The organism is Maribacter flavus (assembly GCF_008386635.1).
Lineage (GTDB): Bacteria > Bacteroidota > Bacteroidia > Flavobacteriales > Flavobacteriaceae > Maribacter > Maribacter flavus.
Genome location: NZ_VUOE01000002.1, coordinates 1 through 57,671, shown reverse-complemented (window position 1 = coordinate 57,671; position 57,671 = coordinate 1). Strand labels below are relative to the sequence as shown.

Here is a 57,671-nt window from a genome sequence, read left to right as displayed (position 1 = left end):
TCTATGGTAATTCCGTACTTATGGGCAATACTCCACCGTGTCTCCTTGGGCGCCACGATATATTTCTCAAAATCCCCGATATCAATAGTGTTTTGAGGTTCCGTTGGTTTTCTGTATTTGGGGATTCTTATCACCATTTTACGGTCCAATTGAGCAGCATACAATTGGGTGTTGTACTTTTTGATTTCCTCCTCGGCTACTCCATATTCCTTTGCAATACCATACAAAGTTTCTTTTTTCTTGACCTTATGTTCCACAAAACCTATGGGCTCCCTTTTGGCAACGGAATCGTTCATTATTCGATTGACCAGTTCCGCCACTTCCCCGTTTGCGACCTGGCCCTTTTCCTTTTGGTTTGACTTGGTATTGGTTACGGCACCGCTTGAACTGGGAATTACCAATATGGTATTGATGCTCAAGGACGCTCCGTTTTTAAGCTCTTTGTTATATTTTAGGATTTCTTCCTGTGAAACACCGTATTGTTTGGCTATACTGTATAAAGTTTCATTTTGCTTTACCGAATGGGTCGTAAATTTTTGGCCAAGGGCCTTACACCCCAAAAACGTGCAAAAGCAAACAGTTAGAAAAACCTTAATAAATCCTCTCATAATTATTCCCATTCAATGGTGGCCGGCGGTTTGGAGCTAATGTCGTATACGACTCTATTTATACCGGGCACTTTATTGATTATATCGTTTGAAGTTTTTTGCAAAAACTCGTACGGTAAATTTACCCAATCCGCGGTCATACCATCCGTACTTTCTACGGCTCTCAAAGCGACACACTTTTCATAGGTACGCTCATCGCCCATCACCCCTACACTATTTACGGGCAAAAGCATGGCTCCGGCCTGCCAAATCTGATCATAAAGACCCCAATCCTTCAAACCTTGTATAAAAATATGGTCTACTTCCTGTAATATGGCAACTTTTTCCCGAGTTATATCTCCCAAAATTCGTATTGCCAAACCGGGTCCTGGGAAGGGGTGCCTTCCTAATAGGTTTGGTTCCAATCCCATACTTTTACCAACTCTTCTCACTTCGTCCTTAAAAAGCATTTTTAGGGGCTCCACTACCTTAAGCTTCATAAAATCTGGGAGACCACCTACGTTATGGTGACTTTTTATAGTAGCCGATGGGCCTCCCGTTGCGGAAACCGATTCTATAACATCTGGATAAATAGTTCCTTGTGCCAACCACTTTGCATTTTCAACCTTATGTGCTTCGTCATCAAAAACTTCAATAAAAACCCTACCAATGGTCTTTCGTTTCTTTTCCGGGTCACTTTCCCCTTCCAACGCGTCCAAAAAGCGTGCCGAAGCATCCACTCCCTTAACATTCAGCCCCATATCCTTATACTGATGCAGTACATCATCAAATTCGTTCTTCCTAAGCAGGCCGTTATTTACAAAAATACAGTGCAAATTATCGCCTATGGCCTTGTTCAATAGAACGGCGGCCACGGAAGAATCTACCCCACCGGATAGTCCAAGGATTACTTTCTCATCACCGATCTTAGCCTTCAGTTCGGCCACCGTGGTTTCCACAAAAGCGGCAGGTGTCCAAGTTTGCGCTACTTTGGCTATGTGTACCAAAAAGTTTTCCAAAATCTGTTTTCCATCCGTTGAGTGATATACTTCTGGGTGAAATTGTATTCCGTAAGTATCCTCCCCTATAAACTTAAACGCAGCATTTTCAACATCGTGTGTACTGGCCAATAAAATTGATTTTTCAGGGAGATTTTTTATGGTATCTGCATGGCTCATCCACACCTGGCTACCTACCTCAATATGCCTTAAAAAGGGGTCCTGTTCGTACAATTTGGCCAACTTGGCCCTCCCGTATTCCCTGGTATTGGATTTTTCAACTTTACCGCCATTAAAATGTGCCAGATACTGGGCTCCGTAACAAACTCCCAAAAGTGGTTTCTTGCCCTTAATATTACTTAAATCAGGATGCGGAGCATCTTCTGCCCTAACGGAGTGTGGCGACCCGGAAAGGATAACGGCCTTGTACTCGGTTAAATCATCCGGCAGCTTATTGTACGGTTTTATTTCACAGAAAATATTCAATTCCCTAACCCGTCTAGCGATGAGTTGTGTGTATTGGGAACCAAAATCCAGTATAAGAACATTATTTTGCATGGGCAAAAATAGCAATTTGAAGTTTTTTGAAAACTATCTTTTGGTATATTTATCAGAATTAAAGACAATTGTTTTGAAACATATTTCAGCGATAATCTTTGCGGCCGCCATCGTAATTGCAGCTTTTTTCTTGGGCAATGCGTACGTAAAAAGGGCCAATCCGCCACAGATAATTTCGGTTACGGGGTTGGGCAATGAAAACTTTACATCAGATCTAATTGTCTGGGAAGGCCAGTTTTCGGCCAACAGTACGGATCTTAAATCGGCCTTTGACCAATTGAACAACGATAAAAGTATCGTACGGGACTATTTGACCTCCAAGGGCATCAAGGACGACCAGATTATTTTCAATAGCGTGCAAACCATTGAGCAAAGGGACAACAAATACGAAAACGGAAATTATATTGGCAGCATCTTTAGGGGGTACCAACTTATGCAGACCGTAAAAATAGAGTCACAAGATGTAAGTCTGATAGAAAGCGTCTCTAGGGAAATTACGGAACTTTTAAACAAAGGGGTTCAATTCAATTCCTATCCGCCAAGGTATTATTACACCAAGTTGGCCGACCTTAAAATAGAAATGATTTCCAAGGCCACCGAAGATGCCCGGTTGAGAGCCGAAAAAATTGCTGAAAATTCAGGTAGTGACTTAGGTGAATTGATTTCCGCTAAAATGGGCGTTTTTCAAATCACAGGTCAGAATTCCGGAGAGGATTATTCTTGGGGCGGGGCCTATAATACCGATTCAAAAAACAAAACGGCCTCCATTACCATGCGACTGGACTACAAGGTCAAGTAGTTTATTTATCAATTCAAATAAGCAGATACAATCAACTGGAAATAAAATAGTTGAATCAATTCCTACAAATTGAATTTCCCACTTAAAATAATTATGGAAAAACAAAAGCCCGGCCAATACCGGGCTTTCTCAACCAACCTAATTGGAATACAATATTGAAAAATTTCTCTTTCATAGCACTTTGTATTCCGCATTTTTAGTCGTCAAAAATTCACAAACCTTACATTTAAAAAAAGAAAAGCTCGGGAACCACCCCGAGCTTACTAATTAAAATCAAAAACCAACCTAAAAATGAATCATTAACTAAATCTTCTTTTTCATAGCAATTTGTATTTATAACAACCAAGGCATAAAAAACCCTACCCTGATTTTGTATTTTTATTAAAAAAATGATGGATTACTTTTGGAACGAACTTCAGGACGAACTTAAAAAGGGCGTTGAGGAAAAAGGACACCCCTTTAGATTTGGGACATTTGCAACCGTGGGCGTGGACAAATTGCCAAGATTGCGCACCATAGTTCTAAGGCACGTCTATGAAAACGGGCATCTTTGTTTTTATACTGATAAGCGTTCCAAAAAAGTCATCCATATTACGGAAAACCCGAACGTTAGCCTTCTTTTTTATCATCCCGAAAAACTTTTACAGGTAAAGATCGAGGGACTAGCTTCCGTAGTCACCGATGAAAACAAACTTCAGACCATGTGGAAGGACATCCCCGAGAGCAATAAAAAGGATTACACGACCGATACTGCACCGGGAAGCACCTTAAAAAATCCGGATAACTTGGAATACCTTACCGGAGACCATTTTTTCTCCATGATTGAAATTGAACCTTTTAGAATCGAATACTTAAAGTTAAAAAGACCTAACCATATTCGAATAGCCTATGCGAAGGAAGACAATTGGAAAGGTGAGTTCTTGGTTCCTTAGTGGCAACTTATTCCATACTTTTTAGAATTTCCTCAATATCGTTTTTCGTCGTATCAGGATTTATAAAGCAGAAGCGGGACACCGTTTCATAGCCATCGCCGGATTTCCATTTGGTAGGCGTTACCAATGCAAAGCCAGTTTCATGGTTCCTATAGGTCCAATTTCTATAATCCTCGGCAGACCATCCAATCCTGCGATAAAGCACACAGGAAAGACTGGGTTCCCGCACCAATTCCGTGACAGGATTTTGTTCGATGAGCTCGCCAGCTATTTTTGCCAGTTTTATCCCCTGCTCTACGGCCCACTCGTATTTTTCGGTACCATGGGTGGCCAAGGAAAACCACAATGGGAGTCCCCTAAGTCTTCTGGTGAGTTGTATTTGGTAGTCGGACGGATTAAATCCATGGGCGCCTTCATCCTTAAAAATTTCCAAATAGCTGCCTTCTTGGGCATGGGCTTCCTTGGCCTCTTCCGGATTCTTATAAAGCACAGCACCACAATCGTAAGGTGAAAACAACCATTTGTGCGGGTCGATGGTAACACTATCAGCCCTTTCTATACCTTTAAAAAGATGTCTGACCGACTTGGATGCCAAAGCACCGCCGCCATAGGCCGCATCCACGTGAAACCAAATCGAATGGGAGCTGCAGAAATTGGCTATTCCTTCCAAATCATCAATAATACCCGCATTGGTGGTACCTCCTGTACCAACCACCGCAAAAACCCGATTTTTTTGGGAGGCCGTAAGGTTTTGATAAAAGTGTTCCAATTGGGGCTCGTTCATGGCATCTTCGGAAGGTACCAAAACCACATCCGCGTCAATTACCTTGGCCATCGCCTTAATGGACGAATGCGCGCCTATGGAGGTTATCAACAAGCCTTTCTGATTTATATTTTTTGGGTTTTTTCTCCATTTTTCCCTAGCGGTGACAATAGCAGATAAATTTGCGGCCGTTCCCCCGCTGGTGAATACACCAAAGGCAGGTTCTGGCATCCCGGTGAGGGAAACCAACCACTTCATGGCCTCGTTCTCACAAAATATGCCCCCTGCCCCTTCCATCCAATACGCACCGTGGATACTGGACGCGGAAGTCACCAGATCAAAAAGTATGGCCGCCCTAGTGGGGGCCGCAGGTACAAAGGCCAAATGCCTGGGATGATCAATAGGTACCGTTGCCTTGACCAGTACTTGCCGAAAGAGTTCAAAGGCCTTCTCGCCCCCAATACCAGAATTGGTGACCGTCTCCCCTACCAGTTTTCTGAGTTCGGATTCGGTTTTTGGTTTCCCTAGTTCCGGATTGGTCTGGGTAATTCTGTTAATGGCATACTTGACCACGTCCAAGGTCATTTCGACCATGTCTATATCTATATCGTGCATTATTATGTTTTGAATTTCCCGATTCGACCCGGGAAGTTAATTTCCTTTACAGCCTTTGAAAGCTAAGAATTACTTTATGGAGAGTACAAAAAAATTCAAATCCAATGGATTTAAGTGCTTTAGAAGCATTGGTATCAATTCCTCACCATATTCCAAATACAGTTCTGAAAAGTTCAATTGGCGTTCCTGAAGGGACTGACCTGGAAAGAGTTGGTTCTGAATATCCGTCAACCGGACCACATGGTCCTCCAATTTTCTTTTTTGGGCCTTTAACAGTCGTTTTTCCAATTTATCAAGGCCTTTCTTCTGCTTTACTTCCTGGGCCTTTACCGCTCCCAAAAAGGACTTGTCCGTCTGTTCGGCCAAATCGTACAACCCCTTGAACTGTTCTTCCAAAAACTTTTTTTGCGGTGAAAAATCTATGTCGATGTTCGATACCTCCCTGATTTTCTTATTGATCAAACTGTGCCGTTTTAAAAAAATGTCTTCATGGCTCACGTTCAATTTGTCCAGCTTTTCATTCTGTTTTTCGGTAATTATCAAGACAGAATTTCGTAATAATAGTATAGGAAACGGTACTTCCATGGCTTGGAAAGAGGCCTTTAACTGTAACCAATACGCCAGCTCACCGCCCCCGCCTATATAGCACAAATTGGGTAATATTACTTCCTGATACAAAGGTCTTGCCACCACATTGGGCGAAAATCGTTCTGGATACGTTTGGAGCTCTTCCAGTAATTCCTCTTTTGTAAAAGACAATTGGGTATCGTTGATATAAAATTTGCCATCCCTTTCCACAATGCGCTCCCTAATGCCATCCTTAAGATAGAAGTAGTTAATTTCCCTAGGGTTTACCTGGATACCATAATCTGGGTCCATTTGCTGTATTTCCGATATTTTTTTTGATACCGATGTAAAGGAGACTTGTTCGAATAGGTCCTTTTTAATATAGGGAACCAATAATTCCTTCAAATGATGATCGTCACCATCTACTATTACCAGCCCCTGCTCCTTGAACAATTCATTTGTCAAATAGCGTGTGGCCCTTGTCAGATTTTTATGTTTCAGGTAGGCTTTCGTGAAAAGATTTTTTAGGTAATCGGCATTTTTACTTCCTCCGATGGTATTTGAAAATATCTCGAAGACTTCATCCAGGCCTTCCGTTGAAAGATGTCCAACCGCCCCCGATGCATTTTTGTTCCACTGTATCTTCTTCCCTTTAAAATTGAAATAGTTGATTTCCTCAAAATCGTGATCTTCTGTCGCCATCCAATACACGGGAACAAAATTATAATCGCCATAGGTCTCCTTTAAAACCTTGGAAAGGTTGATTGTCGAAACGATTTTATACAGAAAATACAAAGGTCCCGTAAAGAGGTTAAGTTGATGCCCTGTGGTTACCGTAAAGGTATTTTCATCATGTAAGGATTGAATATTTTCCGATGTCAAACTGGAAGTTTTAACGTCCACGTATTGTGCTTTCAGGCTCTTTACCAAAGTCTTCCTTCCGGAAACCGAAAAATTTGCGTTTTTCTCCCGTATCTGCCTTTCAAAATTTTCCAGTTTTGGAAATTGACCGTAAAGGGATGTAAGTGTTTCTTTTTCCTCTATATAATCACAAATCAGTTTAGAAAAATAACCGGTCTTTCGAAAAGGCAAACAATCAATTTCCATATAAAATGCTTAGTACGCGTAAATATAAAACGTTCCTACTTTAGAGTTCCAAAAAATACGTTAATTAGCCCAAATGAAACCCTCATAGAGGGATTTGCAATGGTAAGTTAAATAACTCTACAAAAAGAAATGTTTAAAAATCTAACTATTGACCTAAATTTAAAGGCTTGGAATAGCCCATATAATCGTCGAAAACCCCATTTCACATGATAAAAATTATCAATAATTTGGTAGCTTTGAGACTTTTGGACACTTTAGAATCACTATATGAAAAAATTAGTACACGCTCTTCTCTTTATCTTGCCCTTGGCGTTAATTGGCCAGCTGAAATCACCCTCGGAATTTTTAGGTTATGAATTGGGCACCCAATTCACCAGGCACCATCAAGTTGTGGACTATTATCAATATCTGGCCCAACAGGAACCAAAGCGGATGCAACTTATGCAATATGGTGAGACCAACGAAAGAAGGCCCTTACTATTGGCCTACATTTCTACGGAATCCAATATGAAGAATTTGGAGGAAATAAGGAAAGTGCACTTGAAAAATATTCATGGGGAAGCAGCACCCAACAAGGCCATTGTCTGGTTAAGTTACAATGTTCATGGGAACGAAAGTGTAAGTACGGAGGCCTCTATGCAGACCATTTACGAACTGTTGACCAATAAGAAGGATTATCTGGAAGACCTTGTGATCATCATGGACCCGTGTATCAATCCAGATGGTAGGGACCGATACGTAAACTGGTACAACCAATATAAAAATTCGCCCTTCAATGTGGACCCAAACAGTAAGGAACACCATGAAGGTTGGTGGAGTGGCCGAAGCAATCACTATATGTTCGATCTCAACCGTGATTGGGCCTGGCTTACCCAAGTGGAGAGTCGGCATCGATTAAAACAGTACAATAAATGGCTGCCCCACGTACATGTCGATTTTCACGAACAGGGCGTGGACAATCCCTATTACTTTGCCCCGGCGGCGGAACCCTATCATGAGGTCATTACCGATTTTCAACGCGATTTTCAGGAAACCATAGGGAAAAACCACGCCAAGTATTTTGATGCCAACGGCTGGTTCTATTTCACCAAAGAAAGGTTTGACCTCCTCTATCCTAGTTATGGGGATACGTATCCAACCTACAATGGCGGTATTGGAATGACCTATGAACAAGGCGGAAGCGGCAGGGCCGGTCTGGGAATCATCAACCGTATTGGCGACACACTTACGCTCAAGGACCGTATTGCACATCACCACACTACCGGACTATCTACCGTGGAGGTAGCCAGCAAAAATGTGGAAAAGTTGAACACAGAATTCAGAAAGTTTTATAGCCAAAAGAATTTTACCCATCAGAATTTTATTCTCAATGGAAATACGGATAAGCTGGAAGCGCTGGCCAATTTATTAGATCAGCACCAAATAAAATATGATAAAGGGACCAATGCAAGCTACAAGGGATTCTATTACGCTACCTCTAAAACAGGCACCCTCAGGGCATCGGAAAACAGCCTAATAGTTTCCACGGACCAGACCAGGGGAAGCTTGGCCAAGGTGCTGTTCGAACCCAAGGCAATGTTGAGCGACTCCGTAACTTATGACATTACCGCGTGGTCCTTGCCCTATGCCTATGGTCTGGATGCCCTTGCCACGGAAAGCAATGTTCAGAAAACTACCTTCCAACCATCCAACAGCACCTATGGAATAGGCGATACCAATAGCTATGGGTATTTAGCGGATTGGAACAGTATGAAGGATGCCAAATTCCTGGCGGAACTTCTGAACCATAAAATACGGGTACGATATGCCCAAAAACCCTTTAGTTTGGATGGAGTAAACTATGACCGTGGAAGTTTGATCATAATAAGTGCCGATAATAAGAATGTTCCGGATTTTACACAAATACTAGACCGAGCCTCCAAAAAATTTGCAAAAAGTCTAACCCCCGCCAATACCGGATTTGTGGAAAGCGGAAAGGATTTTGGATCAAGTTATGTTGAAGTGCTCCAAGAACTAAAAATTGCCGTTTTGTCCGGTGAGCCAGCATCCACCCTCCGGTTTGGGGAAATCTGGCACTTTTTTGAGCAACAGCTCAATTATCCCATTACCGTATTGGACGAAAGCTATTTTAACCGGGTGGATCTATCTAAATATGACATACTCATTTTACCCGACGGCTGGGGGTACTATAGCTTTATTACCGAGAAAGTGGCCCAAAAAATCAAGGACTGGGTAAGCAACGGTGGAAAATTGATTGCCATGGGCGGTGCTGTGGACGGACTGGCAAAACAAAAAGGATTTGGGGTCAAGGAAAAGGAATACCAACGGGACAGTACCGTGAACCTTCAGGCATTCGACACTTCGGAGCGGGAGTATATCAAATCCACCATTTCGGGCGCTATTTTTAAAACTACGGTAGATACCACAAACCCTTTGGCCTATGGATATGAGGAACCTTATTTTACACTAAAGCTGGGTGATCGCTCATACGAGTATCTGGATGGTGGAAACGCCGTGTATCTAGCCGAAGGCCAGAACATACCAGTTTCCGGTTTTGCAGGTAGCGAGGCCAAGAAGAAAATTGCCGAAACCCTGATTTTTGGAACGGAACGAATGGGAAGGGGTCATGTAATCTACATGATAGACAACCCGCTGTTCCGAGGTTTTTGGGAAAACGGTAAATTATTTTTCGCCAATGCCCTCTTTATGGTCAATTAGTCTAAAATCAATACTGTTATGGCCGATTATAAGGTAGAGACCCTCATCTATTACAGCAAAATTACACTGGATACGAAACACATCGTAAAATCCTCCCAAAAGGAAATCCAGGAAAAACTGGATGCCTATTCAAAAGACGGTTGGAAGTTGACCTCCACGGATGCCGTTAGTTTTGGGGCGGCGATTTATATTTATCTGTATTTCGAGAAATAATATACTTCTTACCAGTTAACCTCTCGATTGCGCTCAAAGAAACAGGGAATGGAAATAAATTAAAATATGTCAATATCTATTTTCTATGTCAAGCGGGCTCCCCGTACAGATCAAAATCGGCCGCATCGGTTATTTTAAGGTCTACGAATTCACCTTGTTTTAGATAGTGTTTAGTTGCATCTACCAAGACTTCGTTATCCACATCCGGTGAATCGAACTCGGTCCTGCCCACAAAATAGTTGCCTTCCTTTCTGTCGATAATGCATCGGAAGGTCCGTCCTATTTTTTCCTGGTTCAATTCCCACGAGATTTGGGACTGTATCTCCATAATTGTATTGGCACGTTCCTGCTTCACTTCTTCGGGAACATCATCCACCAAATTGTAGGCATGGGTATTTTCCTCATGGCTATAGGTAAAACAGCCCAACCGCTCGAACCTCATTTCCTCGACCCATGACTTTAGGGTTTCAAAATCGGCTTCCATCTCGCCTGGATACCCAACGATCAACGTAGTACGGATGGCCATTCCGGGTACCGCTTCCCTAAAATCCTTTAGTAATTGTGTGGTTTTTTCCTTGGTAGTTCCCCTGCGCATACTTTTAAGGATGCTATCGGAAATATGCTGCAACGGAATATCCAAATAGTTGCAGATTTTGGGTTCTTCCCGCATCACCTCCAAAACATCCATAGGAAACCCCGTTGGAAAGGCATAGTGTAACCGTATCCATTCAATACCTTCAACCTTGACCAGCTGCCGCAATAGTTCTGCCAGGTTTCTTTTCTTGTAGAGGTCTAACCCATAATAGGTAAGGTCCTGGGCTATAAGAATCAATTCCTTTACGCCTTTACTGGCAAGTTTTTCCGCTTCGGTAACAAGTTCCTCAATCGGTTTGCTTTTATGTTTCCCGCGCATTAGGGGTATGGCACAAAAGGAACAGGGCCTATCGCACCCTTCCGCAATTTTTAAATAAGCATAATTTTTAGGCGTTGTGGTCAAACGTTCGCCAATAAGCTCATGCTTATAGTCCGCCCCCAAAGCCTTTAAAAGATTGGGAAGTTCACTGGTTCCAAAGTATTCGTCCACATTGGGTATTTCCTTCTGTAAATCTGGCTTGTAACGTTCGCTCAAGCATCCGGTCACAAAAACCTTGTCTACCAAGCCTTCTTCCTTTTTTTGGACGTATTCCAAAATGGTATTTACGCTTTCCTGTTTGGCATTGGCGATGAATCCGCAGGTATTAATGACCACCACATTGCCTTCCTCCTCGTGTACCACTTCTTTGTCATTGGCACGTAATTGGCCCATAAGTACCTCAGAATCGTAGACATTTTTGCTACATCCCAAAGTTACTACATTGATTTTATGCTTCTTTAGCGTCTTTGTCCGCATGACCTATCTTACTTTATCCCTTTTTTACAAGGCGGGTGCAAAAGTACGATTTGGAATGTTAAAAATGGGCTTTAACCAACTATTTCTTCGGATTTTAGATGTACCCAAAGTCCGTGAAAAAATTGAATGGCAACTTTTCCTATTACTCAATTTTCCGATACTTCTTAAGTATTGGCAACACCTCACCCAACGGCAAGGCTTCTATTTGATGTCCGTCCCTTCCGGTCATGGTACTGGCCGAAAATAAGGAATTCAGTATGGCTTCTTCCGTTGCCTCGATGGCGGCCAAAAACAAGGGTGACATTTCATCGTTTCGCAACAATTCCATGGTATTAAACCTACGATTACTGGTATGGGCTATCCTCACAGCCTCATTGGTGGAAACCGCCATGACATAATCCCCACTTCCATTGGAGGCGATACCACCGGTTTTCGCCAATCCCATCATACCTCTTTTGGCCAAACGCTCCAGGTTTCTGGCGTCGAGTGGGGCATCGGTCATAATGACAATCATACAGGAACCATCGGCATCGTTCATAATTTTGTCCCGATATGGATATGTATTCAGTTCCTTCCCAACAGGTGCGCCATTGATTTCCAACACGCCGCCAAAATTCGTTTGCACCAAAACCCCAACGGTGAATCCGCCCAAGGATTTTGGAAGTACCCTTGACGAAGTCCCAATTCCGCCTTTATATCCAAAACAAATCGTTCCTGTGCCGGCACCCACATTTCCCTCCTTGACCGGGCCGGAAGATGCGTTTCTTATGGCACTCATTACGTGTTCCCGTTGTACATGTCTGCCTCGAATGTCGTTCAGCCAACCGTCATTTGTTTCCCCTACTACCGAATTTACGGAGCGCACGTCTTCATTGCCGGGTAAATCCAAGGTATAGGAAATCAAGGTCTCGGAGGCTGTAGGAACGCTCAACGTATTGGTCAAGATGATCGGGGTTTCAATAGTCCCCAATTCCTTTACCTGAGTATAGCCTGCCAATTTTCCAAAACCGTTGCCAATGTAAATCGCCGCGGGAACCTTTGATTGGAAGATGTTCCCGGAATGGGGTAGAATGGCCGTAACTCCGGTCCTTATATTTTCACCTTCCACCAGGGTTTCGTGCCCCACTGAAACTCCTTCAACATCCGTAATGGCATTGAATTTTCCGGTTTTCAAGACCCCGACCTCGATTCCGTAATCCCGTATTCTTTTTTGTGCATTCATGATGCCGACTTGAATTAGAAAAAGTAATATAAAAATCCTGAGGTTCATAAAACGCCTGTTTATTGATAATCCTTGGGCATTTTCCTTTTTGGAAACGATGTTTCAAAAGCTTTTCCAATCCGCAGCAAATGTGCCTCTGAGAAAGGCTTACCAATAAAGGTAAGGCCAATGGGTTCCCCACTTGATTTATACCCCATGGGTATGGTCAAGGCCGGGTATTTTGCCACGGCCGCATATCCCGCGTGGTAATTGTTGATGGATAAAATAGCATCAAGATTATGTGCATCCATCGCCGTGTCAAAAAAAGTCCTTCCACTATTTTCCAACTTGGCCTTAATTTCCTCCAAACCTTCCGCCGTGGTGGAGTCGGCCAAAATACCCTCAAACAGCTCCTGACCGTAGGGAATTCGGGTCAGGGAATCGGTATTGTTAAAATGAACTGCATCGGCAACGGAAGATATTTTTACAGATTCAGGGTTCGAATACGCCTTTAAATATTCAGGTAAGTCATTTCGCATGTCAATGTTAAGAATGCTCAAAAAACCATCCATATCCACCTCAGGCGGCGTAAATTCAACAATATGGGCCCCAGCCGATTTTAACGCTTCAATAGTTTCCTTATAAATGCTGTCCCGTTCCATCAAAGGTACCATGGCGCCAAGACGCATAACGGAAAAATCTTCCGGCTGTAGACCGGCCGAAAGTATCCCGGGAAATTCTTCTCTGACGGATTTTGAATCCGATGTATCAAATCCCAACATGGCCGATAACAATATCCCATTATCGACTACATTTTTGGTCATGGGACCCGGGGTATCCAAGGTACTTGAGATAGGAACAATTCCGGATCTGCTTAAAAGTCCGATCGTAGGTTTTAAACCGACGACCGAATTTTGACTGCTTGGCGAGAGGATAGATCCCGAAGTTTCCGTTCCTACGGCTGCAACCCCATAATTTGCGGCCACCGAAGTACCACTTCCCGAGCTGGAACCACCTGTTTCAAATATCCTTCTTCCATACGGGTTCAAGGTCTGCCCACCCACGGCACTATACCCCACGGGACAGCCGCTGCACAGGAAATAGGCCCATTCACTGAGATTTACTTTCCCTAAAATCAAGGCACCGTTTTCCTTTAAACGTTGAACTATAAACGAATCAGCTACCTCATTGTTCATCAGCGCGATACTGCCTGCCGTGGTTTTCATCCCGGTCGTATTGATGTTGTCCTTTAACAGGATGGGCATCCCGAAAATAGGATGTCGAACTTCGGGGAGTGTCCCCTTTTTCTTTTGTTCGTCCAATTTTCGAGCTTCCGCCACAACCTCTTTATTCAGTGCAATTATCGTGTTCAGGGTTGTTTCATTGTTCAACTCGTATTTATAAATCCGATAGAGATAGAACAACACCAGCTTTTCGTAAGACAGGGTATTGGCATCAATATGTTTCTGGATACTGAAAATATCCTGCTCCAATATCAAAGGCTTCAAGGCCTCATACTCGGTTTCCGTCATTTTGGAAACCTCATGATATAGGGGTAGAAAAACATCGTTCTTGTCCAGCACTTTGGATTGGATGAGTTTGTAGCGCATTCTGGATATCTCATGGTCCGCATTTGCAGCCACTTCGGCGGAATCATTGTAGGGCTCCCACAGTACAATGCCCTTCTGTTCGGCCGACTCATTTTTACACGATAAGAGAAGTCCAATAACAAAGAGCATACTTAATTTCTTCATAACATTAGTTTTCAATTATTCTTCAGTTCTTCTTGCCAGACCTTGATATCCTTCTGATTGAGCCGCACAAATTCATCCTTATTTTCCTTTTCGGCTAATTGAATTGATTTTTTTGCCGATTCAATGGCAGCTGTATAATCGCCCAAATCACCTTCGACCAGGGCCTTTACCCTATAAAAATAATAGGTCTTTCCATTCATTTGCAAGGCTTTTCCCAAATAGGAGAGGGCTTCATCAAGGCGTATTCCTTCCTCTTGATAATAGCGGGCAATTTCATAATAGGTCTGCCCAGTTGGCGAATTTGCTAATTTTTCCCTGATTTCATTTTCCATGATTCGCTTGGTATCCGTAGCAAATGATACAACAGCTTTGGTACGTGCCCATTGAATGATCAGCTGGGCACTGTTATGGGTAATGTTTTCAAAGGTTAACAGCAGGTTTTCATGATATTGCATTGTTTTGATGGGTACGACCTTTACCCGCAATGCGTCCTCGCTTGGGTCGTAATTGGCACGACCATCGCCCCAATGGCCGGTATTTTTATGAAAGACCACCTCCCAATACTCCCTGTATGGAAAAATATAGAGGGCATATTTTCCTTGGGGCAAGGTATGTCCGTCTACAACAAAATCATGTTCAAAAGTAATCTTTGTAGATTCATTGGCACCCACGCGCCATATTCGATCATAAGGTACCAGTGCCGGTTGACCATCTGCCTGCTCGCCAAATAATTCCCTTCCCCGTACCGCCGGCCTAGAGTATTCCAAGGTGATTTTTGAAAGCCCTATTTCCTGCTCCAGTTTTGAAAAAGGGCTTGCCTTCGGGTAGGTTATTTGCGACCAAGTGCAAATGGATACATTAAAAACAAGTAGTAATAACCCAATTTTTCTCAACTATTCATATTAAAGAATGAATCCACGAACTCGTATTTATTGAAAACCTGAAGATCTTCCATGCCCTCTCCTACCCCAATATATTTGACGGGAATCTTAAATTGGTCCGAAATACCAATGACGACACCTCCTTTTGCCGTACCATCCAATTTTGTGACGGCCAAAGAAGTTACTTCTGTAGCTTTTGTAAATTGCTTGGCCTGCTCAAACGCATTTTGGCCGGTGGAACCGTCCAATACCAAGAGTACTTCATGCGGGGTATTCTCCACCACTTTTTGCATGACCCTTTTTACCTTGCTAAGTTCGTTCATCAAATTGACCTTGTTGTGCAACCTTCCTGCCGTATCGATGATGACGACGTCCGCATCCTGCTTTACGGCAGAGCTAAGGGTGTCAAAAGCGACCGATGCGGGGTCACTTCCCATCTGTTGTTTTACAATGGGTACCTCTACGCGATCGGCCCAAACCTGCAATTGGTCTATAGCGGCCGCCCTGAATGTATCTGCCGCACCCAACACTACCTTAAGTCCCTGTTTTTTAAATTGATAGGCCAATTTTCCAATAGTAGTGGTCTTACCAACCCCATTGACGCCCACGACCATGATCACATAAGGTTTTTTATCCGATGGAATATGAACTTCAGAGTCCTCACCGGAATGTGTCTCAGAAAGCAATCCGGCAATTTCCTCCCTTAAAATCGTATTAAGTTCATCAGTGCCCATGTATTTATCCTTGGCGACCCGGGCCTCGATCCGTTCAATAATTTTTAAGGTTGTATTTACCCCCACATCCGAAGTCACCAACACTTCCTCAAGATTGTCCAATACGTCATCATCTACCCTGGATTTACCTGCAACGGCCTTTCCTAATTTGGTAAAGAAACTGGTTTTTGTCTTTTCCAGTCCCTTGTCCAAGGTTTCCTTCTTTTCGGAAGAAAAAATCTTTTTAAATAAGCTCATCTTGTATGCAATAGATTATCAAATATAAAAATTAAAAAGCCCCTTTCGTAGGGAAAGGGGCTTTTAAAACTTTTCAAAAGTTGGTTATTTTTTATCCAACCACTCATTGACCATTTCAGGGGCCATAACCGATTCAACAAAAACGTAGGCACCACTTTTTGGTGACTTAACCATTTTAATGGCTTTTGTCAATCTTTTTGAACTTGTCTGTAAACTTGCTACCGTCTTCTTTGCCATGGCCTACTTATTTAATTTCTTTATGAACTGTCATACGCTTCAAGATAGGATTGAATTTTTTAATCTCTAATCTCTCAGGAGTATTTTTTTTGTTTTTTGTAGTAACATATCTAGAAGTTCCAGGTTTTCCGGACTCCTTGTGCTCGGTGCACTCTAAAATTACCTGTATTCTATTACCTTTCTTTGCCATTATACTCTATAATTATAGGTTACTTTACCAACCCATTAGCTTTTGCATCCTTCAAAACGGCAGAGATACCTTTCTTGTTGATAAGTTTTACCGCTCTTGCGGAAACTTTCAAAGTAACCCATCGGTCTTCCTCCGGAATGTAAAATCTCTTTTTGGAAAGATTTACATCAAACCTTCTTTTCGTCTTATTGATGGAGAAGGAAACATTATTACCTACCATCGCCTTCTTTCCCGTAATTTCACAAACTTTTGACATTATGCCGAATTTTTTCTTTTAAACAGGGTGCAAATTTATATCATTTTTATCTTTCAGCCAACAATACAACTCACATTTTTATAATTTCTTTTTGAAGCAACTCAAGTGCTTTGTTTACAGACTTTTGCACTATCCTTTCCCGTTGGCTTCCCATGGTGAATTTAAGGGCAAAAACATGGGTGGGCGATGCAATACCAATGTAGACTATTCCAACATTGGCATCTGAGTCACCTTTTGTGGGACCGGCATTGCCCGTAGTTGCAATAGCAAAATCAGTATCCAACAACTTTTTAACGCCTTGCGCCATGGCCATGGCCACTTGCTCGCTCACGACGGAATAGGTATCCACCAATGCTTGGGGTACGCCTAATACGTTCACTTTTGTCTCCGTGGCATAACTGACCACGCTCCCTTTAAAATAGGCCGAAGCTCCCGGTATGGCCGTAAGATGACTGGCGATGGTCCCTCCTGTAAAACTTTCGGCAGTGGACAAAGTCAATCCTTTCTCGATCAACAGTTTAGAAATTGTCTCTTCCAGCTCCTCGTCCTCTTCAGAGCCTAGAATGATATCTCCTATCAATGGAAATAGTTTCTGTGATTCCAATTCTATGGCACTTGAAAGGATTGAATAGTCCGTCCCTTTGGCGGTAAGCCGCAACCGTACCTTACCCAAACTGGGCAAGTAGGCCAATTTGACGAAATTTGGAAGGTTATTTTCCCATTCCTCTATTATTTGGGCAATGGCGCTCTCTCCCATTCCGTAGGTATGAATGGTTTTATGGATGATATGCGGTCTATCGTAGAACCTGACCAACTCTGGAACCACTACTTCCCTTATGAGGTGTTTCATCTCAAAAGGAACCCCTGGCAGCGAAATAAAGGTAGTCCCATCCTCATAGAACCACATGCCGGGAGCCGTTCCGTTTTCATTGTGCAAAACTTTTGCCTTGCTGGGAACCCAGGCCTGCTTTCTGTTCAAATCTGAAATTGGGGTATTGGAAATATACTTGGCGAACAGGTTTTCAACATGTGCCAGAACCTTTTTGTCCTCTACAAGTTCGTCATTGAAAAATTCACAGAAGGTATGCTTGGTGATATCGTCTTTGGTAGGGCCCAACCCCCCGGTAACGATGACGATGTCCGCATGGGCCTTGGATTCCACCAAAGCCTGTAGTATGTGTTCGCGATCATCCTGAACCGAAGTAATCTGGTATACGGAAATACCAATTTTATTGAGTTCCTTGGCAATGAACGCCGAATTGGTATCAATAATCTGACCAATGAGTATCTCATCGCCAATGGTAATGATATCAGCGAACATTAGAGCTCAAAGTCGTTTTTTAACTCCCCGATGACCTGATGGATATCGGTTTTAAGAATAGGAAAGGTTTTTTCAATAGCTTCCCATGGAGCACTTTGTTTCGCTAGGGTCTCCACTTCCAGAGCTGCGGCCCTAGTCTGCTCCATACCCAACAAATCCACATTGGGCTTTATCTTATGGGCCAGTTGGTAGGTCCTTTCATAATCCCGCTCCTGTATAGCGGCTTCAAGTCCCTCCAAATCCTCGGGGACCTCGTCCAAAAAAACAGAAATGACGGATAGTATAAATTCCTGGTCCCCATCTGCCATCTCGTTGATCTTGTCCAAACTATATATCATTATCTTATTTTGACGTTAAAAAGTTCCGCTTCTTCCAAGTAACCTGTAAGGTAGTCATTTGCACTTACTTTGCCAACTCCGGCAGGTGTTCCCGTGAAAATAACATCTCCCTTTTTCAGCATAAAGAACGTGGACACATAGGATATTATTTCGTCTATTTTCCACAACATCAGCGAGGTATTTCCCTTTTGAACGGCCTCCCCGTTCTTCAACAAACTAAAATTTAGGTTGTTCAGGTCCTTAAAGTTGGATTTTGGCATCCATTCACCAATGACAGCTGCACCATCAAAACCTTTCGCCTTTTCCCAGGGCAAGCCTTTATCCTTCAATTTCGACTGTAGGTCCCTTGCGGTAAAATCGATTCCTAGACCTATTTCATCGTAATAGGTTCCCGCGAATTCCTCCTTAATATGTTTCCCTACGCGCTTTATCTTGACCAACACCTCCACCTCGTAATGAACGTCGTTGGAAAATTCAGGTATGTAAAAGTCCTGCTCTTTGGGAAGTACTGCGGAATCCGGTTTAATGAAAATGACGGGCTCCGTAGGTTTTTCGTTTTTAAGTTCCTCTATGTGCTCGGTGTAATTTCTACCGATACAGATTATCTTCATAATTATTCTACTAACTAAGCTTATTGTTGAGTTTGCTCAACTTTATCTGGGTAAGAATCTTTTTGGTGTACAGGGGAAAATCGGCATTCAGAATCCACCCGAAATATCCAGGCTCCTTATCGAGCACATCATGGACTTTTCTTCCCTTATGCTTTCCAAAGGAAAAAATTTCATCGCCTTCCTCGTCCAACGCAATAAAACCGGCAAAGTCCACGAACTGCTTCCTTTTGGAGAATTCAGAAAGCTTTTTAATGTTGTTTTCAAGATCCGGGTAACGCTCCAGTTGGGAAAGCAATACTTCATAGGTTGCGGTTGTATCGGCCTCCGCACTATGGGCATCGGTAAGGTCCTTATCGCAATAGAACTTATAAGCTGCCTCCAAGGTCCTTTTCTCCTTTTTGTGGAATATAGTCTGCACATCTACCGAAACGGTGTTCTTCATATCAAAATCGATATCGGCCCTCAAAAGCTCCTCTGCCAATAAGGGAATATCGAATCTATCGGAATTAAAACCGGCCAGATCACTGTCCTTTATCATGCGATGAATATCCTTGGACAATTGTTTAAATGTAGGTTCATTGGCCACCTTTTCGTTTGAAATGCCATGGATGGCTACTACATCTTCAGGAATTTCCATTTCCGGATTTACCAACCAGGTCCTGCTTTCCTTATTGCCGTTGGGAAAAACCTTCAGTATGGATATCTCCACGATCCGATCCTTGGCCACATTAGTTCCGGTAGTTTCCAAATCAAAAAAACAAATAGGTCTGGTAAGCTTTAGCTCCATGAATTCCAATTTATGGCAAATATAGGTTTTAAGAGTTAGGCCCTAGAATGCCCGACACCTCTTTTTTATAAAATTTATAGTCTATTGTTGATAATATTATTGAACGCAGAACCGAAAGTATAGCTTAATCCCACCCTAAAACCAAGTTCAAAATCCGTAGCAATCTGTTTTTGTTGTAGTAAAACATCCTCAATGGAAGCATCGCCTGCAGGCAAATTGATTTGATCACGGATTACTTCAAAATTACCAGAAAAGGTGACACCTAGACCTTTGAATATACGAACGGAAAGTCTTGAAAATAATTGAATTCTATTTTTATTAAAATCCTTTATGAAAGTCGAACCCCTTAATCTTGTGAAAATATTACCCCATGGTTGACGATATCTAAGTTGAACATCCAAAGAGTGGTCTAATACACCTTCGCTATCTTTCTCAAAAATAGTTGTATCAATATAGTTATTGTAAAAGTAGCCGATACGATATGCGAAAACCAGTTCCCGTTGTAAAACCTCACGATAAGGAAAAATATTATACTCTATTGCCGGGCGTATATAAGTAAAAAGATTTTGATTCGTAAAAGTATTGTGACGTGCACCTGCGAAAATACCCGCCGACCAGTGATCTGTCAAGCTTCTAACTATACTACCATCTGCAGAATAACGAAGCCTATCACTAGTGAACGTTTCATTATTCTGCTTAAACCTGCTCGTGGCCTGGTTTAGTTCCAAATCCGCACGAATTCTCCATTTTTCAGTTACCCTATCACTCTCAAATCCGACTTCATATTCGAACTCATTCCTACTGGACTCCTTAGAGAGCTCAGCTTCACCATAAATTTCAAAAATCCAATTGTTCCATGGATCTTCAACACTCATCTGCTCTATTGTACTGTTACCTTTGCTATTTATGGAATATGTAACTTCATAGGCCAAATCCGATTCTAGAAGATATTTAAGCAAACCCAGTTTTATTTTGGCTACCAAACCTTTCCTTATCTCATCCGGGGTCATATTGGGAGTGGTTTCATAAGAAATCTCACCTTGAATTTCGGTATAGTTTTGTGCTCCTTTAAAATCCAATAAATAAGTCCGCCCTCCACTTCCGTTGCCAACATCATAGATAAACAATTGTACGTTTGCCAAGGATTGATCCCTGACATGGTCAACGAATGGAATTTCCTGCCTTACATAGTTTCCATCACAATTACAATCAATGAAAAGCCTCATTTGAGTCTCTTCCTTCTTGATTTCTTGAGCAATTGTAGAAAATGGAATCAGAAAATAAATAAATAAATAAACTAGGATTTCAAAATGATGTTTGAAAAATAAGGATAATGGTCTTAACATTTGTGGGCTTGGTAAGACACAAAGCTAAAATCTAATGAATAAAAAAGATGTTAGTTTTGTGTTAATCCTAACATTTTATTTAAAATACTTATTACTTTCAGATTTCCCTGTCTACGTCCCAAGCCTCGAGGTAATCCGCAACTGCCTTGGCGAACATACTGCCCAAAGCTCCGTTTACCACCCTATGATCATAGCTGTGAGACAAAAACATCTTACTTCTTACGCCAATGAAATCACCTTCCTTCGTTTCTATTACTGAAGGAATCTTTCGTATTGCACCCAGGGCCATGATTCCTACTTGCGGCTGATTGATTATGGGCGTCCCAAAAACACTTCCAAAGGTACCTACATTGGTCACGGTATAGGTACCGTCCTGCACCTCATCCGGTTTTAAGGCATTTTTTCTAGACCGCTCCGCCAAATCATTGACTACCCTGGCCATACCTACAAGGTTTAATTGATCCGCATTTTTGATTACGGGCACTATCAAGTTGCCATCCGGCAGGGCGGCCGCCATCCCTATATTGATGTTTTTCTTTTTAATCACATTGTCCCCATCCACGGAAATATTCATCATGGGGTATTTCTTCAAGGCCTTGGCTACGGCTTCCATGAAAATAGGCGTAAAGGTCAGTTTTTCACCTTCCTGCTTTTCAAAGGCATCCTTCACCTTGTTTCTCCAGTTTACGATATTTGTTACGTCTACCTCTATAAAACTTTGAACGTGCGCCGAAGTGGAGACGCTGTCAGACATATGCTTGGCAATCAATTTGCCCATTCTTGACATGGGAATAATCTCGTCGCCTGCTCCAACTTTTATCTGGGATTCTTCCTTTTCCACAATTTTTGGTGGTGCCGATACCTCTTCCTTTTTGGTTTGGACGGGCTGGGGGGCTTCGGGAGTTTTCTTGGGTTGGGGCGCGACCTGGGCCCCATTGCTTCTTCCCGAAATATAATCCAAAATATCATTCTTTGTTACTCTTCCCTCTTTCCCGGTACCGGATATGGCCTCCAGTTCGGCAAGGGAAACCCCTTCCTCCTTAGCAATGTTCTTTACCAAGGGTGAATAAAATCGTTCCGTAGAAGTATAATCGGGAACAGGACTTCCCAACGTTTCACGGCCCTTCTCAATGGCCTCTTCTGCCATGGAAGCCAGTTCCTCATCTGACGTTTCCTCCGTATTGTCCGTATCTTCAACTAATCCGTCTGCTTCCCCTGCAATTTCGATTACAGCGACTACCTGCCCTACTTTGACAATATCATCAACTTCAAATCTTTTTTCGATAAGCACACCATCCACCTCACTGGGAACCTCACTATCCACTTTATCCGTTGCTATTTCGAAGATGGCCTCATCCATTTCAACCTTTTCGCCTACTTCCTTTAACCAAGAGGTCAATGTAGCCTCGGCAACACTTTCACCCATTCTTGGCAATTTCAATTCGAATTTTGACATATCAATAATCTAAGGTCTATTTTTTATACTGTTTTTGCAAAAATAATAAAATACAACACCCTTTACTGAATTTATATCAGAATTAAGTGGATTACTTGTTACTAAAACTTCCTTCAAACGGAATCCTATTTAAAATACTTCGCCCCAAGGTAACCTCATCAGCATATTCCAACTCGTCCCCTATGGCAATCCCTCGGGCAATGGTAGAGGTTTTGACCCCTGTACCCTCCAGTTGTTTAAAGATATAGAAATTGGTAGTGTCCCCTTCCATAGTAGAGCTCAACGCAAGAATCAACTCTTGTACTTCCCCTTCTTTCACCTTATTTATCAAAGAGGATATGGTCAAATCCTGGGGGCCCATGCCTTCTATGGGTGAAATCTTACCGCCCAACACATGATACAATCCCCTATACTGGCCAGTATTTTCAATGGCCATTACATCCCTTATATCTTCTACCACACAGACTAGGGAGGCATCCCTTTTTGGATTGGAACAAATTTCACAAAGTGCCGTATCACTAATGTTATGGCACTTCTTACAGAACTGCACCATAGTTCTCAATTTCGTCAAAGCATTGGATAGATTTTCTGTCTGGCGCTCCGGCTGCTTTAGCAAGTGCAACACCAATCGTAGCGCAGTTCGCTTACCAATTCCAGGCAATTGTGACATTTCATAGACGGCATTTTCAAGTAATTTGGAAGAAAAATCCATTCCTTTGAGTTTCCGGTAAAATTACGCACTATTTTTACTTTTTGTACTTTGACCACAAATAAATTCCCATGACTGCATCCCATATTCTGCTTCTTATAGGAAGCTATTTTGCATTACTACTCCTGATTTCCTACTTTACGGGAAAGAACGATTCCAATGAGGATTTCTTCAAGGCAGGAAAGCAATCCCCTTGGTATTTGGTTGCATTTGGAATGGTGGGCGCTTCGTTATCGGGGGTTACCTTTATATCCGTTCCAGGGTGGGTGGACGCATCCAAATTCAGTTACCTACAAGTGGTTTTTGGTTATTTGGTGGGGTACTTTGTAACGGCATATGTGCTGCTTCCCATCTACTACAGGCAAAATGTGACCTCCATTTACGAATACCTGGATAGCCGGTTCGGTTTTGTAAGTTATAAAGTTGGGGCGATTTCCTTTTTTGTATCCCGAGTTTTGGGTGCCGCCTTTCGACTCTTTCTGGTCGCCATCGTTTTGCAGCAATTCGTATTCGACGCGTGGAATGTGCCGTTTGAAATTACGGTTACTCTTTCCATCCTATTGATCTGGATCTATACTTTTAAAGGGGGTATAAAAACCATCGTTTGGACGGATACCTTGCAGACCTTGTTCATGTTGGTTTCCGTTGGGCTTTCCATCTACTTTATCCTAAACAAACTAGAATGGAGTTTGGGGGATTTTCTACAATCCGAAGAACTTGCCAAATACAGCCAGACCTTTGTCTTGGATGATCTCTTTGCAAAAAACCACTTTCTAAAATCCTTTATCGGGGGGATGTTCGTGACTATTTGTATGACCGGATTGGATCAGGACATGATGCAAAAAAACCTCACCTGTAGAAATTTGAAGGAGGCTCAAAAAAACATGGTGTCCTTTAGTTTTGTCCTTGTTTTTGTGACCTTTCTATTTATGCTCTTGGGAGCCCTTTTGTTTATCTACGCCGATAAATATCAAATTGAAATGCCTCTAATGGACGGTGAACCAAAGACCGACCTACTTTTTCCTGAAATTGCCCTGAACAGCGGATTGGGAATTACCGTGGCCATTACTTTTATGCTAGGCCTTATAGCTGCGGCCTATAGTAGTGCTGACAGTGCCCTGACTTCATTGACCACCTCCTTTTGTGTAGATTTTTTGGGGACGGCAAAAAAATCTGAAGTAGCGGCAAGGAAAATTCGCAGGCGAACACATATTGGCATGAGCATCTTGTTGATTTTGGTGGTAATTACCTTTAAATACGTATTGGATAGAAACGTTATCGACGGATTATTGACGGTTGCCTCCTACACCTACGGACCCCTACTTGGATTATTCGCCTTTGGGATTTTCACCAAACATCAAATAAGGGATAATTTTGCTTGGGCCGTGGCTTTGGTTGCTGTATTGATAATAATCGGTTTGGCGAAAATACCGACCGACTATTTAGGTGGCTACGAATTTGGATATGAGCTACTGCCCTTGAACGGACTTTTAACCTTCATTGGCCTATGGCTTATCAGAAAAAATCCTGATACGGAAACTATAAGCAATTAAATTAACTTCAATATTGACCGGTCGCCAGCAAAACCAAAGTACAGGCAACTTGGGCTTCTATACCTTGGGATTCCAGTAATCTCTGAAAATCAGGATTCTCAGTGCCTGGGTTAAAGATTACGCGCCTTGGACGTAAACCGATAATGGCATCGTAATATCCTTTTTGATTATTTGGATTTAAATAAAGAGTTATGGTCTGAATATTTTGGAAATCTTCTATTTTGGTTTTAACTTGCACTCCCCCGATAATTCCAGATTTTAAACCGAAAGCTTCGGTTTTTATTCCTTGACCGACCAATCTATGAATCACCAAATTACTATAACGGTTTGGTTTTAAGGATGCTCCAAATACTAATGTTGTATCCATCTTTATCAGGGTGTTAAATTTTATAAGTTCTGTAACTTTTTAAAGTAATAATAGTCTTTAAATTGTTATACTTCTTACAAGAAGGTTTACATTTATTTGTTGCAAAATATTGAAGACGTTGATATTGCTATATATTTATAGTTAATGGTTAGTGTTTAGTATAGCTTATCAGCAAGAAACCCGGGCATTTGTCCGGGTTTCACTTTTTAAGGGCATAATGGACATTTAAAGATTGCCGAACCTGTAACATTAAACCATTTTATAAGTCTATTATACCAAGGAATGCTCTTTGCCAGGGGATTGGTTGGTTTCCCCTCAAGTGTTTATCCTCAGGAAAACCCGTGGCCTAGGTTGCGGGTTTTTTATTCTATATACAGTGTTTACAAGCCTTCCCAGCTTAATCCGAGGAAAAATATCTTGGTCTTCAACTACACAAGCCAAGAAATTGTTAGAAGTGGCTTATCTACCATCTGATAATGACACTGCCCCACGTAAAGCCGCTTCCAAATGCGGCCAATACCACCAAGTCTCCAGACTTTACCTTTCCAGCTTCCCAAGCTTCGGTCAGCGCGATGGGTATAGAAGCAGCTGTTGTGTTTCCGTAACGCATAATGTTGTTGAACACCTGATCATCGGTAAGGCCAAATTTATTTTGGATAAACTGTGATATCCTAAGATTCGCCTGATGCGGAACCAATAAATTTATATCCGTTGGTTGCAATCCATTTTTCTTAAGGCCCTCCATGATAACTTCGCTAAAACGTACCACTGCATTTTTAAATACGAATTGTCCGTTCATATAGGGGAAATAAGACTCATCGTTTGGGTCGTTATCGGCAATTATGTCAGAAACCCATCTTTTTCCCATTCCGGGCGCAATTAGTGAGAGTTCTTCTGCGTGTTGTCCTTCTGAATGCAAGTGGGTCGAAAGTATTCCCTGATCCTGACCTTCTGCCCTACTCAAAACGGCGGCACCGGCACCGTCGCCAAAAATTACGGAAACAGCCCTACCACGTGTCGTCATATCCAATCCGTGGGAATGAAGTTCTGAACCAATAACAAGAATATTCTTGTACATTCCGGTTTTTATGTACTGATCCGCCACCGAAATCGCATAGACAAATCCGGAACATTGGTTTCTCACGTCCAAGGCACCAACGGTCTTTATCCCCAAATCTCGCTGTACCAAAACCCCTGGCCCGGGAAAATAATAATCCGGACTCAAGGTGGCGAATACAATAAAATCAATTTCATCCTTATCGATTCCGGCACGTTCAATTGCAATTTTGGCCGCTTTTACGCCCATGGTCGTGGTGGTATCCTCGCCCTTTATGACATGCCTTCGTTCCTTGATTCCCGTCCGCTCCTGAATCCAAGCGTCATTCGTATCCATTATTTTGGATAAATCGTCGTTGGTTACCACATTTTCAGGAACATAATATCCTAGACCTGTAATTTTTGAATTGTACATAGTGTAAAATTTAGCCGAATTCACTGCTGTTCAGGCAGTGCAATATAACAACAATTCCGAATTTCACATTCATTTTGGAGAAGCTTGTTACACTATAAATACTTTTGAAAATGATTTACCTGAATTACCGCCTTTAGGTCGTTGAGGAGATTATAGAGTCCAAAGAAGGTCCGGTTCATATATAAAAAGTGCTTGGAACCCCGGTTTCCGTTCATTTTACGTATCTGTTTATCTGATGCATATTGCTCACTAAGTGCCGCAATTTTCCCCCAGAAATCGGCACTGCCAAAGTCAAAAGTCTCCTCATGGAACGGCGATGTGAATAGGCTTAACATTTCGTGAAAAAGATTCTTGAAAAAGGTTATTTCGGTATCGGTATCGGAAGGGGTCAAAATTTCAAGTTCATAGAGCTTTTGGGTGAAAATGGCGTCGTTTGAAATATTCTCCTTCTTGGCCAATTCAAAATAGGGGTTATAGAAATCGTCCGGAACTTCCTTGATACAACCAAAATCGATGACGACCAACTCCCCATTGGCATTTACCAAAAAATTACCTGGATGCGGGTCGGCATGCACCTTGCGCAAACCGTGAATTTGAAACATATAGAAATCCCAAAGGGTCTGGCCCAATTTGTTACCCATTTCTTGAGAAAAATTGGTCTTAGTGAATTCCCCAAGATGGGTACCTGTCATCCAATCCATGGTGATGATACGCTCACTGGAAAGCGTCTCGTAGTAGTTAGGAAATCGCAAGTTTTCTATATGGCTACATTTGTTTGTAATTTCCTTGCTTTGCGCAATTTCCAGCAGATAATTGGTTTCCTCCAATAATTTGTCTTCCACTTCCTTGAAGTATTTATCAGAATCCTTTCCCTGAAGGTTGAACATACGTAACGCTACAGGCTTTACCAAGGCCAAATCACTACTTATGCTTTCCGCCACACCCGGATACTGGATTTTAACGGCCAAGTCCTTACCGTCCTTGGTGGCTCTGTGCACCTGCCCGATACTCGCCGCGTTGACGGAATCCTTTTCAAAGGAATCGAACACTTCCTCTGGATATTTATCCAGGTATTTTTTAAACGTTTTTCGTACCAGTGGCGCGGATAAGGGCGGTACGGAAAACTGTGAAAGTGAAAATTTTTCTACATAGGCATTGGGCAATAGGTTTTTCTCCATGCTCAACATTTGTGCAACCTTCAATGCACTGCCCTTTAGACTTTTAAGTCCGTCATAGATATCACCGGCATTATCGTTATCCAGTTCATCCCTCGTTAAATCAGGGTTCACTATTTTCTTGCCATAATATTTGGCATAATTCCCGCCAATTTTTACACCGGTCTTGATCAGTTTGCTGGCGCGTTCAATTTTTCCGGAAGGGATTTTATCGAGAGTCTTCAATTTTAAATGAAATTAGGTTAAGCAAATGTTTCCTTGTAAAGAAATTTCCCAAAATCTACGATGTTGTCCAATGGAGTATTGTCAAAAAGGTCAAATACCGTATTTACGGATTTTTCAATGGCCAAATCAGTTTTTTCGAATCCTTGGGATTCATCGTTCATCCAAAATCTCAACAGAAAAAGAAATTGCACCCAAGCTCCCTCCGAAAAAATAGAAGGATTGTGCTTGGTTATTTTATACGTTTTTTGCTTATTACCATCAGCAATCAACTCTTTGGCAAACTCCTTCAGGTTCTTTCGTAATCCCTTTAGTTGCTCCATGTTCTTAAGCTGGTTGCCGCCTTGGTTCAATGTAAAGAGGGCATAACTTCTGTTGAGGGTCAACATCTCGAAAAATGTGTAGAAAAACGTCAACAATTTTTCCCTGTTTGCAAAGGATTCATAGTCCTTGTTCTTTTGCATCAATGCAAGCGTATTGGTGAAAAAGGTGTCCCAAATACCCTTCTTAATAGCGGGAATGGAGGCAAAGAATTTGTAAAAATCCGCTTCCGGAATTTCATGCTGCTTACAGAATTTATAGACCGTTTTGGGCTCCTTTTCATGTTCCAAAACATAGTCCATGTACTTTGAAATAATTTCTTCCTTGGTAATCTTTTTATTCTTGGTAGCCATAATATGTAGTATTGCGTGTAAAGATTTATAGCAAAAAATGTATTGATGTTAGACTAAAAAACGTGCCTTCGGGGGGAAAGCACGTTTTCAAACAACCTAACCAATAAATAATCAAACGTGATTATGATTAAAACTTTTTCATAGCATTTTCTTTCCTAATCACAAGTAAAATTAAATAATGTTTAATGTTTATGAAAAATAATTAAACAAAAGTTTTGTTAAAGTTTTGTGCTATACCAGGGTGTCAGTTTGTCACCTTCTTTAAGTATGGTATTTTTTTTGTCTAAAGGTGTTTGCAACTAATATAAAAATTCAAAATAATGGCTACAGGTAAAATCAATGTTTCGGTAGACAATATATTTCCGCTCATAAAGAAGTTTTTGTATTCCGATCATGAAATCTTTCTTCGAGAATTGGTATCCAATGCTACGGATGCTACCCTTAAACTAAAGCATTTAACCGCTATTGGAGAGGCAAAAGTGGAGTATGGCAATCCTTTGATCGAAATTAAGGTCGACAAAAAGGGAAAAAAACTTCACGTCATTGACCAAGGTCTGGGTATGACCGAGGAAGAAGTTAAAAAATACATCAACGAGGTTGCCTTTTCCGGTGCCGAGGAGTTCATCAACAAGTATGAGGATTCCGCCAAGGATGCCGGTATTATCGGGCACTTTGGCCTTGGGTTCTATTCCGCCTTTATGGTCGCCCATAAAGTGGAGATTATCACGAAAAGCTATCAGGACGAACCGGCAGTGCATTGGTCCTGCGACGGTTCACCCAACTTTACCATTGAACCATCGGATAAAAAAGAACGCGGAACGGAAATCATACTTCATATAGCCGATGATTCCACCGAGTTTTTGGAAGACAGTAGGATTCGTGAGCTATTAAGAAAATACAATAAGTTTATGCCGGTCCCCATTAAATTTGGGACCAAAACGGAGACCTTGCCCAAACCCGAAGGTGCCAAAGAGGACGATCCCGCCCCTACCAAGGAAGTGGACAATATCATCAACAATCCAAATCCGGCGTGGACCAAACAGCCAACGGATTTAAAGGACGAAGATTATAAGAGTTTTTATAGAGAGCTATACCCCATGCAGTTCGAGGAACCGCTGTTCCACATTCATTTGAATGTGGATTATCCCTTTAACTTGACGGGAATCCTATATTTTCCGAAGCTTACGAACGACCTGAACATACAAAAAGATAAGATTCAATTGTACCAGAACCAAGTCTTCGTTACTGACAATGTGGAAGGTATTGTACCGGAATTCTTGACCATGCTGCGTGGTGTCATCGATTCACCGGATATTCCTTTGAATGTCTCAAGGTCCTATCTACAGGCTGATGGTGCCGTTAAGAAAATATCCTCTTACATTACAAGAAAGGTTGCTGATAAGCTGACTTCCCTTTTCAAGAACAACCGTGAGGATTTTGAAAAGAAATGGAACGATATAAAAATCGTCATTGAATACGGTATGTTGTCCGAAGACAAGTTCTTTGAAAAAGCGGACAAGTTTGCGCTCTTCCCGACTATAGACGGTGCTTATTATACGTTTGAGGAGCTTCAGGAGAAAATCAAGGCCAACCAAACGGACAAGGACGATAAATTGGTCATTCTGTATGCTTCCGATAAAGAGGCGCAGCATAGCTATATAGAGACCGCCAAGTCCAAGGGTTACGAGGTATTGTTGTTGGATTCGCCCATTATCGGCCATCTGATGCAAAAACTAGAAACCACCAAAGAGAAAATATCCTTTGCCAGGGTAGATGCGGACCATATAGACAAGCTGATCCAAAAAGAGGATACCCAAATCTCCAAATTATCCGATGAGGAGAAGGAAAAGCTAAAAGCCGACTTGGAGGCTGTTTTTGGTGAAAAAAGCAATTATACCATACAATTGGAGGCCATGGATAGCGATGCTTCCCCATTCGTGATCACCGAGCCGGAATTCCTGCGCCGTATGAAGGAAATGCAACAGACCGGGGGCGGAATGTTCGGGATGGGGCATATGCCGGAGATGTACAACCTCATCGTAAACACCAATCATGAATTGATAGGCGAAATCCTGAATACCAAGACCGCCAAGAAAAAAGAGCGTTTGATCAATCAATCCTTGGATTTGGCCAAACTTTCCAAGGGCTTGCTGAAAGGCGCGGATCTAACAAACTTTATCAAGCGGAGTTATGAAATGGTGAAATAGGAGCCTCTCCCAAAACTGCTCTGCAGTTTTGACCTCTCTAAAGGAGAGGTAAAGTAGGAAACATAGCTATAAAAAAGGGCCTCAATGACGAGGCCCTTTTTAATTTTTCAATTATAATTACCAATAAATAGGCCCTTTACCCAAATATTTTTCGGCAATGGGCTGGTAGTACTCCCGCACATCCTCTAGATCATATATCTTTTGACTTTTTGTATACAAATCATATTTATTGAAATCCTTGATGATCTCAAGATATTCCTTGTCCTTTTCATTGGTCAATTCCTTGTAACTACCGCCACTATGCCACGGATAAAAAGAATGATATCTGATCATCACCATTGCCTCGTCGGGTAATGAATTCTCCTTGTGGTTGTTTAGTACCTGATACAGGTACTCATCATGTCCCCAAGCAAGTTCCAGATTGTCCAACCCACAGCCTTCTTCATAGATACCGGTAGTTGTATTGTAACGTGCATCGGTCATATCAGGGTTTAAGGCATTGAATTCGGGATATACGCAGGAAGAAGGCAACTTGCATCCCACAACGAATACATCGCCCACCATGCCCCATTGCTCGGCCTGACTTGTCCCATCGGCATCACTGCCCCACATGAACATGATTTTACCTAGATCGTGGATAAGTCCGGTAAGCTGCATCCAATCGGGTCTATTATCCGCCCTAATGGCCTCCGCACTCTGAATCAGGTGCTGTACATTGGGAAGATCGAGATCGGGATCGCTCACATCTATCAAACTGTTCAAGTGTCCCATGGCTTCCCAAAGGTCCATCGGCTTATCAAAAGTGAGGTATTTTTTATGCATGCGCTTCACATAATCGTAGGTCTGGTTTTGACGCATTTTTCTATAATGTTCTTTTACGGCCACGGAGACATCGGGCGCATCGTAATTCCTGAATGTTTTTTCTTCCATAATATCACTTATAAATTAGATCTCGCATCTCGACTCCACTCGATATAACAGCTCAACCGGCAGTACCGTTTTTTTCGAGATTATTAAATTTGATACAACAAATTACTGAATTCTAGACATTTCCCAATAAAAAATAAATAAGAACCGTTACGAGGACAAGAAAAATGCTGAAAGGTTTGGCATATTTCCATGGTTTCAAATCCAAGACGTTGGCATCCTGTATCGAAAATCGTTCTTTTGTGGGCCGATACAGAGAAGCCAAATGCATAATACCGATATTGAGTACAAACTCAATGCCCCAAATATGAACGAAATGTAGGTTCACCTCCAAAATGAAGTACATGAGGACATAGAAAACAAGTCCGAAACAGAGTCCCACCTTGGCCCCAAACGCTGAAACCCTGGGAAAAAGAAAGCCGGCCGCAATGACGCTGGCAATGGGAATAAAGAAAATTCCGTTCAGTTGCTGTAGGAGCTGGTACAGACCGTCTGGCGCATTGGCCACAAATGGAGCAATTCCAATTGCGAAAACTGCCAGCAACAAGGAGGTCCACTTCCCGATGCCTACCAACTTTTGGTCGCTGGATTCCTTAAAAATATAACGCTTATAAATACCCAAACTAAAAACGGTAGCCGCACTGTTCAGGGCACTGTTGAAAGTACTCAAAATAGCACCCATCATAACCGCCACAAAGAAACCGGTCAACCAAAGGGGCATCACTTTTTTTACAAGTTCGGGATATACGCTATCCGGATTATCATAGTACGAATCCCCAAAAAAATAAAAGGCAATCAGCCCTGGCAATACAATGATGAGCGGTACCAATATTTTTAAAAAGCCCGTATAAAGCAATCCTTTTTGTGCTTCCTTTAAGCTAACGGCCCCTAAAACCCGTTGAATTATCGACTGGTGCATGGTCCAGAAATAGATTTGGTTGACCATCAGTCCCGTAAACAGTACTTCAAAAGGTAGAATGGCAGACCTTGCCCCTTCCCCCACACCGGATTCCGTGCTGATTACATTGAACTTTTCCGGACTGTTTTTAAAAACCGCTCCCAAACCATGGAATAAATTTCCTTCGCCAATGGCCAAAAGTGCTAAAATGGGAACCAACAGACCAGCGACCAACAAACCAAAACCGTTAATGGTATCCGTATATGCTACCATCTTGAGTCCCCCAAAAATGGCATATATGGCCCCAATGGTTCCAACGACCAAAATAGTCACCCAAATACCTTGCGACTTACTTATGTTCAATAGGTTGGAAATATCAAAAATAGCCTCAATGTTCAGCGCCCCTGTGTATAATACTATGGGCAATAACGTAGCGACAAAGGAAATGATGAGGAGCATTGCAACGATGGTCCGAGTTAGGCCGTCAAACCTTTTTTCCAAAAACTCGGGAATGGTCGTCAACCCCATTTTCAGATACCTTGGGGCAAAATAGAGGGCCCCAATGACCAATGCGAGTGCTGAGGTTACCTCCCAGGCGATGATTATGGCCCCATTTCTATACGAGGAACCGTTCATTCCCACCAAATGCTCCGTAGAAATGTTGGTCAATAACAAAGAGCCCGCAATTACGATGCCCGTTAAGGAACGTCCTCCCAAAAAGTAACCGTCCTTGGTATTTAGTTTATCCTTACGAAGTTGATAGGTCGCATAAAAAGCGACAAAACCGGTGAAGAGTAAAAAGGATAGGAAGGTCATGGATTTAAATGTAGTGATAAATTTTAAATCCCCATATTTAGATTATCACCCTGTGTTTAGAAAAATAATGCTTTAAAAAAAGAATTTGAAACAAGATAAAAATGACGAATCCTAGCACAGCATAACTGGACGAATTCCATTTGATTTCTTCAAATCTGACATCAAAAAAATCTAGATTACCAATTGTATTGTATTTTAAAGAAAAAAGCCAAAAGTTGGTATTTGGCTCCATAATGAATCCAAATCCTAAAAGGCCTATGAGTACAAGCGCAAGTGAGAACCACACTGTTTTGGATATTAAAGGCTTGTATTTTAATTCCTTTGTATTTAATTGTGCTATCCTTTGAAACAGTCTTTCATTAAAATTTTCAGAAACTTCTTCAGGTCTTAGCTCTTTGATTGCGTTTTTTAGGAATAAATCCAATTCTTTATCTTCTTGTTCTTTCATAGCTATGAATTGTTTCCGGTTCTAGTGAATTTCTTAAAATTAATGCCAATTTTTTTCTGGCCCTATGTATTTTCACCTTTACGGTGTTGGCTTCAATACCCATTATTTCGGAAATTTCAACAAGGGAAAGCTCCTGATAATAAAATAGGGTTATTAATACACTATCTTCATTATCCAGTTCCTCTATAGCCCTTTTTATTGTCTTTCTTCTTTCTTTTATTTCTATTTTATTCCATATTTCCGGAGATAGGTACAAGGCAGATGTATCTTGCATATCAAAACCTTTCGTTTGGGGCTGCGATTTATGTTTTTTAAGACAATCAAGACCCTTTCTATAGGCTATTTTATATAACCAGGTAGAGAACTTGCTCTCTCCTTTAAATGTAGTCAATGCACTATATACCTTTATAAAGGTATCTTGTGCTACCTCTTCCGCATCCTCCCTATTTCCAACCAACCTTAGCGCCAAAGTAAAGACCATATGCTTATATCTATCCACTAATTTTTCATAAGCGGATATATCCCTTTTTTGGGCACGTTCTATCAATAGTTGGTCGCTAGGCTTGTTCATTTACATTTATTGGACGAACTGCTTTAGGCAAAGGTTACAGTTTTAAAGAAAAACTAAAAAAATTGTAACCTATGGAAATTTATCGTCGTCAAAGAAGTAAACAGTTTATTTATCAATTAAAAAACAAATCAATGGGAGGAGAAGTAATTATTTTCACGTTAATCTTTGGGGTTATTTTTGGAATAGCCTATTTATTCTTTTCAACTAGAAACAAAGAACGCATGGCTCTTATAGAAAAAGGTGCCGATGCCAGTATTTTTGTAAAAACAAAAAAGGAACATGCCGCGCCCTTTTGGAAAATCCTAGTCTTAAACCTTTCCCTTCTGCTCATAGGAATTGGTTGTGCAATCTTTTTAGCTTCGATTATGGTCTACAGTTTGGGAGTCGAAGAGAATGTTGCCTATCCCGGATCCATATTTTTAATGGCCGGAATTGGATTATTGTTAGGTTTCTATCTTACCAAAAAGTTGGAAAAGGAAGTATAGCAACTATCCAGTAAAATTGTAAACCACCAGATTTCTTCTGGTGGTTTTTTTTATCTTCACACAATGAAGATAATCTCCACCAATATCTGCAACGAGCCTAGAACCTTTGTTTGGAACGGCACCGAAGAACAGACGGGCATTTTTAAATTTCCCACATCTGAAAAATTGTTCTTGACCAAAAGCGATGTTCAGAAGGATACGATTATCAATAGGGTAAACCATGGGGGGGAGAACAAGGCCTGTTATCTTTTTTCCGCGGATCAGTACCCTTTTTGGAAGGAAAAATATCCTAATCATGAATGGAATTGGGGTATGTTCGGCGAAAACCTGACGATTACCGGATTGGATGAGTCCCAAATACGTATAGGGAACGTTTATAAAATGGGAAGTGCCCTGGTTCAGGTTTCCCAGCCTAGGGAACCTTGTTATAAACTGGGAATCCGTTTTGGCACCCAACAAATCCTGAAAGAATTCATCGATCAGAATCACCCCGGAACGTATGTGAAAATTCTGGAGGAAGGGGAAGTAAGTATGGGCGATGAACTGAAATTGATTCAACAATCGGAGAACACCTTAACGGTCCAGGAATTCTATGAACTGATGTTCCTAAAAGAAAAGCCGAAGGACTTGCTGCAAAGGTTTATGGACAATCCGGCAGTACCCCTGTATAAAAAGGAAAGAATGCAAAAATACCTTTAATGGAACTTCATTTTCCTTGGCACTTGTACTTGATGGCCGCGCTATATATGTTCGCAGGCCTCATGCATTTTATACGGCCCAAAATATACTTGCGGGTCATGCCCAACTATCTACCTTCTCCAAAATTTTTGGTACTTCTAAGTGGCGTATTTGAAATCCTTTTGGGCATTGGACTATGCTTTCAGGAAACCAAAGATTTAGCTATTTATGGAATTATGGCCATGTTATCGGTTTTTTTGTTGGTCCACTTTTATATGCTCAAGGGCGAAAAGGAATCGGCCGGATTTCCAAAATGGTTATTATTACTGCGCATTCCGTTGCAATTCCTTTTGATGTGCTGGGCGTACGCTTACCTAAGCGTATAAAAACAAAAAGAGGGCTCTCCAGCCCCCTTTTCTTGAAATTAACTTAAACCAACTTAATTAACAACAAATTCTTCACTGTAAATTTTGGTATCATCGGATACTACTACCATATAACTTCCCGGATAGGCTCCTTGAAAGTTAAAGGCCTTTTCTACGATAAGTTTATTGGATACGGTTTCGGAGAACACCAATCTATAGTTTTGGTCATAAACTTTTAAGGTAATCTCAGATTTATCCAAGTTCAAAAAGTTCATGAAAACCCTATTTTCTGTTTTTCTAAAAAACGGTTTGGCATCTACCTCAGAATCGATGATCTTAATGATACCATCCTTTAAGGAAATGGTGTACATGTTGCTTTTTAGTCCGCTTTCGGCTACCAAATAATAATATCCATCTTCCAAATCTTTCAAATTCAGTTTTTTACTGAAACGACCTTTTGAAAGCTTTTCGAAATAGATACTATTAGAATCCGAATCCAAAAGCCTAACAGTGACACTTTGGTCCAGTGCGTCCAAGGTCAATAGGACACTTTTGGAATTATTTAAGGTAACAACGTCCAATTTGGGCTCTCTTGCCATACCCGCTACTGTAGCGAACATAAAGGCAACTACGGTTGTGATTTTTACAATTGTTTTCATAATAAATTACTTTAAAGGATTAATTAATAATTTACGATACAAACATACACCCGTTATGTCGTTGCCACTACAGCGGATTTTTCCGATTTATGTGCTATTTTACCAACCTTAACACACTTTTAATATAGTGATGTTAATTTTCCACATATTTGAGTTAATTTTGCAAAGTGACCTGCAAAAAAGGTTATCTAACTTTACATTAGTAAACACCAAATAGATGATTACACAAAAACCTACGTTTGAGGCTATTGAACCAGATTTTGGGCATTCGTTTACCTATCAAAGGTTCGATGAGCACCGGGTGAACAAGAACAATGTTTGGCATTACCATCCAGAATTGGAACTGGTCTATGTAAACGGCGGTTCCGGTAAGCGCCAAATAGGTAGCCATGTTTCCTATTATACCGATGGCGATCTTATATTGATAGGCAGTAATCTTCCCCATTGCGGTTTTACCGATGCACTCACGGGCAATACCAGTGAAACCGTCGTACAGATGAAGCTCGATTTTTTGGGAACCGACTTTTTTACCATTCCCGAAATGAAGAAAATCAAAAAGTTGTTTGAAATAGCGAGTGGAGGAATCGCCTTTTATGGGAAGACCAAAAGAAAAATAGGCGATAAAATGGAGGTGCTGGAATATCAGACCGATTTCCAACGTCTTTTGAGTATTCTGAACATTCTGAACGAATTGGGCGGTTCACAAGAAATGAAACTCCTGAATGCGGATGGTTTTTCCTTGGCAACCGATGTCAAGGACAATGACCGCATCAACATCGTTTTCAATCATGTAAAGAACAACTTCAAGGAAGAAATAACGCTGGAGGAAATATCTTCCATGGTGAGCATGACCATTCCGTCTTTCTGCAGATACTTTAAAAAGCTTACAAATAAAACCTTTGTACAATTTGTAAATGAATACCGCTTGGTGCATGCCTCTAAATTATTGGCGGAAAAACCCATGAGCATCACGGAAGTCTGTTTTGAATGTGGATTCAACAACTTTTCCCACTTTAATAAGTCGTTCAAAGCATTTACGGGACAGAACCCCAGTGAATATAGGAATGAGCTAAAAGCCGTTTTGGTCTGATGCCAGAAAACAAGGAATACTCACAATTGGATTTGCCCGATTGTGACATACGATATTACCCAAATTTTATTCCTAGTAAAATTGCGGATACCTATTTCAAAAAGTTAAGGTCTGAAACACCCTGGCAACAGGATGATATTAAAGTATTCGGAAAGTTATACGCCCAGCCAAGACTTACCGCATTGTATGGAAATAATGGAAGGCCCTACTCCTATTCCAACATTACCATGAAACCCCATCGTTTCAGTAAAGTTTTATTGGAAATAAAATCGGAAATAGAAAAGTATGTTTCCCCAGAATTTACTACTTGTTTACTAAATCTATATAGGGATGGCAAGGATAGTAACGGTTGGCACGCTGATAATGAAAAGGAACTGGGTAAAAACCCTGTAATTGCATCAGTGAGTCTAGGTGCGGAACGCATGTTCTATCTAAAACACAACATAGACCCTTCTGCAAAGCACAAAATGATATTGGAGCATGGCAGTTTGTTGGTGATGCAGGGTGAGACCCAACATACTTGGAAGCATCAGATTCCAAAAACGGCCAAACCGATTGGGGAACGGATAAACCTGACGTTTAGGATAATCAAATAAAAAAAATCGGCCCAGAGGACCAATTTTTTATGCCTTTTTATAGACCGACCATCTTTAATACCAGGGCATACCAATACTAATCTGCTCGTCGTGGTTTCTACCTTAGCAACATATTTTCAAAGGTCATGCCAAACCCTTTTTGCCCTAGGCTTTGTATATTTGTATTGTTATGTCAAAGGAATTTACAGAAAGGGAATTGGACCGAATCATAGAAATGGCCTGGGAGGACCGTACTCCGTTTGAGGCCATCACCTTCCAGTTTGGTATAAGTGAACAGGAAACCATAGAGATCATGCGCAGGGAAATGAAACCCAGTAGTTTTCGCATGTGGCGTAAAAGGGTTCAGGGAAGGACTACCAAACACCGAAATTTACGCGAAAATGTGTCCGGACGATTCAAGAGCTCCCGTCAGAAGAACATTAGCGGAAACAAAATTTCAAAAAGATAGTTTAGTTCTATTTGAAAATATCATTCAGGACCGCCGCCAATCGTATGCCCCCTTTTAACAATTGGTTTTCAACAGTGCCCCACCATCGGTAACTATATTGATACCCCAATTTCTCACCCACTGCTACGGAATCATAGACTTCGTTCGTAATTTCCTGGGTCTCCTCGATCCAATCATAGATATCGCCCTGCTGAATTTGCTTCACCTGCTGCTTGGTAAGCTTTGGTAAGGAGTTTGAAAGCTCCGTAAAACTCATTCCATAGTCGTCAATCATATTGGAATCCCATACCCGATGTAGGTTACTGCCCCTTCCAAACCATTGCAACTGAATGTCGTTTCCTCCTTTGTCCTCTAGCCGACCAATATGCATCGGTTGGTGCAAATCCCCAATAAGGTGCACCAGAAATTTCAAGTAAAAAGCCTTGTCCTCCTTGGAACTTTCCTGCGAAGTCAATATTTCAATGCACTTGTTGATTCCTATGACCAAATCCCCATATTCACTGGGTTCAACGTCCCTGTAATCCTTGTCCGCTGGGAAGTTGACGTAATGCCAGGCACTGAATTCACTGTATTTTCTATCGGCCTTGATCTCATCGGCAAAATTGGAAACGGCTGCCAAATTTTGGCCATCCAGTAGGGCATCAATGGCCTTTCTTGCCTTTCTACTCAAATAGTCCTGGGCCACATCGCCCACCACCCGATGCCCGGTTTTGGACCAGATTGCGTCATTGGCGAAAGCGGATTGTATAACGACCAGTAAAATGAACGTGAACTTCTTCATGGAATTCGGTTTTGGCAAAAATAGGGCAACAAGTTTTAAGGTATTGTTAAAAGTCAGGTCAGCTTAAATTTAAGTGGGAACTTGCACCCATGCAGGGAATAAAAAAGATACTAAGTAAAATCAAACCGCCGTTTCTCAGGTATTTTTTTGTAGGAATCGCGGGGTTCCTGGTATTGACGGTAATTTTTGTGGGTAGCATCTATTTGGGAGCTTGGGGAAGTGTCCCCAATAAAAAGGAACTCTCCAATTTTCAGTACCAAGTGGCTTCAGAGGTATTTACGGCGGATAGCGTCTTGATCGGAAAATATTACCTCAACGACAGACAGCCCATTACTTTTGATGAATTCCCGGAACACCTTTTACAGGCCCTCATTTCCATTGAAGACGAGCGCTTTTATGAACATTCCGGAGTGGATTACCCAAGTCTGTTCAGGGTAGGTATAAAGACCATACTTTTGGGTGACGAATCGTCTGGAGGAGGAAGCACCATCAGTCAGCAATTGGCAAAAAACCTGTATCCTAGGAGGGACAGGAAGCAAACAAATATCGTGGTCGATAAGATCAAGGAAATGATCATTGCCGGCAGATTGGAGGATATCTACGATAAAAATGAAATCCTTACCCATTACCTAAATACCGTTTCCTTTGGCGACAACACCTTTGGCATTGAAAGTGCCGCTTTAAAATTTTTCAATACCCGAACAAAAAACCTATCGGTGGAACAAGCAGCTACCCTGGTAGGCATGCTTAAAGCTACCTACGGTTACAATCCAAGAATATTCCCGGAAAAAAGCAGGGAACGCAGAAATCTGGTCTTATCCACGATGGTCAAGAACGATTTTATTTCGAAAACGGAATATGATGCCCTCAAACAACTGGATATCGGTTTGGATTATAGGGATTACGATTATAGTTCGGGCTTGGCACCTTATTTTCGGGAAGAAGTACGCAAGCAATTACTGGAGTGGACCAAAACACAAAATGAGGAAGGAAAGGAATACAACATTTATACATCGGGCCTAAAAGTGTATACCACCCTAAATTATAAAATGCAACAACTGGCGGAGCAAAGTATGGTGGAGCATATGGACCCATTGCAAAGCGATTTTGAAAAAAGTTACGGAAAAAATGCCCCATGGTTAACGGATAAAAACCTCATAAAAACGGTAGCCCGAAGAAGTACAGCCTATAAAAACCTAAAAAAAGACGGCTTCACCGATGATGAAATTTTTGACAGCCTGCAACGTACCAAACGAAAAATGACGATAACCTCCTGGGAGGAAGAAACGGAAAAGGAATTAAGTGTCATGGACAGCATACAGCACTACATGAAGTTTTTGAACACAGGCTCCATATCCCTTAATCCCAAAACCGGTGAAGTGCTCACATGGATCGGCGGGGTGGATTTCAAGCAGTTTAAGTACGACCATATTTCCCAGAGCAAACGCCAAGTCGGTTCCACGTTCAAACCGTTCGTTTACACCGCGGCTCTAGAACAGGGGATAGAACCCTGCACTTATTTTTCAGCTCAGGAAGTAGAATATGAAAATTTAAAAGGTTGGTCCCCAAGTAATTCCGGAGACACCGATGAGGCCTACCTCAATTATTCCATGGAGGAGGGACTTAGCAAATCCGTTAACACGATTGCCGTGAAGGTTATGGAAAAAACAGGTGTCGATGAAGTACTTGCCCTTGCGAAAAAAATGGGAATCGAAGAAAGACTACCGAGCGAACCCTCCATCGCCCTTGGTACGGGAGAAATCAAATTGATTGAATTGGCAAAAGCCTATACCAGTTATATGAATGAGGGTAGATCTGTGGAACCTTTTTTGATAAAAACCATCACTACCCAACAGGATTCCCTTCTGGCAAGCTTTGAACCGAAAAAAAGTGAAAATGCCGCCTTTTCGGCCGAAAACGGACAAATTATGATGGAAATGATGAAATCGACCATAAATTCCGGAACCGCTTCACGGATTCGGTCTACGTATAAACTATCAAACGATATAGCAGGAAAAACGGGAACCACCCAAAATAATAAGGATGCCTGGTTTGTTGCCCTTTCACCAAACCTATTGCATGTGACATGGGTAGGCCTGGACCATCATGAAATTGGATTTAGGAATACATCTATCGGCCAAGGTGCCAATGCGGCATTGCCAATGTACGCCCTATTATTGCAAAAAATGAACAAGGACGAACAATTCAACCACATAACCCGAGCAAGATTTCCCGCACCAAGCGGGCGCGTTCAAGAAATGTTGGATTGTGAACCAATAAAACGGGATGGCTTCTTCAAAAGACTCTTTAAAAACCCGAATAAGAAAAAGACCCGGAAATTTAAAGGGCAAGATTAATGGAGGAAAAAAGGCCGACTTTAATTTTTTTTGATATATTTATGATATCATTTTAATATCATGCACCATGTCAAACGAAAAAAACTATAGCCCTATCAATGGCTATGTAATGATTTTAGTTGTTCTAGGGCTTATCATTGGGGGCATTGCCCTATTGAGAATTTACTTGGGTATTTTTCTAATTGTACTAGCAGTCCTAAGTCTTGGTGGATTTGTTTTGGTGAACCCCAATGGTTCCAGGGTCCTGTTGTTGTTTGGGAAATACGTGGGCACCATCAAGAAGAACGGATTCTTTTGGGTAAACCCCTTTTTTACCAAAAAGAAGATTTCCTTACGCGCCAGCAATTTCGATAGCGAACGATTGAAGGTGAATGACAAATTGGGGAACCCCGTAATGATCAGTACCATTTTGGTCTGGAGGGTAACGAATACCTACAAAGCCGCTTTTGATGTGGACGACTATCAGAATTTTGTGAGGGTACAGACCGATGCCGCCGTACGAAAATTGGCAAGTATGTATCCGTATGACAACTTTGCGGACGAAGGTTTGGATGAGGATATCACCTTACGCTCCAGTGTCAACGAAGTGAGCGAAGCTTTGGAAACGGAGGTACAGGAGCGGTTGGCCATGGCCGGTATCGAGGTGTTGGAAGCACGTATAGGTTATTTGGCCTACGCCCAGGAAATAGCCAATGCCATGCTAAAAAGACAACAGGCCACGGCCATTGTGGCGGCAAGGCATAAAATTGTGGAAGGTGCCGTAAGTATGGTAGAAATGGCGCTGCATGAACTGAGTAAAAAGGAATTGGTAGATTTGGACGAGGAACGCAAAGCCGCTATGGTCAGCAATTTGATGGTAGTCCTATGTTCCGACAAGGATGCATCACCCATCGTAAATGCTGGTACGTTAAATCACTGACATGTGTTTTTCCTGAATATTATTGTGTATTCCCGATAGCTAATGAATATTAATTTTATAGTTATAATTGGATGTAACCAACTAATCATATACACACTATAATGTCTGGTCGAGCGCAGTTGAGACCTCATATTGGAGCAATAGGTTAATTACCTCTTGACTTTTGTTTATCCTGAGCATTGGGTGAAAAGAAAACATGTTTTCTTTGAACGCACCTTGCGCAGCAAAACGAAAGGCTCGAGGCCAAACAAGGTTGTGATTTATAACTAATAGTCAATTTATAATATTAATCAGGGAATTACTAAAATTTAAATTTGTGAAAGAATATAAAGTAATAAGCTGGTCCGTAGGCCTAACCAATAATAACCAACGTTTGGAGGACACCCTGAACGAATATGGCAGACAGGGATGGAGGGTCGTAGATTTGGACCATGACCGGAGCCGTATCGTATTTGAAAGGGACAAAAACCGATGAAACCCTCATCGAGGGATTTGTCATGGTAAGTCAAATACCTCTATAATAGTAAATGTGTAAAGATTAAGCTATTGACTTAATTTTGAACGCATTAAGTTTGAATCAAGAATTTGAATATCCCAAGGGTCATTTTATTTGCTGATGGACAGTAAACAGGAATATGAGTAAGAAAAAAGCATTTGCATTGCGGGTAAACGAGGACATGCTCAACGCCATCGAAAAATGGGCCGCGGACGAGTTCCGTAGTACCAATGGTCAAATTGAGTGGATGTTGATGCAATGCCTAAAAGATGCGAAAAGAGAACCCAAGAAAAAAAAGGAATAGTTTTTTAGGGTTTTTTTAACGGTACAAACCTTTAACTTTGTTAGCCAAAGTTTCCAAACCAAAATGACCAAATTAAAAAGTATAGTAGCACTGTTGCTTACAGGCGCTTCACTTTACGCTCAAACTCCAGAAAAATCCTTCACTGTAAAGTACACGAACGAAAAAATACTATTGGATGGTATTTTGGACGAGCCTGTATGGACCTTTGCACAAAGCGCGGGCGAATTTCAACAGTATTTCCCATCGGATGATGTACCGGCCCAATACCAAACAGATATCCGTATGCTAACGGATGACACGACCCTCTATATAGGTATGACCGTTCACACCCCGGGCTCAAATTACGTAATACCCTCCCTGGAACGTGATTTTAGGGCAGGTGGAAATGACAATATAAGCTTGGTCTTTGATACCTTCAATGATGGAACAAACGCCTTTCTTTTTGGAATAAACCCTTATGGTGTTCGTCGCGAAGTCCTTATTTCGGGAGGTGGGCAGGACCTAAGCGGCTTTACGACTTCCTGGGACGTAAAATGGAAGGCTGAAACAAAAATATACGATAACTATTACACCGCCGAAATGGCCATTCCCTTGACCTCCCTAAAATTTGCCGAGGGTGAGACCAAGTGGCGTTTCCAAAGTTATCGCTTTGATATGCAGTCCAACGAGCGCAGCAATTGGTACGTCATCCCACAGAACCAAAGTGTTATCAACTTGGCCTTTATGGGCGATATGTATTTTGAAAAGCCCTTGGGAAAATCCAGGACCCCATTGGCATTGATTCCCTATGTGAACCTCTTGTCAGATAAGGATTTCAATTCAGATGTCAGTAATACAACGTTGAAAGTTGGCGGCGATGCCAAAATAGCCATAGGGAACGGAATGAACCTGGATGTTACCGTAAATCCGGATTTCTCCAATGTAGAGGTAGATGCCATCATCACAAACCTCACCCGTTTTGAGGTATCCCTGCCGGAACGGCGTCAGTTTTTTATTGATAATAATGATCTTTTTGGGGATTTTGGCAGTAGAAGGCATTCCAACGCATTTTTTTCCCGACGTATCGGTATCGCCACGGACCGCTTGGGAAATTCGGTGCAGAACGACATTTTAGGTGGCGTTCGGCTCAGTGGTAAACTAAACAAGAACTTGCGCCTAGGACTATTGAACATCCAAACGGCCAGAAGCGAGGAACAGGAAGTGGCATCCAATAATAATATGATGCTAGCGCTACAACAGAAAGTGTTCGCGCGATCTAACATAGGCATGTTCTTTCTTAATAGGCAGGCCTTTGGGGATGAACCTTTTTTATCGCCGGATGATGCCTATAACAGGGTCCTTGGAGTGGATTATAACTTGGCCAGTGCGGACAATGTATGGTCTGGAAAATATTACCTCCATAAATCCTTTCAACCTGGGGACAATGAAGGTAACATTTCCGCCGGAGCCCTTTTGAGCTATAATTCAAGATATTGGAACTCGTTTGTAGATCTGGCCTATATCGATGCCGATTTCAGATCCGATTTGGGTTTTATTCCCAGAACGGATATTATAAAGGCCGTTTCCGGTCTTGAACGCCTATATTGGCCCAAAACGGGTACTATCAACAACCATGGACTGGAACTTTTTGCCATTTCCAACTGGCGCACCTCCCTGGATTACCAACTGGCCGATTATGATCTACAGGCCAATTACAATTTCGTATTGAAGAATTTCACGGAGTTTGGTGCGGGCTATACCTCCAGTTACATATACCTATTTGAACCGTTCGACCCAACAGGGACCGAAGGTGCCATAGAACTTCCAGGCAACCAGGAATATAGGTTTGGAACCTTTACGGTAGGTTACCAATCCAATGAGGCAAATGTTTTTGCCTTTCAGGGAGAATCCTCCTTGGGGAATTTTTTCAACGGGGAACGGTTTTCCATTGGCGGGGAGGCCACCTTACGTATCCAGCCCAAAGTAAGAATTGGCCTGAACGTGAATTATGACAAAATCACCTTGCCCGATCCCTATCCCAGTGCGGACCTATGGTTGGTAAGCCCTAGGTTTGGGTTTACGTTCAGTAAATCGGTTTTTTGGACTACGCTATTTCAGTACAGCAACCAACGGGACAACTTGGGCATAAATTCAAGGCTACAATGGCGTTTTGCACCGCTTTCAGACTTGTTCATTGTTTATAACGACAACTACTCGGTAAATAGCATCGAACCAAAATACAGGTCCATAAACTTAAAACTCACCTATTGGTTGAACATATAACGCGTCGTGCCCAATATTTTCTCCAAACCGATTAAAAACCGAAGAATGTCCAAAAATTCTACCAAAAAATTTACGCTAAACTTTCTTGTATGTATCATTTCGATGTATGTCTTGGGTCAAGACCATACGAAACAGATCACCGTCAAGTTCATTACCGAGGAAATCACTCCTGATGGCCTATTGGACGAACCCATTTGGGCCATGGCCGATGCGGCGGAAGATTTTTGGGAGTATTTTCCTTTGGATTCCATTCAGGCCAAAAAGCAATCCCAAATAAAGATTCTGTATGACGAAAGGAATTTATACGTAGGAATCAAGGCCTATTCCAGCGGAAAAAATTATGCCACCCAATCATTGCAGCGAGATTTTAGAGGAAGTGGAAGTGATAGCTTTACGCTCGTTTTTGATACCTTCAATGATGGCACCAACGCTTTTTCTTTTGGAATCAACCCTTATGGCGTACGCCGTGAAGGTCTCATTGCAAACGGAGGTGCTTCGCAGGACGATTTTAATCTGTCCTGGGACGTAAAATGGAAAGGCAATGCTAAGATTTATGATGATTACTTCACGGCAGAAATGGTCATTCCCCTCACCTCTCTAAAGTTTGAGGAAGGTGCTACCAAATGGCGTTTCAATTCGTACCGCATTGAAACGCAATCCAACGAACGCAGCACCTGGACAAGGATTCCCCAGAACCAACTTATTTATAATCTTGCCTTTATGGGAGAAATCCTTTTTGAGAAGCCTCTTGGCAAATCCAGGACTCCTTTTGCGATTATACCCTATGTAAACGGAATTAGTGCCAGGGACTTTGACAATGGTGAAAACCTGGACAATTTTAAGGTAGGTGCAGATGCCAAGGTCTCCGTTGGAAACAGCTTAAATCTGGATCTCACTATAAACCCCGACTTTTCCACCGTAGAGGTGGATAATTTTATTACCAACCTCACCCGTTTTGAAATTGCTTTACCGGAGCGTCGTCAATTTTTTATTGACAACAATGATCTCTTTGCAAGTTTTGGAAACGGTTTTGATTTTAGTCCATTTTTTTCAAGACGTATTGGTATCGCTAGGGACACCGTTGGGAATACCATAGAGAACAATATTATTGGTGGCGTACGGCTTAGCGGAAAGCTGACCAACGATCTCAGGGTTGGGCTATTGAACATACAGACGGCAGAGGATTTGGAAAATGAAATTCCATCGAACAATAATACGATGCTGGCATTGCAACAGCGTGTTTTCTCACGGTCTAACATAGGAGTATTTTTTATAAATAAGGAATCGTTCAAAAATTATGATTTTGTAGAACGGGAAGATGAATACAATCGTGTTTTAGGAGTGGATTATAATCTGGCATCCAAGGATAATACTTGGAATGGATCATTCATAACCCATAAATCCTTTCAACCTGATGATAATGTGGGAAACTTTGCTTCTAGTGCTCTAATTCGATATAATACCAGAAAATTAAATGTATTCGCCAAAGGTACTTTTATAGATGAGGACTTTCGTTCAGATCTGGGTTTTGTGCGAAGAACCGATCTTTTTAAGACGCTCTTTAGTTTAGAGCGGGTATTCTGGCCAAGAAAAGGTATTGTCCAGAACCATACGCTACGGTCATTTACAAATATACGTTGGAGCCCCAGTATGGATTTTAAAAATACGGATTATGACCTTCAATATAGCTATCAAGTCCAATTCAATAATCAATCGCAGGCACAGATAGAATACACAAACACGTTTACCTTCCTTTTTGATACTTTTGATCCAACGCGGACCGAAGGTGCCATACCGCTCCCGGCCAATCAAAACTATCATTACAATAGTGTCCAGGCCGGCTATCAATCCGATCAGCGAAAGCTTTTCTCCTACGACTTACAGTCTACCATAGGCCGGTTTTTTAATGGAAACCGATTTTCCATGGAAGGCTCCATGACCATGCGGTTTCAACCAAAGGCATCCATTTCTCTTCAATTCAATTATGACCAAATAAATCTGCCGCTGCCCTATTCAAGTGCCAATATTTGGCTGGTAAGTCCACGGATGGACCTTACCTTTAGTAAATCCATATTCTGGTCAACCTTGGTTCAGTATAGTAATCAGCGGGATAACTTGGGCATCAATTCCCGGTTACAATGGCGATTTGCACCGCTTTCAGACTTGTTTATAGTATACAATGATAACTATGCCGTAAGTCAATTCGAGCCAAAATTCAGGTCTGTAAATTTAAAATTATCTTACTGGTTAAATATTTGATATGAAGTTCAAATTGCTTTGCTCTGATCTGGACGGAACCTTATTGTCCACTAAAAGCGATGTTTCAAAATACACCATTTCCCAATTCAGTAGAATCAAGGAAATAGCCAGAATCATGTTGGTCTCGGCAAGAATGCCCAATGGCATGTACTACATCCAAAAAGATCTGGGCATCTTGGAACAGCCCATTGTCTGTTTCAACGGCGCACTGGTGCTGGATGGGGCTGAGGAACTGCTCTCGGTAACCATTCCAATGGATATGGTAGGTAAAATCCATGAAGTTTGTGAAGCGAACAGGACGGAACTGGGCCTATATGCCTTTGACGAATGGCATGTACCCAGAATGTCTGAAAGGGTCGAAAAAGAAATAAAATATACCAAGACCAGCCCAGTATTTCAACCGACCCAAGCCACTCTGGAACAGTGGACCACCCAAAAAAGTGGGGTACATAAAATCATGTTGATGGGTACAAAACCCACCTCTGATGCATTAATGCCAATACTACAAGAAGATTTCGGGAAAGAAATTAATGTATACCGATCTAACGATACCCTTATCGAAATTTCACCTAAATCCGTATCCAAACTAACGGCCATACAAAAACTGTTGCGCACCGGGGAGCTTTTGGAGGATGTCATTGCATTTGGCGACAATTATAATGATTTGGAAATGTTGAGCAACGTGGGGTGGGGCGTTGCCGTATCCAATGGAAGGGAGGAAGTAAAACAAATCGCAAAGTTTGTTACCGCCAGCAATACCGATGATGGGGTCGCCAAATACATTGAACAACATCTATTAATTTAAGTATATTTGATGCTGAAGGAATAGTATTATGGAAAACCCCATGCCCCAGCCCTTGATCGTGAACGATACCGTAGTTTTTGGTCTTTTGGCCCTTGCGCTTGGATTTATATTTTATACTTCAGGCATCAAGACCGGATTTTGGCAAAAATTCTATTCCGTCGTCCCGGCCGTACTTATGTGCTACCTTTTACCGGCACTTATGGCCAGTGCGGGATTGATTTCGGACGATATTTCCAATCTTTATTTCATGGCCAGTAGGTATCTTTTACCCGCTGCCCTGGTATTGATGACCTTAAGTATCGACCTTAAGGCCATCAGTAATTTGGGTTCAAAGGCAATCATCATGTTTTTAACGGGGAGTTTGGGCATTGTAGTAGGCGGTCCATTGGCTATTTTGCTGGTTTCCATATTTTCTCCGGAAACGGTGGGGGGAAACGATTTTGACGCCGTATGGAGGGGGCTAGCTACTATCGCCGGAAGCTGGATAGGAGGCGGGGCTAATCAGGCCGCTATGCTTGAAATTTTTAAGTACAACCCAGAAAAATATGGGGGAATGGTTCTAATCGATATCGTAGTCGCCAATATCTGGATGGCGGTCATTCTTTTAGGTGTGGGCAAAACGAAAAGTATCGACAAGTGGCTTAAGGCCGATACATCGGCCATTGAGACCTTAAAGCTAAAGGTAACGGAGTTTACGGAAAAAATTACCCGTGTACCAACACTACAGGATTATATGATTATGTTATGTATAGCATTTACGGCTGTGGGAATTTCCCATTTTTTTGGAGACCATATTAGCGAATTCCTAACATCAAATTTTGAGGCTATAAGCGACAAAAAAAGTTTTCTTTCCTTTTTGGGATCGGGATTCTTTTGGATGGTAGTACTATCTACCTGTGCGGGAATTGCCATGTCATTTACAAAAGCTAAGAACTATGAAGGTGCCGGAGCGAGTAAAATTGGTGGTATGTTTATCTATATTCTAGTGGCAACGATTGGCATGAAAATGGACTTGGGTAAGGTTTTGGAAAACCCCGGCCTTATCGCCATCGGCTTTGTTTGGATAGCTATCCATGCCTTATTGCTAATTTTAGTGGCCAAACTTATAAAGGCCCCTTACTTTTTCTTGGCGGTAGGTAGCCAGGCCAATGTGGGAGGCGCTGCTTCTGCACCGGTAGTTGCAGCGGAATTCCATCCGTCCTTAACGTCGGTGGGGGTTTTATTGGCCGTTTTGGGCTATGTGGTAGGTACGGCAGGCGCACTGTTATGTGCCTATCTAATGGAGGTAGCTTCCAGTTTGTAGTATTTACTTTTTGAATTGTATTTTCTTTGAAAATTTAATGATATTTGCCCCCTGAATCATTTTGAACGGAACATCCATGTCCAAGAATTGGAATCGATAGTTATGGATGTTTCAACTAACCTAAAAAGAATAAAATAACACGTGAAAAAATTAGCCTATATCTTCATTGCTGTATTTTTTGTTTCCTGCGGAAGCGATACGGAAGCCAACCTTGTGGTAAATGGAAAGGTTCGAGGTTTAAAAAAGGGAACGCTTTATTTGCAGCACCTGATGGATACGACGCTTGTAACGGTGGATTCCCTTGAAATTGATGGTGAAGGAACTTTCAGTCTTTCAGCGGAATTGGAAAGTCCGGAAATCTATTATCTGTATCTAAATAAGAAGGATAACAATGCGATCAACGACCGGATAACTTTTTTTGCCGAACCAGGTACCATTACCATTAATACGGACTGGAATACTTTTGATACTACGGCCGAAATAAAGGGATCTCCAACGCACGAAAAACTCGAGGAATATCAAAAGGCACTATCCAACCTTAATTTAAGGAATATGGAGATTATGCTGAAGGCATCGCAATTACAGGCAAATGCAGACCAAAATACCATTGATTCCTTAGAACGCGTAGGTACCAGAAACACTCAGCGCGCGTATGCCTATTCCATAAACTATGCTTTGAACAATACGGATTCCTACATTGCCCCATATATTGCGGCAAAAGAAATTCCCGATGCAAACATAAAATATCTGGATTCCATTTATAGAAGTCTTCCTCCCGAAGTGGCCAATTCCAAATACGGCAAGGACTTGAAGCAATTATTGGAATCGGATCAATAATAAAAAAGCATCCCTTAAGGATGCTTTTTTATTTAAGTTAGAAGGAATCTATTCAGCCATGCTGTTCAATTGGTCGACCAATTTATTTGCCTTAGTTTCCAATTCTGTTCTGATACCATTAAAATGTACCTTTTTGTTCTCAATATCGGCTTGATTTACCTTGGCTATTAGTTCATCAAAAGTGCTAATGGCACCATCGATAATGGCAGTTCCCTCTTTTGAAGGTCCACCACCGTTCGTTGCTTCCACTATATAAACCCCTTCAATAATATCCCCAAGGACGTTATTTATATCTTTTTTCAAATTTTTAATACTTGCCATATCTTATAATTTTATACAAAAGTACAATTAAACCGTTGAATAATTGTATTTGCCTAAATTGTAACTTCCAATAGTTTGGTGCCTTTGGTACGTATTTCGATTTGATCCGAATTGGCCGGTAGCAAAGTAGTTTCCCCTTTTTGAATAGTTACTTCACCAAACGTGTTCCCAATCGCGGCCGTTCCCGCTACGCACATGAAAATGGTAAAGGTATCCCGATGCTTTATATCTAAAACAATATCCTTGTCCAAATCCAAAAAGTTGGTCTTAAAATACGGACAGTCCACCATTGCATTCACCGCATTCCTTTCCTTTGGGTAGGACACCTTAAAGTCGTCCTTCTTTTCATAATCGATTGCATCAAAGGCCAGTTCCGTATGTAATTCCCGTAAGTTGCCTTCTTTGTCCTTTCTATTAAAATCGAAAACACGATAGGTAACATCAGATGTCTGCTGGATTTCGGCCAAAAGAACCCCTGCGCCAATCGCATGGATTTTACCGGTATTTATGAAAAACGTATCTCCTTCCCGGACTTTTTCATAGTTCAACAAATCCAACAAAGTGTCATTTTCCAGACTATTTTCATATTCCTGCTTTGACACGTCCTTATTAAAGCCTACGATCAATTCGGCTCCGGGATCGGCATCCATAATGTACCACATCTCCGTTTTGCCAAAAGAGTTATGCCGTTCCTTTGCCAATGCGTCGTTGGGGTGCAACTGAATGGAAAGGTCCTGTTTGGCATCGATGAATTTGATCAGTATAGGAAAATCCGTTCCAAAACGTTCCACAACACTTTTCCCTAAAAGCTGTGTGGGATATGTATCGATCAATTCCTGTAAGGAAGTACCTGCAAAATCACCGTTTGATATAACCGAAATATCTCCGGTAACAGTGGAAAGCTCCCAACTTTCCCCTGTAATTTCACTTGTACTGGGTTTCCCAAAGAGCGTTTTTAATTTGGTTCCTCCCCAAAGCCTTTCTTTGAGTATGGGATTAAATTTTAAAGGGTATAAATTCATTTTTTGATTAAAAAGTTTCCATAATCGTAACGAAAGGAACAACTAAATTATTTGAAGAGGTAGGAAAAAACTTAATAAATCAATACTGTATTATGGATTACGTTTTGAAGGCAAGCCATTATCCGGTGTATGTGACAAAATTTCTGGGTGTCTCATAGAGCACAACCTCCAATTCCTTGTTGTCTTGTATACTGGGTCGCAACCTGTTCCATATAACAACGGCAATATTTTCGGCGGTAGGATTTAATTCCCTGAACTCAGGCACTTCCACGTTCAGATTCTTGTGGTCGAAAGCATCTTCGATTTTTTCCTTTATAAGGTCTTTCAACTCCTTCATATCCATTACAAAACCAGTTTCTGGGTCGATTTCCCCGGTAACGCTAACAATCAATTCATAGTTGTGCCCGTGAAAGCTGGGATTATTGCATTTTCCAAACACTTCCCAATTTTTGGAATCTTCCCAATCCGGCCTATAAAGCCTATGGGCCGCATTAAAATGTGCTTTTCGGCTTACCTTAACTTTCATTTTCAACCAGATTATCGATTAAATGCTGATAAAATTTCTCGAAAATTATCTTAAACCAAGCCGTGTAGATTTCCGGGTGCTCCACCATATCCAATTTAATCGCTTTGGGCGTCATCCATTTCCAATCCGCGACTTCATCTTTATTGATATTTGGAACATCATTGAAATATCCGATCATGACATGATCAAGTTCGTGCTCCGTCAATCCATTATCAAAAGGTGCTTTGTAGATAAAAGAAAAAAGTTCCTTTAAATTGGTTTCAAACCCCATTTCCTCTTGGAGCCTTCGCTTTCCCGCTTGCAAATTGGACTCCCCTACCCTTTGGTGGCTGCAACAGGTATTGGTCCATAACAATGGGGAATGGTATTTATGGGCCGCCCTTTGCTGCAACATAATTTCATTTTTGTCATTGAGAATAAAAACGGAGAAAGCCCGGTGTAACTCGGCTTTTTCATGGGCTTCCATTTTTGGCATGGTTCCCCTTGGATTATCGTCTTTATCAACTAGAATTACTTCTTCTTCCTTCATTCAGTAAAAATAAGCCCTTTGCGCTATACTGTTCGAAGGCTTTAGGAAAAAAATAAGAAATGAGACTTAAAAAGTCTTAATGCACGCCGAGATGGCTATTGACGAAATCGAAGATTCATGAACACCCATGTAAATAAAATAGAATTGATTTGAATAATTACAATCCTGTGTTGACCATAGCCGAAGCATGGCCTATAAAAAAATAATCAGATGCAAGAAAGCGCCAAAAATTCGGTTTTAGAAGAACCTTGGAGATTTAAGGTTGTTCTTACTTGAAATAAAATCATATCTAAGGATTACTTCGAATGAACCGTCATTGAACGCCGCATTTCCAAGTTCCGTAGTTTCGCGGTCATAGGCTAGACCTATTAAAAAATTGCCATTTATATTAAATCCCACCATACCACTGAAAGCGGCATCCCATCGATAGGCACCTCCTAAAATGAACCGTTCATTCAACATGAAATTGGCCGAAAGGTCTACCTGTAACGGCGCTCCTTGAACGACCTTGGTAAGTAACGTGGGCTTAAATTTCAACATGGGGTTTAAATCCCAGACGTACCCCGTAATAAAGTAAAAGTTCATTTGCTCTTTGGCAGTACTCAAAGATGATTCCTGAAAATGGGATGTTTCCAAAATTCTGGGAACGGAAAGTCCAGCGTAGAATTTTTCCGTGTGATAATAAATACCGGCTCCAACGTTTGGCGAAAGTCGATTGTCTATATCTTGCTGAAGTGTCTGGTCCGTCGTAAACTGGTTGAGTTCCGAAAAACGAATATCCAATAAATTGGCACTTGCCTTCAATCCGAAACTTAATCTACTTTCCTCGGCCAATGTGAGCGTATAACTAAAATCGATATCAAAATTGGTTTCTGAGGTGGGGCCAATTCTATCGTTAACGATGGATAGTCCCAAGCCCAATCCATTGTAGCCAATAGGAGAATGAATGTTGAAAGTTTGTGTTGTGGGAGCCCCCTCCAATCCCAACCATTGGGAGCGGTGCAAGGCGGCAATACTTATTTGACCCCTAGACCCGGCGTAACCAGGATTCACACTTACCGTGTTGTACATATATTGGGTATACTGGGCATCCTGTTGTGCGAACAAGGAGTTCCCGCTCCAAATAAATACTAGGATTAAAAGACCTTTTGGTAAAAAGCCACGCTTAGGTTCTAAAAATTTAATGTCCAACATCCTTCTATCTATTAATATATATGTAGCCTGAGAGCTGTTTCATGGTACCGTTAGGCTCTTCGTAATCCAAGATGTAGAAATACGTTCCTACTGGTAACCTGTTACTTTGATCAACAGTAACCCTACCCTGGGAAGTTCCGTCAAAAACATTACCCTCCGTGTTGTAAGCCCTTGTGGTAAAGACGGATACGCCCCATCTGTTATAAATTCTGATGGTATTGTTGGGGAAATTTTCTAGACCATCTATTCGAAGCACATCGTGTACACCATCACCATTGGGTGTGATAACGTTGAATACTTCTATCTGTTCCGATAGTTCTCCCAGATCGGAATCCAAATAGTTAGGTGTACCATCTCCGTCCGAATCATCGTTGCTATAATCACCGTCCATATTCAAATCCTCGTCGATGGTTTCGATGCCATCGTCATCATCATCGGTGTCACGATAGTCGGATTCCAAATCACTATCCGTATTTGGTAATTGTCCAAAAGGATCATCCAACTCATCGTTCACGTCTATATCATTAACATTGCTTCCTTCGTAACCATCGTCCAGACCGTCTCCATCCTGATCGGACCCGAACAAGGTTAGATCGGCTATACCGTCATGGTTTTGGTCGTGTGCTTCGATACTATCAGGTACGTTGTCATTATCACTGTCATCGTCCAAGTAATCGGGCAGGCTATCCCCATCGGTATCTATTGGGAACAATCCTAGGTTTCCACCAGTCTCATAGGCATCGTCCACACCATTTCCATTGGCATCGGTACCACTTGGGGCGATGTATCCTGAAGTTGTCTGTGCTTCCACATTGTCCGGGATACCATCATTGTCACTATCGATGTCCAGATAATCGGGGTAGCCGTCCAAATCGGTATCCGTTGGATTGGTAGCGGGATCATTATCGGCGTCCAAGTTAAGGTCCTCAAAACTATCGAGTATGCCGTCGTTGTCACTATCCAAATCGGTATTGGACGGACTTACGATCATAGTAATCGTTGACGTACTGCAGTTTCCTGCATCGTCGCATAATGTATATTCGAAAGCATCCGATCCTACAAAATCATTGTTGGGGAAATAAGTAATGGTATCGTCCGATGGATCATTGGGCGTACCATTATCATCAATAGTCGCAGATCCGTTTGTAGGCTGTGTAATACTGAAGGTTCCTAGCGTTGGAATATCGTTGTCGTTCAATGCCCACTCATCGATGACCCTAATTTCGTTCACCAAAATGGCGATAGTATCATCAAAAGTATCCACAATAGGGAGCACATCTATAGTCACGGTCGCCATACTACAGTCGCCAAAACTATTGCAGACGGTGTAATCAAAACTGTCCGCACCATTAAAATCTGGGTTCGGCGTATAGGTTAGCACATCGTCCAAAGGATTATTGGGTGTGCCATTGTCATCTATAGTGACCGTACCATTGGATGGCGACGTCGTGGTCAAAGTACCCGGATTGGGTAAATCCGAATCATTGGCATAGATATCCACTATTACCGATGTATCCTCGTCCAAGGAAACGACATCATCTACCAAGTTTGCGGCCTGGGGCAGACAAACAACGGTAAAGTTGGGCAAGGCAAAATCATTACCGGCCTTGGTCACCGTAGCCGTATATTTCACCACGGCATCCGTAGCCGTAACGATGGGCCTTGTGGGGTCTCCACTGACCGCAGGCGACCAGCTTACCGTAGCCCCTCCACTTACGTTATTGGTGATATCCAGGGTTACCTGATTATCTGGATTGTTACAATCCGTAACGATGAAATAGCCTGTGGCATTGGAGCCGCAAAGCGTTCCATCATAGGTGGCAAAGTAAATACCCGGTGCGGTTACTTCGTAGAAAAAATCCGTACCCAAAACGGTACCGTTATCCGAGGCCTCGTACCAGCGATAATTGTTCTCATCGGTCGAGTTGGGTGCCTGTAGCAAAAACTGGGCATTGGACACCAACATCCCGAACATTGTAAAAACAATGCCCAGGAATATGGCTGTATGTTGATTGATTATTTTCAAACCGATTTGGGTCTTTAGCTGATTACTTTACTACGAATACCACATTGATCAAGGAGTTGTAATCCGGAGGTGTACCAATTACATCGTATTGCATGTTACCGTTTGCATCAATAAGATCGATGTTGAGGACTGCCGGATCTGCAAAGGTTACATAGTAATATAGTTCTGTTCTTCCGTAGGTAGGAACAGTTCCTGGTGCACCTGCGCTCGCGGTAAAGTTTGCTGCCGAACCACCGTATTGATCTAGATATTCCTGATAAAGGTCTACTGTTGCATTATTCACTAATACAGAAGCATCAATTGCTATAGAGGGGGGATAGAAAATCCGTGCTGCCTTCGATGTAATAGGTGCGATTGCTTGTATTACATCTTCAACTGTATCATCTGTCACACCGTCTCCATCTACATCCACTGGCGCATCAGAATCCACTTCGGAAGCTAATTGGTCATCGGTGCTGGCTGCCGCCAATTCCGATAAGGCTCCTTCTACGTCTGTTGCAGTAAAATTGCCCCCAGCGTCCGAGATAGTCACCTCAGACGCAGTTTGGTCATCGGTATTGTCCAAATAGCCGCTTAAATCAACCGTTGTAGCATCACTGCTTAAACTAAGTGTATTACCACTGATGCTCAAATCCTGTATCTCGTTCGTGACGCTACCGTCTACTTCCGTGAAGGTATTGTTCACAACATACGGGTCGCCCGATGTTCCGCTTCCAGTTACGTTGATGTTCGTGCCACTGTTCACTATCGTCTCAGAACCATCGGCCGTTGGCAA

Annotated in this window: 57 protein-coding genes (1 of these 57 running past the window's edge); 21 read left to right on the top strand and 36 right to left on the bottom strand. The window is 41.8% G+C overall.

Annotated elements, in window-relative coordinates; genetic code table 11:
• A protein-coding gene (locus F0361_RS10610) for a LysM peptidoglycan-binding domain-containing protein (protein ID WP_246160870.1) crosses the window boundary here: on the bottom strand, positions 1-608 show its start. Its footprint begins 1,615 nt before the window's first position; only the first 608 of its 2,223 coding nucleotides appear in the window; its start codon is at positions 606-608; its stop codon lies off the left edge, out of view.
• 2 nt (positions 609-610) lie between these two features.
• Entirely contained in the window at positions 611-2,143 is a 1,533-nt protein-coding gene (gene guaA, locus F0361_RS10605) for a glutamine-hydrolyzing GMP synthase (RefSeq protein WP_154918599.1), read from the bottom strand.
• Between the two features lie 73 nt (positions 2,144-2,216).
• Between guaA and F0361_RS10600 the strand changes: the two genes are divergently transcribed.
• Both F0361_RS10600 and F0361_RS10595 read left to right on the top strand, forming a co-directional pair.
• The gene (locus F0361_RS10600) at positions 2,217-2,942 is read left to right on the top strand and encodes an SIMPL domain-containing protein (protein ID WP_154918598.1); all 726 of its coding nucleotides are present in this window, start codon (positions 2,217-2,219) and stop codon (positions 2,940-2,942) included.
• Between the two features lie 389 nt (positions 2,943-3,331).
• Positions 3,332-3,874 carry a pyridoxamine 5'-phosphate oxidase family protein gene (locus F0361_RS10595; RefSeq protein ID WP_154918597.1) on the top strand — a complete coding sequence of 181 codons (543 nt, stop codon included), beginning with the start codon at positions 3,332-3,334 and terminating at the stop codon, positions 3,872-3,874.
• A 7-nt stretch (positions 3,875-3,881) separates the two neighbouring features.
• Here F0361_RS10595 and F0361_RS10590 read toward each other — a convergent pair whose 3' ends face one another.
• Complete coding sequence (locus tag F0361_RS10590) at positions 3,882-5,252, bottom strand: pyridoxal phosphate-dependent decarboxylase family protein (protein WP_154918596.1); 1,371 nt, start codon at positions 5,250-5,252, stop codon at positions 3,882-3,884.
• Between the two features lie 69 nt (positions 5,253-5,321).
• Positions 5,322-6,926: a bacillithiol biosynthesis cysteine-adding enzyme BshC gene (gene bshC / locus F0361_RS10585; RefSeq protein WP_154918595.1), complete on the bottom strand. Its 1,605-nt coding sequence runs from the start codon at positions 6,924-6,926 to the stop codon at positions 5,322-5,324.
• A gap of 267 nt (positions 6,927-7,193) precedes the next feature.
• On the opposite strand from bshC, the gene F0361_RS10580 reads away from it, so the two are divergent.
• Both F0361_RS10580 and F0361_RS10575 read left to right on the top strand, forming a co-directional pair.
• The gene (locus tag F0361_RS10580; RefSeq protein ID WP_154918594.1) at positions 7,194-9,644 is read left to right on the top strand and encodes a M14 family metallopeptidase; all 2,451 of its coding nucleotides are present in this window, start codon (positions 7,194-7,196) and stop codon (positions 9,642-9,644) included.
• An 18-nt stretch (positions 9,645-9,662) separates the two neighbouring features.
• Positions 9,663-9,857 carry a DUF4177 domain-containing protein gene (locus F0361_RS10575; RefSeq protein ID WP_138259235.1) on the top strand — a complete coding sequence of 65 codons (195 nt, stop codon included), beginning with the start codon at positions 9,663-9,665 and terminating at the stop codon, positions 9,855-9,857.
• An 88-nt stretch (positions 9,858-9,945) separates the two neighbouring features.
• Here the strand turns inward: F0361_RS10575 and rimO are convergent, their stop codons facing one another.
• The 15 genes from rimO to recR form a co-directional block, all read right to left on the bottom strand.
• A complete protein-coding gene (gene rimO / locus F0361_RS10570) occupies positions 9,946-11,247 on the bottom strand; it encodes a 30S ribosomal protein S12 methylthiotransferase RimO (protein ID WP_154918593.1) in 1,302 nt (433 codons plus the stop codon).
• Between the two features lie 142 nt (positions 11,248-11,389).
• Positions 11,390-12,469: a DmpA family aminopeptidase gene (locus F0361_RS10565; RefSeq protein ID WP_154918592.1), complete on the bottom strand. Its 1,080-nt coding sequence runs from the start codon at positions 12,467-12,469 to the stop codon at positions 11,390-11,392.
• A gap of 59 nt (positions 12,470-12,528) precedes the next feature.
• Entirely contained in the window at positions 12,529-14,202 is a 1,674-nt protein-coding gene (locus tag F0361_RS10560) for an amidase family protein (protein ID WP_154918591.1), read from the bottom strand.
• Positions 14,203-14,213: 11 nt separating this feature from the next.
• Positions 14,214-15,095, bottom strand: a complete 882-nt coding sequence (locus F0361_RS10555; RefSeq protein ID WP_154918590.1) for a DUF2911 domain-containing protein — start codon at positions 15,093-15,095, stop codon at positions 14,214-14,216.
• A complete protein-coding gene (gene ftsY / locus F0361_RS10550; protein ID WP_154918589.1) occupies positions 15,092-16,054 on the bottom strand; it encodes a signal recognition particle-docking protein FtsY in 963 nt (320 codons plus the stop codon). The genes F0361_RS10555 and ftsY overlap by 4 nt, the downstream gene beginning before the upstream one ends.
• An 84-nt stretch (positions 16,055-16,138) precedes the next feature.
• The gene (locus F0361_RS10545) at positions 16,139-16,291 is read right to left on the bottom strand and encodes a DUF4295 domain-containing protein (RefSeq protein ID WP_125224007.1); all 153 of its coding nucleotides are present in this window, start codon (positions 16,289-16,291) and stop codon (positions 16,139-16,141) included.
• Positions 16,292-16,298: 7 nt separating this feature from the next.
• Positions 16,299-16,481 carry a 50S ribosomal protein L33 gene (gene rpmG / locus F0361_RS10540; RefSeq protein WP_125224006.1) on the bottom strand — a complete coding sequence of 61 codons (183 nt, stop codon included), beginning with the start codon at positions 16,479-16,481 and terminating at the stop codon, positions 16,299-16,301.
• 19 nt (positions 16,482-16,500) lie between these two features.
• Positions 16,501-16,737, bottom strand: coding sequence for a 50S ribosomal protein L28 (gene rpmB, locus F0361_RS10535; RefSeq protein WP_138259239.1), 237 nt, complete (start codon positions 16,735-16,737; stop codon positions 16,501-16,503).
• 70 nt (positions 16,738-16,807) lie between these two features.
• On the bottom strand, positions 16,808-18,058 hold the full coding sequence (locus tag F0361_RS10530) for a competence/damage-inducible protein A (protein WP_154918588.1): 1,251 nt from the start codon (positions 18,056-18,058) through the stop codon (positions 16,808-16,810).
• Entirely contained in the window at positions 18,058-18,396 is a 339-nt protein-coding gene (locus F0361_RS10525; protein WP_138259241.1) for an Hpt domain-containing protein, read from the bottom strand. The genes F0361_RS10530 and F0361_RS10525 overlap by 1 nt, the downstream gene beginning before the upstream one ends.
• Positions 18,396-19,007, bottom strand: a complete 612-nt coding sequence (locus tag F0361_RS10520) for a fumarylacetoacetate hydrolase family protein (protein WP_154918587.1) — start codon at positions 19,005-19,007, stop codon at positions 18,396-18,398. Before F0361_RS10520 ends, F0361_RS10525 begins: the two co-directional genes overlap by 1 nt.
• A gap of 10 nt (positions 19,008-19,017) precedes the next feature.
• Positions 19,018-19,794, bottom strand: coding sequence for a 3'-5' exonuclease (locus F0361_RS10515; protein WP_138259243.1), 777 nt, complete (start codon positions 19,792-19,794; stop codon positions 19,018-19,020).
• Between the two features lie 74 nt (positions 19,795-19,868).
• On the bottom strand, positions 19,869-21,140 hold the full coding sequence (locus F0361_RS10510; protein ID WP_154918586.1) for a hypothetical protein: 1,272 nt from the start codon (positions 21,138-21,140) through the stop codon (positions 19,869-19,871).
• A gap of 97 nt (positions 21,141-21,237) precedes the next feature.
• Positions 21,238-22,596, bottom strand: coding sequence for a dihydrolipoamide acetyltransferase family protein (locus F0361_RS10505; protein ID WP_154918585.1), 1,359 nt, complete (start codon positions 22,594-22,596; stop codon positions 21,238-21,240).
• Between the two features lie 91 nt (positions 22,597-22,687).
• Positions 22,688-23,308 (bottom strand): recombination mediator RecR, encoded by a 621-nt coding sequence (gene recR / locus F0361_RS10500; RefSeq protein WP_154918584.1) that lies wholly within the window; start codon positions 23,306-23,308, stop codon positions 22,688-22,690.
• Between the two features lie 68 nt (positions 23,309-23,376).
• On the opposite strand from recR, the gene F0361_RS10495 reads away from it, so the two are divergent.
• The gene (locus F0361_RS10495) at positions 23,377-24,858 is read left to right on the top strand and encodes a sodium:solute symporter (protein WP_154918583.1); all 1,482 of its coding nucleotides are present in this window, start codon (positions 23,377-23,379) and stop codon (positions 24,856-24,858) included.
• A 7-nt stretch (positions 24,859-24,865) separates the two neighbouring features.
• Here F0361_RS10495 and F0361_RS10490 read toward each other — a convergent pair whose 3' ends face one another.
• The 4 genes from F0361_RS10490 to F0361_RS10475 form a co-directional block, all read right to left on the bottom strand.
• A complete protein-coding gene (locus F0361_RS10490) occupies positions 24,866-25,225 on the bottom strand; it encodes a CoA-binding protein (RefSeq protein ID WP_154918582.1) in 360 nt (119 codons plus the stop codon).
• Positions 25,226-25,688: 463 nt separating this feature from the next.
• Positions 25,689-26,696, bottom strand: a complete 1,008-nt coding sequence (locus F0361_RS10485; protein ID WP_154918581.1) for a 3-oxoacyl-ACP synthase III family protein — start codon at positions 26,694-26,696, stop codon at positions 25,689-25,691.
• 92 nt (positions 26,697-26,788) lie between these two features.
• Positions 26,789-28,096 carry an ABC1 kinase family protein gene (locus tag F0361_RS10480; protein ID WP_154918580.1) on the bottom strand — a complete coding sequence of 436 codons (1,308 nt, stop codon included), beginning with the start codon at positions 28,094-28,096 and terminating at the stop codon, positions 26,789-26,791.
• Positions 28,097-28,113: 17 nt separating this feature from the next.
• Positions 28,114-28,767, bottom strand: coding sequence for a TetR family transcriptional regulator C-terminal domain-containing protein (locus F0361_RS10475; protein WP_154918579.1), 654 nt, complete (start codon positions 28,765-28,767; stop codon positions 28,114-28,116).
• Between the two features lie 320 nt (positions 28,768-29,087).
• Between F0361_RS10475 and htpG the strand changes: the two genes are divergently transcribed.
• Positions 29,088-30,974: a molecular chaperone HtpG gene (gene htpG, locus F0361_RS10470; RefSeq protein WP_154918578.1), complete on the top strand. Its 1,887-nt coding sequence runs from the start codon at positions 29,088-29,090 to the stop codon at positions 30,972-30,974.
• A 117-nt stretch (positions 30,975-31,091) separates the two neighbouring features.
• Here htpG and F0361_RS10465 read toward each other — a convergent pair whose 3' ends face one another.
• The 4 genes from F0361_RS10465 to F0361_RS10450 all read right to left on the bottom strand — a co-directional run bounded on the left by F0361_RS10465 (position 31,092) and on the right by F0361_RS10450 (position 34,634).
• Positions 31,092-31,904 (bottom strand): inositol oxygenase family protein, encoded by an 813-nt coding sequence (locus tag F0361_RS10465; protein ID WP_138259253.1) that lies wholly within the window; start codon positions 31,902-31,904, stop codon positions 31,092-31,094.
• A gap of 112 nt (positions 31,905-32,016) precedes the next feature.
• Positions 32,017-33,615, bottom strand: coding sequence for a solute:sodium symporter family transporter (locus F0361_RS10460; RefSeq protein ID WP_154918577.1), 1,599 nt, complete (start codon positions 33,613-33,615; stop codon positions 32,017-32,019).
• Positions 33,616-33,652: 37 nt separating this feature from the next.
• On the bottom strand, positions 33,653-34,063 hold the full coding sequence (locus F0361_RS10455) for a hypothetical protein (protein ID WP_154918576.1): 411 nt from the start codon (positions 34,061-34,063) through the stop codon (positions 33,653-33,655).
• Positions 34,044-34,634, bottom strand: a complete 591-nt coding sequence (locus F0361_RS10450; protein WP_154918575.1) for an RNA polymerase sigma factor — start codon at positions 34,632-34,634, stop codon at positions 34,044-34,046. The genes F0361_RS10455 and F0361_RS10450 overlap by 20 nt, the downstream gene beginning before the upstream one ends.
• A 131-nt stretch (positions 34,635-34,765) precedes the next feature.
• On the opposite strand from F0361_RS10450, the gene F0361_RS10445 reads away from it, so the two are divergent.
• The 3 genes from F0361_RS10445 (at position 34,766) to F0361_RS10435 (ending at position 36,183) form a co-directional block, all read left to right on the top strand.
• A complete protein-coding gene (locus tag F0361_RS10445) occupies positions 34,766-35,119 on the top strand; it encodes a DUF6249 domain-containing protein (RefSeq protein ID WP_154918574.1) in 354 nt (117 codons plus the stop codon).
• A gap of 63 nt (positions 35,120-35,182) precedes the next feature.
• Positions 35,183-35,818 (top strand): MOSC domain-containing protein, encoded by a 636-nt coding sequence (locus tag F0361_RS10440; protein ID WP_154918573.1) that lies wholly within the window; start codon positions 35,183-35,185, stop codon positions 35,816-35,818.
• Complete coding sequence (locus F0361_RS10435) at positions 35,818-36,183, top strand: DoxX family protein (RefSeq protein ID WP_154918572.1); 366 nt, start codon at positions 35,818-35,820, stop codon at positions 36,181-36,183. Before F0361_RS10440 ends, F0361_RS10435 begins: the two co-directional genes overlap by 1 nt.
• A 53-nt stretch (positions 36,184-36,236) precedes the next feature.
• Here F0361_RS10435 and F0361_RS10430 read toward each other — a convergent pair whose 3' ends face one another.
• The gene (locus F0361_RS10430; RefSeq protein ID WP_154918571.1) at positions 36,237-36,821 is read right to left on the bottom strand and encodes a hypothetical protein; all 585 of its coding nucleotides are present in this window, start codon (positions 36,819-36,821) and stop codon (positions 36,237-36,239) included.
• A gap of 217 nt (positions 36,822-37,038) precedes the next feature.
• On the opposite strand from F0361_RS10430, the gene F0361_RS10425 reads away from it, so the two are divergent.
• The 3 genes from F0361_RS10425 (at position 37,039) to F0361_RS10415 (ending at position 38,955) form a co-directional block, all read left to right on the top strand.
• Positions 37,039-37,911 carry an AraC family transcriptional regulator gene (locus tag F0361_RS10425; RefSeq protein ID WP_125223991.1) on the top strand — a complete coding sequence of 291 codons (873 nt, stop codon included), beginning with the start codon at positions 37,039-37,041 and terminating at the stop codon, positions 37,909-37,911.
• Positions 37,911-38,507, top strand: a complete 597-nt coding sequence (locus F0361_RS10420) for an alpha-ketoglutarate-dependent dioxygenase AlkB family protein (protein WP_154918570.1) — start codon at positions 37,911-37,913, stop codon at positions 38,505-38,507. Before F0361_RS10425 ends, F0361_RS10420 begins: the two co-directional genes overlap by 1 nt.
• Positions 38,508-38,676: 169 nt before the next feature.
• Positions 38,677-38,955, top strand: a complete 279-nt coding sequence (locus F0361_RS10415) for a TIGR03643 family protein (RefSeq protein ID WP_154918569.1) — start codon at positions 38,677-38,679, stop codon at positions 38,953-38,955.
• A gap of 7 nt (positions 38,956-38,962) precedes the next feature.
• Here the strand turns inward: F0361_RS10415 and F0361_RS10410 are convergent, their stop codons facing one another.
• Entirely contained in the window at positions 38,963-39,736 is a 774-nt protein-coding gene (locus F0361_RS10410; protein WP_154918568.1) for a S1/P1 nuclease, read from the bottom strand.
• A gap of 89 nt (positions 39,737-39,825) precedes the next feature.
• On the opposite strand from F0361_RS10410, the gene F0361_RS10405 reads away from it, so the two are divergent.
• From F0361_RS10405 to F0361_RS10365, 9 genes are all read left to right on the top strand, one after another.
• Positions 39,826-42,093: a transglycosylase domain-containing protein gene (locus tag F0361_RS10405; RefSeq protein WP_154918567.1), complete on the top strand. Its 2,268-nt coding sequence runs from the start codon at positions 39,826-39,828 to the stop codon at positions 42,091-42,093.
• A 67-nt stretch (positions 42,094-42,160) separates the two neighbouring features.
• Complete coding sequence (locus tag F0361_RS10400) at positions 42,161-43,012, top strand: SPFH domain-containing protein (RefSeq protein ID WP_138259265.1); 852 nt, start codon at positions 42,161-42,163, stop codon at positions 43,010-43,012.
• Between the two features lie 316 nt (positions 43,013-43,328).
• Positions 43,329-43,487, top strand: a complete 159-nt coding sequence (locus F0361_RS10395; RefSeq protein WP_154918566.1) for a DUF4177 domain-containing protein — start codon at positions 43,329-43,331, stop codon at positions 43,485-43,487.
• A gap of 160 nt (positions 43,488-43,647) precedes the next feature.
• A complete protein-coding gene (locus F0361_RS10390; protein ID WP_138259267.1) occupies positions 43,648-43,812 on the top strand; it encodes an Arc family DNA-binding protein in 165 nt (54 codons plus the stop codon).
• A gap of 63 nt (positions 43,813-43,875) precedes the next feature.
• Positions 43,876-46,074, top strand: coding sequence for a DUF5916 domain-containing protein (locus tag F0361_RS10385; RefSeq protein WP_154918565.1), 2,199 nt, complete (start codon positions 43,876-43,878; stop codon positions 46,072-46,074).
• A 45-nt stretch (positions 46,075-46,119) separates the two neighbouring features.
• The gene (locus tag F0361_RS10380) at positions 46,120-48,333 is read left to right on the top strand and encodes a DUF5916 domain-containing protein (RefSeq protein WP_154918564.1); all 2,214 of its coding nucleotides are present in this window, start codon (positions 46,120-46,122) and stop codon (positions 48,331-48,333) included.
• Position 48,334: 1 nt separating this feature from the next.
• On the top strand, positions 48,335-49,138 hold the full coding sequence (locus F0361_RS10375) for a Cof-type HAD-IIB family hydrolase (protein ID WP_154918563.1): 804 nt from the start codon (positions 48,335-48,337) through the stop codon (positions 49,136-49,138).
• 28 nt (positions 49,139-49,166) lie between these two features.
• Positions 49,167-50,441, top strand: coding sequence for a DUF819 family protein (locus tag F0361_RS10370; RefSeq protein ID WP_246160869.1), 1,275 nt, complete (start codon positions 49,167-49,169; stop codon positions 50,439-50,441).
• Positions 50,442-50,582: 141 nt separating this feature from the next.
• Positions 50,583-51,278 (top strand): DUF4369 domain-containing protein, encoded by a 696-nt coding sequence (locus tag F0361_RS10365; RefSeq protein WP_154918562.1) that lies wholly within the window; start codon positions 50,583-50,585, stop codon positions 51,276-51,278.
• 48 nt (positions 51,279-51,326) lie between these two features.
• On the opposite strand, the gene F0361_RS10360 is transcribed toward F0361_RS10365, so the two are convergent.
• The 7 genes from F0361_RS10360 to F0361_RS18705 all read right to left on the bottom strand — a co-directional run.
• Positions 51,327-51,599 carry a hypothetical protein gene (locus F0361_RS10360; protein WP_154918561.1) on the bottom strand — a complete coding sequence of 91 codons (273 nt, stop codon included), beginning with the start codon at positions 51,597-51,599 and terminating at the stop codon, positions 51,327-51,329.
• A gap of 53 nt (positions 51,600-51,652) precedes the next feature.
• A complete protein-coding gene (locus F0361_RS10355) occupies positions 51,653-52,621 on the bottom strand; it encodes a type I phosphomannose isomerase catalytic subunit (RefSeq protein ID WP_154918560.1) in 969 nt (322 codons plus the stop codon).
• Positions 52,622-52,739: 118 nt separating this feature from the next.
• The gene (locus tag F0361_RS10350; RefSeq protein WP_154918559.1) at positions 52,740-53,147 is read right to left on the bottom strand and encodes a 6-pyruvoyl trahydropterin synthase family protein; all 408 of its coding nucleotides are present in this window, start codon (positions 53,145-53,147) and stop codon (positions 52,740-52,742) included.
• Positions 53,137-53,676, bottom strand: coding sequence for an isopentenyl-diphosphate Delta-isomerase (idi, locus tag F0361_RS10345; protein WP_154918558.1), 540 nt, complete (start codon positions 53,674-53,676; stop codon positions 53,137-53,139). Before idi ends, F0361_RS10350 begins: the two co-directional genes overlap by 11 nt.
• 237 nt (positions 53,677-53,913) lie before the next feature.
• Positions 53,914-54,870, bottom strand: a complete 957-nt coding sequence (locus F0361_RS10340; protein ID WP_154918557.1) for a PorP/SprF family type IX secretion system membrane protein — start codon at positions 54,868-54,870, stop codon at positions 53,914-53,916.
• A 4-nt stretch (positions 54,871-54,874) separates the two neighbouring features.
• Positions 54,875-56,845, bottom strand: a complete 1,971-nt coding sequence (locus tag F0361_RS10335; protein WP_154920201.1) for a T9SS type B sorting domain-containing protein — start codon at positions 56,843-56,845, stop codon at positions 54,875-54,877.
• Positions 56,846-56,918: 73 nt separating this feature from the next.
• The coding region (locus F0361_RS18705) for a hypothetical protein (protein WP_161598229.1) at positions 56,919-57,671 on the bottom strand (753 nt) is incomplete at its 5' end.

Coding starts and splice junctions, on each gene's coding strand:
- guaA (WP_154918599.1), bottom strand. CDS start 2,143: ATGCAAAATAATGTTCTTATACTGGATTTTGGTTCCCAATACACACAA.
- F0361_RS10595 (WP_154918597.1), top strand. CDS start 3,332: ATGATGGATTACTTTTGGAACGAACTTCAGGACGAACTTAAAAAGGGC.
- F0361_RS10590 (WP_154918596.1), bottom strand. CDS start 5,252: ATGCACGATATAGATATAGACATGGTCGAAATGACCTTGGACGTGGTC.
- bshC (WP_154918595.1), bottom strand. CDS start 6,926: ATGGAAATTGATTGTTTGCCTTTTCGAAAGACCGGTTATTTTTCTAAA.
- F0361_RS10580 (WP_154918594.1), top strand. CDS start 7,194: ATGAAAAAATTAGTACACGCTCTTCTCTTTATCTTGCCCTTGGCGTTA.
- F0361_RS10575 (WP_138259235.1), top strand. CDS start 9,663: ATGGCCGATTATAAGGTAGAGACCCTCATCTATTACAGCAAAATTACA.
- rimO (WP_154918593.1), bottom strand. CDS start 11,247: ATGCGGACAAAGACGCTAAAGAAGCATAAAATCAATGTAGTAACTTTG.
- F0361_RS10565 (WP_154918592.1), bottom strand. CDS start 12,469: ATGAATGCACAAAAAAGAATACGGGATTACGGAATCGAGGTCGGGGTC.
- F0361_RS10560 (WP_154918591.1), bottom strand. CDS start 14,202: ATGAAGAAATTAAGTATGCTCTTTGTTATTGGACTTCTCTTATCGTGT.
- ftsY (WP_154918589.1), bottom strand. CDS start 16,054: ATGAGCTTATTTAAAAAGATTTTTTCTTCCGAAAAGAAGGAAACCTTG.
- F0361_RS10545 (WP_125224007.1), bottom strand. CDS start 16,291: ATGGCAAAGAAGACGGTAGCAAGTTTACAGACAAGTTCAAAAAGATTG.
- rpmG (WP_125224006.1), bottom strand. CDS start 16,481: ATGGCAAAGAAAGGTAATAGAATACAGGTAATTTTAGAGTGCACCGAG.
- rpmB (WP_138259239.1), bottom strand. CDS start 16,737: ATGTCAAAAGTTTGTGAAATTACGGGAAAGAAGGCGATGGTAGGTAAT.
- F0361_RS10530 (WP_154918588.1), bottom strand. CDS start 18,058: ATGTTCGCTGATATCATTACCATTGGCGATGAGATACTCATTGGTCAG.
- F0361_RS10525 (WP_138259241.1), bottom strand. CDS start 18,396: ATGATATATAGTTTGGACAAGATCAACGAGATGGCAGATGGGGACCAG.
- F0361_RS10520 (WP_154918587.1), bottom strand. CDS start 19,007: ATGAAGATAATCTGTATCGGTAGAAATTACACCGAGCACATAGAGGAA.
- F0361_RS10515 (WP_138259243.1), bottom strand. CDS start 19,794: ATGGAGCTAAAGCTTACCAGACCTATTTGTTTTTTTGATTTGGAAACT.
- F0361_RS10510 (WP_154918586.1), bottom strand. CDS start 21,140: ATGTTAAGACCATTATCCTTATTTTTCAAACATCATTTTGAAATCCTA.
- F0361_RS10505 (WP_154918585.1), bottom strand. CDS start 22,596: ATGTCAAAATTCGAATTGAAATTGCCAAGAATGGGTGAAAGTGTTGCC.
- recR (WP_154918584.1), bottom strand. CDS start 23,308: ATGGATTTTTCTTCCAAATTACTTGAAAATGCCGTCTATGAAATGTCA.
- F0361_RS10495 (WP_154918583.1), top strand. CDS start 23,377: ATGACTGCATCCCATATTCTGCTTCTTATAGGAAGCTATTTTGCATTA.
- F0361_RS10490 (WP_154918582.1), bottom strand. CDS start 25,225: ATGGATACAACATTAGTATTTGGAGCATCCTTAAAACCAAACCGTTAT.
- F0361_RS10485 (WP_154918581.1), bottom strand. CDS start 26,696: ATGTACAATTCAAAAATTACAGGTCTAGGATATTATGTTCCTGAAAAT.
- F0361_RS10475 (WP_154918579.1), bottom strand. CDS start 28,767: ATGGCTACCAAGAATAAAAAGATTACCAAGGAAGAAATTATTTCAAAG.
- htpG (WP_154918578.1), top strand. CDS start 29,088: ATGGCTACAGGTAAAATCAATGTTTCGGTAGACAATATATTTCCGCTC.
- F0361_RS10465 (WP_138259253.1), bottom strand. CDS start 31,904: ATGGAAGAAAAAACATTCAGGAATTACGATGCGCCCGATGTCTCCGTG.
- F0361_RS10460 (WP_154918577.1), bottom strand. CDS start 33,615: ATGACCTTCCTATCCTTTTTACTCTTCACCGGTTTTGTCGCTTTTTAT.
- F0361_RS10455 (WP_154918576.1), bottom strand. CDS start 34,063: ATGAAAGAACAAGAAGATAAAGAATTGGATTTATTCCTAAAAAACGCA.
- F0361_RS10450 (WP_154918575.1), bottom strand. CDS start 34,634: ATGAACAAGCCTAGCGACCAACTATTGATAGAACGTGCCCAAAAAAGG.
- F0361_RS10445 (WP_154918574.1), top strand. CDS start 34,766: ATGGGAGGAGAAGTAATTATTTTCACGTTAATCTTTGGGGTTATTTTT.
- F0361_RS10440 (WP_154918573.1), top strand. CDS start 35,183: ATGAAGATAATCTCCACCAATATCTGCAACGAGCCTAGAACCTTTGTT.
- F0361_RS10435 (WP_154918572.1), top strand. CDS start 35,818: ATGGAACTTCATTTTCCTTGGCACTTGTACTTGATGGCCGCGCTATAT.
- F0361_RS10430 (WP_154918571.1), bottom strand. CDS start 36,821: ATGAAAACAATTGTAAAAATCACAACCGTAGTTGCCTTTATGTTCGCT.
- F0361_RS10425 (WP_125223991.1), top strand. CDS start 37,039: ATGATTACACAAAAACCTACGTTTGAGGCTATTGAACCAGATTTTGGG.
- F0361_RS10420 (WP_154918570.1), top strand. CDS start 37,911: ATGCCAGAAAACAAGGAATACTCACAATTGGATTTGCCCGATTGTGAC.
- F0361_RS10415 (WP_154918569.1), top strand. CDS start 38,677: ATGTCAAAGGAATTTACAGAAAGGGAATTGGACCGAATCATAGAAATG.
- F0361_RS10410 (WP_154918568.1), bottom strand. CDS start 39,736: ATGAAGAAGTTCACGTTCATTTTACTGGTCGTTATACAATCCGCTTTC.
- F0361_RS10405 (WP_154918567.1), top strand. CDS start 39,826: ATGCAGGGAATAAAAAAGATACTAAGTAAAATCAAACCGCCGTTTCTC.
- F0361_RS10400 (WP_138259265.1), top strand. CDS start 42,161: ATGTCAAACGAAAAAAACTATAGCCCTATCAATGGCTATGTAATGATT.
- F0361_RS10390 (WP_138259267.1), top strand. CDS start 43,648: ATGAGTAAGAAAAAAGCATTTGCATTGCGGGTAAACGAGGACATGCTC.
- F0361_RS10385 (WP_154918565.1), top strand. CDS start 43,876: ATGACCAAATTAAAAAGTATAGTAGCACTGTTGCTTACAGGCGCTTCA.
- F0361_RS10380 (WP_154918564.1), top strand. CDS start 46,120: ATGTCCAAAAATTCTACCAAAAAATTTACGCTAAACTTTCTTGTATGT.
- F0361_RS10375 (WP_154918563.1), top strand. CDS start 48,335: ATGAAGTTCAAATTGCTTTGCTCTGATCTGGACGGAACCTTATTGTCC.
- F0361_RS10370 (WP_246160869.1), top strand. CDS start 49,167: ATGGAAAACCCCATGCCCCAGCCCTTGATCGTGAACGATACCGTAGTT.
- F0361_RS10360 (WP_154918561.1), bottom strand. CDS start 51,599: ATGGCAAGTATTAAAAATTTGAAAAAAGATATAAATAACGTCCTTGGG.
- F0361_RS10355 (WP_154918560.1), bottom strand. CDS start 52,621: ATGAATTTATACCCTTTAAAATTTAATCCCATACTCAAAGAAAGGCTT.
- F0361_RS10350 (WP_154918559.1), bottom strand. CDS start 53,147: ATGAAAGTTAAGGTAAGCCGAAAAGCACATTTTAATGCGGCCCATAGG.
- idi (WP_154918558.1), bottom strand. CDS start 53,676: ATGAAGGAAGAAGAAGTAATTCTAGTTGATAAAGACGATAATCCAAGG.
- F0361_RS10340 (WP_154918557.1), bottom strand. CDS start 54,870: ATGTTGGACATTAAATTTTTAGAACCTAAGCGTGGCTTTTTACCAAAA.
- F0361_RS10335 (WP_154920201.1), bottom strand. CDS start 56,845: ATGTTCGGGATGTTGGTGTCCAATGCCCAGTTTTTGCTACAGGCACCC.